Annotated in this window: 41 protein-coding genes (1 of these 41 running past the window's edge); 19 read left to right on the forward strand and 22 right to left on the reverse strand. The window is 35.8% G+C overall.

The window, feature by feature from the left end; all coding sequences use genetic code 11:
• Nucleotides 1-766: 766 nt before the first annotated feature.
• Together DLK05_RS13730 and DLK05_RS13735 are read right to left on the reverse strand one after the other, a co-directional pair.
• Nucleotides 767-1,474: an SIMPL domain-containing protein gene (locus DLK05_RS13730; protein ID WP_127344582.1), complete on the reverse strand. Its 708-nt coding sequence runs from the start codon at nucleotides 1,472-1,474 to the stop codon at nucleotides 767-769.
• Between the two features lie 116 nt (nucleotides 1,475-1,590).
• Nucleotides 1,591-4,707 (reverse strand): SIR2 family protein, encoded by a 3,117-nt coding sequence (locus DLK05_RS13735; RefSeq protein ID WP_127344583.1) that lies wholly within the window; start codon nucleotides 4,705-4,707, stop codon nucleotides 1,591-1,593.
• Between the two features lie 1,376 nt (nucleotides 4,708-6,083).
• Here DLK05_RS13735 and DLK05_RS13740 point away from each other — a divergent pair.
• A complete protein-coding gene (locus DLK05_RS13740; protein ID WP_127344584.1) occupies nucleotides 6,084-7,004 on the forward strand; it encodes a carboxypeptidase-like regulatory domain-containing protein in 921 nt (306 codons plus the stop codon).
• A 330-nt stretch (nucleotides 7,005-7,334) separates the two neighbouring features.
• Here the strand turns inward: DLK05_RS13740 and DLK05_RS13745 are convergent, their stop codons facing one another.
• Entirely contained in the window at nucleotides 7,335-8,354 is a 1,020-nt protein-coding gene (locus DLK05_RS13745; RefSeq protein WP_127344585.1) for a LacI family DNA-binding transcriptional regulator, read from the reverse strand.
• Between the two features lie 466 nt (nucleotides 8,355-8,820).
• Between DLK05_RS13745 and DLK05_RS13750 the strand changes: the two genes are divergently transcribed.
• The 6 genes from DLK05_RS13750 to DLK05_RS13775 all read left to right on the forward strand — a co-directional run bounded on the left by DLK05_RS13750 (nucleotide 8,821) and on the right by DLK05_RS13775 (nucleotide 18,372).
• Nucleotides 8,821-10,068 carry an MFS transporter gene (locus DLK05_RS13750; RefSeq protein ID WP_127344586.1) on the forward strand — a complete coding sequence of 416 codons (1,248 nt, stop codon included), beginning with the start codon at nucleotides 8,821-8,823 and terminating at the stop codon, nucleotides 10,066-10,068.
• Between the two features lie 39 nt (nucleotides 10,069-10,107).
• Nucleotides 10,108-12,366, forward strand: a complete 2,259-nt coding sequence (locus DLK05_RS13755) for a glycoside hydrolase family 65 protein (RefSeq protein WP_127344587.1) — start codon at nucleotides 10,108-10,110, stop codon at nucleotides 12,364-12,366.
• Between the two features lie 248 nt (nucleotides 12,367-12,614).
• Nucleotides 12,615-14,189: an L-aspartate oxidase gene (gene nadB, locus DLK05_RS13760; protein ID WP_127344588.1), complete on the forward strand. Its 1,575-nt coding sequence runs from the start codon at nucleotides 12,615-12,617 to the stop codon at nucleotides 14,187-14,189.
• A gap of 23 nt (nucleotides 14,190-14,212) precedes the next feature.
• Nucleotides 14,213-15,061 carry a carboxylating nicotinate-nucleotide diphosphorylase gene (nadC, locus tag DLK05_RS13765; RefSeq protein WP_127344589.1) on the forward strand — a complete coding sequence of 283 codons (849 nt, stop codon included), beginning with the start codon at nucleotides 14,213-14,215 and terminating at the stop codon, nucleotides 15,059-15,061.
• A gap of 485 nt (nucleotides 15,062-15,546) precedes the next feature.
• Nucleotides 15,547-17,694 (forward strand): tetratricopeptide repeat-containing sensor histidine kinase, encoded by a 2,148-nt coding sequence (locus tag DLK05_RS13770; protein ID WP_127344590.1) that lies wholly within the window; start codon nucleotides 15,547-15,549, stop codon nucleotides 17,692-17,694.
• A gap of 111 nt (nucleotides 17,695-17,805) precedes the next feature.
• Nucleotides 17,806-18,372 (forward strand): manganese efflux pump MntP, encoded by a 567-nt coding sequence (locus DLK05_RS13775; protein ID WP_127344591.1) that lies wholly within the window; start codon nucleotides 17,806-17,808, stop codon nucleotides 18,370-18,372.
• Here the strand turns inward: DLK05_RS13775 and DLK05_RS13780 are convergent.
• A complete protein-coding gene (locus DLK05_RS13780; protein WP_209319884.1) occupies nucleotides 18,369-18,911 on the reverse strand; it encodes an FMN-binding protein in 543 nt (180 codons plus the stop codon). The two genes, DLK05_RS13775 and DLK05_RS13780, sit on opposite strands and share 4 nt — an antisense overlap.
• A 74-nt stretch (nucleotides 18,912-18,985) precedes the next feature.
• Nucleotides 18,986-20,158, reverse strand: a complete 1,173-nt coding sequence (locus DLK05_RS13785; RefSeq protein ID WP_127344593.1) for a putative porin — start codon at nucleotides 20,156-20,158, stop codon at nucleotides 18,986-18,988.
• A 231-nt stretch (nucleotides 20,159-20,389) separates the two neighbouring features.
• Here DLK05_RS13785 and DLK05_RS13790 point away from each other — a divergent pair, with 231 nt between their 5' ends.
• From DLK05_RS13790 to DLK05_RS13805, 4 genes are all read left to right on the forward strand, one after another.
• Nucleotides 20,390-21,706: an SO_0444 family Cu/Zn efflux transporter gene (locus DLK05_RS13790; protein WP_127344594.1), complete on the forward strand. Its 1,317-nt coding sequence runs from the start codon at nucleotides 20,390-20,392 to the stop codon at nucleotides 21,704-21,706.
• A 457-nt stretch (nucleotides 21,707-22,163) separates the two neighbouring features.
• Entirely contained in the window at nucleotides 22,164-23,687 is a 1,524-nt protein-coding gene (accC, locus tag DLK05_RS13795) for an acetyl-CoA carboxylase biotin carboxylase subunit (RefSeq protein ID WP_127344595.1), read from the forward strand.
• A 23-nt stretch (nucleotides 23,688-23,710) separates the two neighbouring features.
• Nucleotides 23,711-24,220, forward strand: a complete 510-nt coding sequence (locus tag DLK05_RS13800; RefSeq protein ID WP_127344596.1) for a biotin/lipoyl-containing protein — start codon at nucleotides 23,711-23,713, stop codon at nucleotides 24,218-24,220.
• Nucleotides 24,221-24,284: 64 nt separating this feature from the next.
• A complete protein-coding gene (locus tag DLK05_RS13805) occupies nucleotides 24,285-25,820 on the forward strand; it encodes an acyl-CoA carboxylase subunit beta (RefSeq protein WP_209319885.1) in 1,536 nt (511 codons plus the stop codon).
• Nucleotides 25,821-25,892: 72 nt separating this feature from the next.
• Here DLK05_RS13805 and DLK05_RS13810 read toward each other — a convergent pair whose 3' ends face one another.
• The 3 genes from DLK05_RS13810 to pabB form a co-directional block, all read right to left on the reverse strand.
• The gene (locus DLK05_RS13810; protein WP_127344597.1) at nucleotides 25,893-26,978 is read right to left on the reverse strand and encodes an alpha/beta hydrolase family protein; all 1,086 of its coding nucleotides are present in this window, start codon (nucleotides 26,976-26,978) and stop codon (nucleotides 25,893-25,895) included.
• Nucleotides 26,979-27,467: 489 nt separating this feature from the next.
• Entirely contained in the window at nucleotides 27,468-28,790 is a 1,323-nt protein-coding gene (gene tilS / locus DLK05_RS13815) for a tRNA lysidine(34) synthetase TilS (protein WP_127344598.1), read from the reverse strand.
• 58 nt (nucleotides 28,791-28,848) lie between these two features.
• Entirely contained in the window at nucleotides 28,849-30,162 is a 1,314-nt protein-coding gene (gene pabB / locus DLK05_RS13820; RefSeq protein WP_127344599.1) for an aminodeoxychorismate synthase component I, read from the reverse strand.
• A 168-nt stretch (nucleotides 30,163-30,330) separates the two neighbouring features.
• Between pabB and DLK05_RS13825 the strand changes: the two genes are divergently transcribed.
• Nucleotides 30,331-31,074 (forward strand): slipin family protein, encoded by a 744-nt coding sequence (locus DLK05_RS13825; protein ID WP_127344600.1) that lies wholly within the window; start codon nucleotides 30,331-30,333, stop codon nucleotides 31,072-31,074.
• A gap of 141 nt (nucleotides 31,075-31,215) precedes the next feature.
• Nucleotides 31,216-31,557 (forward strand): phage integrase N-terminal SAM-like domain-containing protein, encoded by a 342-nt coding sequence (locus DLK05_RS13830; RefSeq protein ID WP_209319886.1) that lies wholly within the window; start codon nucleotides 31,216-31,218, stop codon nucleotides 31,555-31,557.
• 598 nt (nucleotides 31,558-32,155) lie between these two features.
• On the opposite strand, the gene DLK05_RS13835 is transcribed toward DLK05_RS13830, so the two are convergent.
• The 5 genes from DLK05_RS13835 to DLK05_RS13855 all read right to left on the reverse strand — a co-directional run bounded on the left by DLK05_RS13835 (nucleotide 32,156) and on the right by DLK05_RS13855 (nucleotide 40,518).
• Nucleotides 32,156-32,704, reverse strand: a complete 549-nt coding sequence (locus tag DLK05_RS13835; protein WP_127344602.1) for a hypothetical protein — start codon at nucleotides 32,702-32,704, stop codon at nucleotides 32,156-32,158.
• On the reverse strand, nucleotides 32,688-36,938 hold the full coding sequence (locus DLK05_RS13840; protein WP_127344603.1) for a DEAD/DEAH box helicase: 4,251 nt from the start codon (nucleotides 36,936-36,938) through the stop codon (nucleotides 32,688-32,690). The genes DLK05_RS13835 and DLK05_RS13840 overlap by 17 nt, the downstream gene beginning before the upstream one ends.
• 303 nt (nucleotides 36,939-37,241) lie before the next feature.
• Complete coding sequence (locus DLK05_RS13845; RefSeq protein ID WP_127344604.1) at nucleotides 37,242-38,741, reverse strand: DNA recombination protein RmuC; 1,500 nt, start codon at nucleotides 38,739-38,741, stop codon at nucleotides 37,242-37,244.
• A gap of 465 nt (nucleotides 38,742-39,206) precedes the next feature.
• Entirely contained in the window at nucleotides 39,207-40,133 is a 927-nt protein-coding gene (locus DLK05_RS13850; RefSeq protein ID WP_127344605.1) for a carboxypeptidase-like regulatory domain-containing protein, read from the reverse strand.
• A 193-nt stretch (nucleotides 40,134-40,326) separates the two neighbouring features.
• Nucleotides 40,327-40,518, reverse strand: coding sequence for a hypothetical protein (locus tag DLK05_RS13855; RefSeq protein ID WP_127344606.1), 192 nt, complete (start codon nucleotides 40,516-40,518; stop codon nucleotides 40,327-40,329).
• A gap of 1,608 nt (nucleotides 40,519-42,126) precedes the next feature.
• On the opposite strand from DLK05_RS13855, the gene DLK05_RS13860 reads away from it, so the two are divergent.
• Entirely contained in the window at nucleotides 42,127-43,275 is a 1,149-nt protein-coding gene (locus tag DLK05_RS13860; protein WP_127344607.1) for a hypothetical protein, read from the forward strand.
• A 108-nt stretch (nucleotides 43,276-43,383) separates the two neighbouring features.
• Here DLK05_RS13860 and sigZ read toward each other — a convergent pair whose 3' ends face one another.
• Nucleotides 43,384-43,941, reverse strand: a complete 558-nt coding sequence (gene sigZ, locus DLK05_RS13865) for an RNA polymerase sigma factor SigZ (protein WP_127344608.1) — start codon at nucleotides 43,939-43,941, stop codon at nucleotides 43,384-43,386.
• Nucleotides 43,942-44,246: 305 nt separating this feature from the next.
• The gene (locus DLK05_RS13870) at nucleotides 44,247-44,501 is read right to left on the reverse strand and encodes a hypothetical protein (protein WP_127344609.1); all 255 of its coding nucleotides are present in this window, start codon (nucleotides 44,499-44,501) and stop codon (nucleotides 44,247-44,249) included.
• 191 nt (nucleotides 44,502-44,692) lie between these two features.
• Between DLK05_RS13870 and DLK05_RS13875 the strand changes: the two genes are divergently transcribed.
• Nucleotides 44,693-45,268: a peptidylprolyl isomerase gene (locus DLK05_RS13875; RefSeq protein ID WP_127344610.1), complete on the forward strand. Its 576-nt coding sequence runs from the start codon at nucleotides 44,693-44,695 to the stop codon at nucleotides 45,266-45,268.
• Nucleotides 45,269-45,311: 43 nt separating this feature from the next.
• On the opposite strand, the gene DLK05_RS13880 is transcribed toward DLK05_RS13875, so the two are convergent.
• Complete coding sequence (locus tag DLK05_RS13880) at nucleotides 45,312-46,007, reverse strand: HAD family hydrolase (RefSeq protein WP_127344611.1); 696 nt, start codon at nucleotides 46,005-46,007, stop codon at nucleotides 45,312-45,314.
• Nucleotides 46,008-46,324: 317 nt separating this feature from the next.
• Between DLK05_RS13880 and DLK05_RS13885 the strand changes: the two genes are divergently transcribed.
• Entirely contained in the window at nucleotides 46,325-46,714 is a 390-nt protein-coding gene (locus tag DLK05_RS13885) for a DUF7670 domain-containing protein (RefSeq protein ID WP_127344612.1), read from the forward strand.
• Here the strand turns inward: DLK05_RS13885 and DLK05_RS13890 are convergent.
• The gene (locus tag DLK05_RS13890) at nucleotides 46,711-47,649 is read right to left on the reverse strand and encodes a metallophosphoesterase (RefSeq protein ID WP_127344613.1); all 939 of its coding nucleotides are present in this window, start codon (nucleotides 47,647-47,649) and stop codon (nucleotides 46,711-46,713) included. The genes DLK05_RS13885 and DLK05_RS13890 overlap by 4 nt on opposite strands.
• Nucleotides 47,650-47,855: 206 nt before the next feature.
• Nucleotides 47,856-49,328 carry an aminotransferase class V-fold PLP-dependent enzyme gene (locus DLK05_RS13895; RefSeq protein WP_127344614.1) on the reverse strand — a complete coding sequence of 491 codons (1,473 nt, stop codon included), beginning with the start codon at nucleotides 49,326-49,328 and terminating at the stop codon, nucleotides 47,856-47,858.
• 354 nt (nucleotides 49,329-49,682) lie between these two features.
• Between DLK05_RS13895 and DLK05_RS13900 the strand changes: the two genes are divergently transcribed.
• From DLK05_RS13900 to DLK05_RS13910, 3 genes are all read left to right on the forward strand, one after another.
• Nucleotides 49,683-51,590, forward strand: coding sequence for an AMP-dependent synthetase/ligase (locus DLK05_RS13900; RefSeq protein WP_127344615.1), 1,908 nt, complete (start codon nucleotides 49,683-49,685; stop codon nucleotides 51,588-51,590).
• Nucleotides 51,591-51,698: 108 nt separating this feature from the next.
• Nucleotides 51,699-53,228, forward strand: coding sequence for an alkaline phosphatase (locus DLK05_RS13905; protein ID WP_127344616.1), 1,530 nt, complete (start codon nucleotides 51,699-51,701; stop codon nucleotides 53,226-53,228).
• Nucleotides 53,229-53,290: 62 nt separating this feature from the next.
• Nucleotides 53,291-54,445: a YibE/F family protein gene (locus DLK05_RS13910; RefSeq protein ID WP_127344617.1), complete on the forward strand. Its 1,155-nt coding sequence runs from the start codon at nucleotides 53,291-53,293 to the stop codon at nucleotides 54,443-54,445.
• A gap of 166 nt (nucleotides 54,446-54,611) precedes the next feature.
• Here the strand turns inward: DLK05_RS13910 and DLK05_RS13915 are convergent, their stop codons facing one another.
• From DLK05_RS13915 to DLK05_RS13930, 4 genes are all read right to left on the reverse strand, one after another.
• Nucleotides 54,612-55,991, reverse strand: coding sequence for a hypothetical protein (locus DLK05_RS13915; RefSeq protein ID WP_127344618.1), 1,380 nt, complete (start codon nucleotides 55,989-55,991; stop codon nucleotides 54,612-54,614).
• A 4-nt stretch (nucleotides 55,992-55,995) separates the two neighbouring features.
• Nucleotides 55,996-56,265 carry a hypothetical protein gene (locus DLK05_RS13920; RefSeq protein ID WP_127344619.1) on the reverse strand — a complete coding sequence of 90 codons (270 nt, stop codon included), beginning with the start codon at nucleotides 56,263-56,265 and terminating at the stop codon, nucleotides 55,996-55,998.
• Between the two features lie 601 nt (nucleotides 56,266-56,866).
• Entirely contained in the window at nucleotides 56,867-57,235 is a 369-nt protein-coding gene (locus DLK05_RS13925; protein WP_127344620.1) for a heavy-metal-associated domain-containing protein, read from the reverse strand.
• A gap of 11 nt (nucleotides 57,236-57,246) precedes the next feature.
• On the reverse strand, nucleotides 57,247-57,671 hold the 3' portion of the coding sequence (locus DLK05_RS13930; protein ID WP_127344621.1) for a hypothetical protein. Its footprint extends 349 nt past the window's final position; the window shows 425 of its 774 coding nt (coding positions 350-774); the start codon falls outside the window, past its right edge; it ends in the stop codon at nucleotides 57,247-57,249.

Genomic DNA, 57,671 nt, shown 5'->3' on the forward strand with positions numbered 1-57,671 from the left:
TCTGTATATGGGCTTAAGCCTAATGTTTGTTGTTGAACGAGCATGATATTATTTTTCTAACAGGCTCTAAGATATTAAAAAAGCATCAAGCCAAAGAGTAATTCTTCGGTTTGATGCTTGATAGTATGTTACTTTTTCAGTGGCCTCCCGATTGGACAGGCTCTTTCTTTTATCCAAGTATGGGGTTTTAGGTGTTTGCTTTCAATATCATCCTAAACCTTTCAGTTTATTTGTATCTTTTATTGCAAACAAGATGTTTATGGCTAATAATACCATAAAAGGCTTATTTTTGAGCAGCTTGAACAGTAGCATCTTTTTTAAATATCTTTCGTTTTACGAAAGTTTTAGTAAGTCTGGGAAATGGAGAACTTTGTTTGAAAATCCCTCGACCACACTCAAGCTTGAGGCAAATAAAAAAGGTGTTTTAAATGTAGCCTTGATCTTTTTGTACCATAATTTTGTTGCAATTCCACAGCTATTCTATCTGTGCTTCACTCAAGGCTTTTCGACTTGTCATACATTTTTGTTGTATAACAATTCTCCATGCTACTCTTAAAACGCATATCTTATTCGTTTAATACTATCAATCTTACATCGGGTTAATTGTTTCCCAGATTGTAACTCATTCCCGCCATTCATCTTCCTCAAGATTGCAAATCTACATGATTTTGCAAGACAAATATTATAAGAATATTGCTTCTAATTGTAATTTGATGGGAAAAATTGCTTGCGAAGTACATTTACGAAAATAGCCTTCATCTTCTCTTTAATCTTCCAACAAATATTCGATGGTGGAGACCACTCTTACCACTTTTATTTCGGGCGTATTCATATCCCTGTCGGTAATGGTAAATAAGCCCTGTCTGGCATTCTTAATTTTGCCTACCTTCGAATTGGAATCTTTTGCAAACTTTTCGGCAACCTCTCTGGCATTTTTAGTTGCTTCCTCAATCATCAGCGGTTTTATCTGGTTCAAACCCGTAAAGATATATTCAATTGGTTTCCACTGATTTTTCGATCCTATCAGTATTCCCTTCGAAATCAAACGAAGCGATTCCGATAATGCCTTTTGCAGTTTCTCTAAATCCTTTGTCCGAATGGTAATATCCGATTTTGCGATGTACCTGTAGGTTCTGTTATTGGGGGAATTGTAGACATTGGCTTGTGCATCATTAATATTTACACTTCCAAGTGTTAATTCACCTGCCGTAAAACCCTGATCAACAAAGAAATCGTAAACCGCTTTATTTTGTTGCTCAATACGGCGTTTCAATTCCATTAAATCGTTCCCCGTAAGGGTAATATTAACAGGCCATACTGCCAAATCGGCTTTTACCTCCTTCTCCGACAGTCCTTTTACCTGAACCGATCGGTCGTACTGCTTTGCCAACTTATGGGTATGCCCAATAAAATATCCCGCAACTACAATAGCAATGGATAACAAGGTGGCTTTCAAAATTTCTTGATGCTTCATATTCTTTTGTACTGATTGTGATTTGCTTTACTACAATTACCACCGCTACGAATCCTTTCGTGTGGTTCTATGATAGAAAACCGAACGCTATTAAATCGTGCACCAGCGGAGGTTGGCTATATAAAATATCTAAAATCATAAGCTTTGTTCCCAAGTTCTTCTAATTGTTTGCCCATTACTGACAATCGCTTTGAGAAATCTATTGTTACAGGCATAGATTTATATAATTCAGCACCATTCCAATTCATTTTTGTAAGTTTTAATATATCATTTGCAACTGTTTCAATTGGGTCTGTACCTCTAAAACGCTTTATTAGTAATGGAGTTGGTACTCCTCTTTTCCCTTGATAGTATGGTTTCAATAATTCTCTATTCATAACTAAACCATGTGTCCATAATAGAAAACTGAATTCGTCTAATTGAATAATTGTTCCTCTCTCAATAGGATAACCATTAAAATCATGTTTCCCTGTAGAATAGTTCTTTTTTAGCTTAATAGCTCTCCAGTTACTGAATTGTTGTATTTGAAGTAATTCAATATTGTCAATACCTTCAAGGGCATAACATATTCCATCAATTTCGTCACGAGTAAAATGCGTCGTTTTATGAAGTACAAGCTTCTTAAGTCCAATAACAGGGTCTATTTTGTGATATATATTTCGGATATTTGTTACTAGACGAAAAGCATCATCTTTACTCATATAAGGGTTTCTTCCAATAATAACAGGTTTTTCAATCGGCTGAAGTAAAAAACGTAAACCATTTCCATTACCATCAAAAATTTGACTACTTCCTAAAACTACTTTATTTCTAGAGTTTTGTCGAATAGCATATCCTAACCCCACAAAAGCAGTTTCAGTATTATCTGTTTTCACTTTCCAGGGAGTTCCATTTGATTTTACATATATACCTAAAGAAAGCCACCACCTTACTTTCGCTTGGTCGCTATAATTAATTGACTTATCTTCAATAAACTGTAATCTCAAACCTTTCTTAACTGCATAAAGTTTAAGGGAATCGTGTAGGTCGAAATATGTATGTTCATTCTTAAGTTCCCTAAAATTAGCCCAGTAGTCTGGAATATAAACCACAACACAATCAATCTCTGTATTTTTTAAAGAAAGTATATCAACTTTACTTTTTATATATTCATAAAATTGTATGGCTGAATGTTGTCTTATTTCTTGATTGTTTATGGATATTACAAACTCACTTTGAATGGAGTTCGGAATGACTAAATGTTTTTTATACACTTCATCAAAACCAGGATAATCTTTTAAGTATTCCTTTTCAGTTGATGGACTGACAGGATTGAGCAAAGATTCTAGATGAGTTTTAACCTTTTCAAAACCAGTATCTGGCGATATTATAGCTAATGTAATTTTGGAATCAATAACATTAGCACCAAAGCTTTCTTCTATGGGACCTAAAACTTTCAATCCATTAATTGGGTGAATTGAATGTTTTGTTTCATCTTGATGATGGAAATAAATAAGTGGTTCTTTTGCTTTAGCATAACTATCAAAACAAAAGAAGTCATTCATTTTCTTAGCTGCTGTGGCGTAATATGATGATAATTTTATTTCAAAATCTCCAAGTCTAAATGTAAGGTCTTCTTTTCTTCTTTTTAACTCTCCGTACCAGAAACTCAATTTTTTACCGTATTTGCCATTCCATCGATTCGACATAATGGTATTTGTAATGTCCTGTACAGTTTTCTTATCTGGTTCACCACCTGTTTTGCTCTGAACGTGTATAGTTGGACAAATTAGTAAGAACAGTTCTTTGTTAACAAATTCTACTTTAAACTCAAAAGCTTCAAAAACTAAAATACCATTAGGAATGCGGAAATTAAACCATCGAGGAATACTATTAATCTCTTCTTGACTCAGTGGATGATTAACTGAATAAACTTTTCTGATATTCCTGCCTTTGGAGTATAAGGAAAGATTGAAATCATTTTGTAGAGATTTCTCTATCAATTCGTACAACAAACCAATATAGAACGAATCTGGTTGGTAGAAAAGATGTTCTGGAATATCAATTAGTTTTAAATCATCAGTAAAATAATCTTTAAAAAGCTCTTTGATTTCACTTTCATTTCCAAATAGGGAAAGAGTTTGACCTTTACTGAAAGCTGCTACGACATTTGAACCTTTCAAAACACCCCTAAGTTTCTTCCATTTACCTTCTCCATTTATTTTTGTCTTGGTTGAGAAAATGGTTTTTGGAAAATACTTTGCTCTAATTGAATTTAATAAAACAGGTGTAGTATCTGAATGGTTTTGTGTTAATCTAAAAAGCTGCCTTTGCTCAAATCGCTCTTTGGCAATGAAGTCAATCTGCTCATTCTTTAAATCACAAACTTTGTAAAGCTCGTGAAGGAAGTAATCGAAGCTATCTACAATCATAAAGCCAGAACGCTTATTCTGATTGTTTGCTTTTTCGATAAGTCTAATTAATCTTATGCTTGGTTCAATGTCTTTAGGAATACACCATATCAAACCTTTTGGAAATGCGTTTGGTTTCTCCAATGATTTTTCAAGAGTTTGCAACACTGATTCATCGCTACCTGAATAACCTACAACCAAAAAGCCTTTCTTTTCGGTTGCCTCTAAAAAATAGTGATGTAAACTTTCTTCAAGTCGTTGCAGTTCATCATCTGTATTTTGTAAAGGGTCATATCTAAAATCTCCGTGCAGTTTCACAACAGTTGGAATGTCTTTTCTGAAATCTTGAACTGACTTAGCATTTTCAGGTGAAACTACCTGACAACTGATGTCCAGTTTACTGATTGCTCTTTCAATAAGGTCATCAAAGTTTGTAGTCCAAACGGTGTTCAATTTCTGCTGCTCAACCAATGCCGAAAGACACATAAACCCAATTGAAGGTTTTTTGTCTCTTACTAAATTCGCTAAGAACTCCTGTCTCACTAATGGGTCAGGATAACACTTCTCAAAGTAGTAGGAATATGGATTTGTCGCTTTTGTATCTTCTTCAATAAAATAGCTTTGAATGATTTTTTTATTTGCTTCTATTTTCAAATCCTGAAACTTCTTGCCATTTATTTTTCCACTAATACTTAAAAGTTCTCGTTTGAAATGCCAAACCAAATCGCTCCCCGAATGAATCCCAGAAGAAATGGATGCACCTGCGCCTAGAAACAAATCAAAAGACTGATTTGAAAGCACCTTAAAGCTTCTTAAAAAAGTATTCTTGTCAATTTTTATCATTTGTCAATAAGCTATTATTATCTAAAAATTAGTTTCTTGCTACAGTGCGTCGGCAAAGAATTAGGCTCTTTTGCTTTTTTTGCTTGGTTTTATCGCGTTGGTAAAAGCAAATGTGCCTAATTGCGCGATGGCTTTTTAGCATGAAGCCCAACTCAGACACAACAACAATATTGTCGTCATATCTCCTTAACTCTTTCCCAAAAGCATCAAATTCAATACAAAGCTTAGTGGAAATTCTTGAGCCCATCAAACTTAACAAACCTAAATCAATATTCAAATTTTATATTTACTTTATTTCAATAGTCTTACCTGTCTTTAAACATTTATAGCGTTAAGCACAAGTGCACCTACAATTTAAGCACATAAAATTATATCCTCACAACACAATAAACATAGATAGCAGCATAAATATTAGAACCTTTTGATCTTACCAATAAAAATAGATGATTTTAAACATTTCACCACACTGTTTATCTGTCATTTACAATGATACGTATCAAATTAAACACAGGGTCGTTTTCTAAATACCCATAGGAATTAATCATATCTAAAATCATTATAAATAACAATAATATAAAATCAATCAAAAACCAGGCTATCCTTTATTTTATCAATAACAGCACAATAACATGTCGTAAAACAGTCTATTATTTTTTCAATTAATTTTGTATTATTCATTACAATTTCATAAGTTCGAATTGGTTTACAGGTAAACAATACCATATATATAATCAAGTAGGTGTAAAAACATAGGAGATTGTAGGGGATATGATGAGTATTGAAGGAAATTTGGTTTGAAAGCTTCAAATCAAAACAGGAAGAAAAAATAGGGAATATCGGATGGGTGCTCGTAGGATACAGCGAAAGTGCTGCAAGCAGATGAAGAATACCACCATTCGATAAGTGCAACTCATTACTGGGAAATACAGAGCAATTCGATCCACATTAAGGCTCTGTTCCATTTATTACATCACAATTTGATTCCAAAACAGTTTGTTGGCATTGCGAAAGCATGCACTGTTTTGTTATTTGAATGCTTTGTCTCGGCTTCAGGGTATACTGTCAGGCAATTTTAGTGCACTGTCAAGCATTCCAAGTGCATTAACATGTATTTTAAGTACACTATCTCGATTTTTCGGTACACTGTCTGGCATTCCAAGAGAACTGTCAAGAATTTCAAATACACTGTCTGACGTTCCAAGAGCACTGTTTTAATCGTTTTTATAATTCACGAGCAAGTCGTAAATATCACAACACATTGATTTATCAATCTATACAACCAACACCGACCGGTGTTTAAATAAAATAATCCAAATTTTTCACCCGATGAGTAGATAAACCAATAGGATCTTCTCATCCATTAAAAACATATTTTTATGATTTCAAAAGATGCATTAAAATTCCAGTCTATTCAACAAACGAGCGAAGTATTGCAAGACAATCAAGCTGTTTTCGAAGCTGATGATTCGACCAAGGCACAAATTAACATCTTCACGGGCTATGTCAATAATCTGAAAACAAAGGAGTCGAAACTAAACAAACCTACCCAATGGCTTACCAAAGAAAAGAACCAGTTATTAAAAATCCTGCAAAGCGATTCGCACAAAATTGTTGTTGCGCTCATGCGACTTGCCAACGATACCAGTAATGGAGAGTTAATCGTTGAACTCAACAATACAAACAACAAGCATTCGAAGCTAACCAACAAAGACACCCTATTTGTTGCTAATAAATTATTCGATTTGATGCAGGAATACAGCAGCGAACTAGCCTCATATTCTATTTCTGGTGAATTCATTACAGCCTATCAGCAGAACACTGAAACCGTAGAGAATAAATTGGCCGAACGCAAACTAATTAAGGAACAAAACAAGCAAAACAGCCAGGAATTCAATCAGTTGATGAAACAATGTCTGGAGTACCTGAAAGACAAACTCGATTGGTCGATTGAAAGCTATCGCGAAAGCCAACCCGATATGGTAACTGCCTATTTTAGTGCTCGCAAAACCACCAAAACAACTACCCAACACATCGATGTTCGAGGATTTATCGTGGACAAAGCAAGCGGACTGCCCATTTCTTACGGCAATGTAACGGTAATAGAAAATGGCATGCAGACGGGAATCACCGAGAAAGGAAACTTCAATTTTAAAAATTTCCCGGAAGGAGAATTCACCCTAAAAGTAGAAAACATCAACTACGAAACAGTAATGCTCACCATTCGACGTTACAGCAACCAATACCTCAATATCAAGGTAGAAATGAAAGCCATTCCTGTGCTCCATCCTGTTGATTGATTACCCCTACCCGATCCATTGGGAGTCTCAGCTCTGTTTGAGGCTCTCAATTTCACCGTTTGACGTGAACTGAAACAGATTGCTTCGTCGTTGAAAAACTCCTCGCAATGCCACTCAATAATAGCTGTCATTGCGAAGGAACGCTAGTGACTGCGGCAATCTGTTGCTAATTGCACTTAAAGCCTGAAGGGCTTATATACCAGAACCAGGGGCATCGCCCCTAGTATAAGCTGTAAATCATCAGGCTGAAAGTCTGAAATATATCAGGCCTTCAGCCTGAATTAATGGTGACACATAAATACCAGGGACTCTGGTAATAGAAATGGATATTTAAATCGATTCTCTGATCTTTAAGGAAGTTGGTAATATAATTTCTCTCGGCTCTATTTTCACTTTATTTTTTAGAGCTTTAATTTCCTCAAACAATATTTTAGCAGCAGTTTTTCCCATCTCGAAGGTAGGTTGATCTACGGTTGACAAGCTTGGAGTTACTACGCTTGCCATAAACCAATTGCTAAATCCAAATAAGGCAATATCATCCGGAATAGAGATCTTCACATCTTTGAAATATTTCATCACCCCTACCGCTACTACATCGGTAATGGTGAAAATGGCATCCACATCTTTATGCTCCTGAACCAAAAGTCTGGCATTTTCATATCCATCCTTAAAGTCGTCGTTATTATCACAGACATAAACTAAGGAAGGATCAAAAGGAATTCCATAATCAATAAGTGCCTGCTTATACCCCAAAAACCGATCGATAGATAACTGCGGAATATGCGGACCTCTAAAATGAGCTATTCTCTTATATCCTTTTTTCAGCAGACATTCTACAGCACTGTATGCTGCCTGTCTGTCATCAATTGCTACTTTAGAACAAGGCAATAACTTGGTGGTTTTATCAAAAAGAACAAGGGCTATATCCTCCTTCATCAATTTTTCGATGTGCTCAAAACGATGCGTTTCATTGGAAAGTGAGATAAGAATACCATCTACCCTATTCTGTTTTAAAAGTTGTAGTTGCTGTTTTTCTGTATTATAATTCTCGTTGGATTGAAGGATGATCACCAGGTATCCATACTTTTCTGCCTCATCGATAATACCACTAAGCACCTTAGAAAAAAACTGGTGCTCGGTAGAAGGAACAATAACACCAATAGTTTTGGTTTGTTTGGTTCTCAGGTTTACAGCACTTGCATTTGGAATATAATTCATCTCTTCGGCCGTCGCCAAAATCAATTCCCGGGTTTCCTTACTAATATCAGCATATCCTTTTAAAGCTTTCGAAATTGTACTCACCGACATACTTAGATGATCCGCAATATCTCTTAAGGTTACCTGAGCCATTTAAATCAGAAATTATTAAATTAGGATATTTGTGTCAGCTGTCAACTAATTCCTAACACATGCTAAATATAACAGAAAAGATTCACTTACAAATTGTGGTTTACCTTTCAATTGAACTCGTTAATCCACTCGCATCTTTATTAAATAATAACTATCATTAGTGTCCTATTAAAATTCAGACAGAGTTTCTACCATACTATCGCTCCTAAAGGAGCTAAAAACAATCCCAAAGGGATGGAAGTGTGGATATCAATTTCTTGCAAAAGCAATAAGTAGCTTAGGTTCGACAGGAAATTTAGCGGACACAATTTAGCCGGACACCAATGTAAAACTAGATATTTTGAGAAGTTACTAAAACGTTTTCGTGACTTCCTAAAACGTTTTCGTAAGTAAAAAATTAATAGCCTAATTCGTTTCGTAATACCTTAGAAAAAATAACACAAACCTATATCTCAAACTCGATCCTATGAAAAACTCAAAATGGGGAGTAAAACTCTCTTTAATTGTAAACTACTTTGTCTTTGCAATTCTTTTAAATAGTGTTGGAGCTGTGATTTTGCAAGTGCAACGCAATTTCGATATTACAAAAGCCGGAGCTAGCGTTCTGGAGGGATTTAAAGACTTACCCATCGCTATTGCATCCTTTTTGCTGGCATCCTTTCTCCCCAAATTAGGATACAAAAAATCGATGTTGATTGGATTGGCTTTGGTATCGATAGCTTGCTTGTTTATGCAATTTGCCGATGAATTTTGGTATTTCAAGATTCTGTTTTTTATCGTTGGGGTATCCTTTGCATTAATCAAAGTAACCGTATTTGCTACTATTGGACTAGTTACCGATTCTCCGAAAGAACACTCCAGCTTTATGAGTTTACTGGAAGGCTTTTTTATGGTAGGTGTTCTGTTGGGAAACGTATTATTTAGTCTTTTCATTATCGACGGAGAACCAAAATCCAGTTACTGGCTTAATGTGTATTGGATACTCGCTGGTCTTTCCATTATTGCTTTCTTACTTCTCTTTTTCACAAAACTTGATGAAACCGGTGCTGTAAAAAAAGAAAAGACTTTGGCTAGCGATTTCTCGGATATGCTAAAAATGATCATCAGACCATTGGTGGTATTCTTTATATTAGGAGTTTTCTTCTATGTACTAATCGAACAGAGTTTCCAAACCTGGACACCAACCTTTTACCAAAATATACTTAAACTACCAGCCTCAATGGGAATTCAAGCTGGTGCAATCTTAGCAGGCGCTCTTGCTCTTGGACGGTTTTCAGCTGGTTTGGCACTTAAAAAATTCCACTGGTTGTATGTGGTCTCCTTTTGTTTGCTCATCTGCGCAAGCATTGTATTAGTGGTTTTACCGCTCACCAAAGGGATTGTTGTGGTCGAAAATGTTAGTTGGCTACGAGCTCCATTTGTTGCTTACCTTTTCCCCTTAATGGGAATGTTTCTCTCTCCTATTTACCCAATAATAAATTCAGTTGTATTAAGCGCTTTACCAAAACATTTACAAAGCTCAATGTCGGGACTTATTGTTGTATTCTCTGCATTGGGAGGAACAACTGGTTCCATCATCACAGGAAATGTTTTTGGCCATTTCGATGGACAAACCGCTTTTTATCTAACCTTAATTCCTATGACCTTGCTTCTTTTAATATTAATCCGCTTTAATAAGCAAGTGAAGTTGAATAGAAGTACAGTACAGAAATAATACAATTAAATCAATTGCTAATTTTTTTAAGACTACGTTATGATATCGGATACATGGAAAATTGTTGATAAGGATTTTAAGAAGGATTTAAAGCTGAAAGAAACCTTATTTGCACTTGCTAATGGCTACTTAGGAGTTCGTGGTAATTTTGAGGAAGGTGTTCCTTCTAATATTACATCTACAAAAGGCACTTATATAAATGCTTTCTTCGAAAGTGAAGAAATTCAATACGGCGAGAAGCTTTTTGGTTTCCCCGACAGAAGTCAGAGCATTGTAAATTTGATAGATGCCCAAGCGATATTGATTCAAATAGACGATGAAAATTATTCCTTATTTGAAGGTGAAGTACTAGACTATAACCGGGAATTAGATTTAAGAAAAGGGGTAATCAGCCGAACAATTCATTGGAAATCACCAAAAGGAAGCGAAATTAAAATATCCTGGAAAAGGATGGTTGCTTTAACCATTAAAGAATTGTTTATAATTGATCTAAGCATCGAATCGATTAATTTTTCGGGTAAAGTTGTACTGCGGTCATTTGTAGATGGTGATGTTTCCAATATGGTTTCAGAAGATGATCCTCGGGTAGGTACATCCTCCGCGAAGTCATTAAAAGTCACTGATATTTTTCAAAAAGGGATTTCTTCCTTTGTATGCGCTCAAACTGTGAACACAAAATTTACAGTAGTTTGTGGTATTAGTCATCTTTTCCCGGAATCATTTACTGAAAAAGTGGATTGTTACAAGGAATCCATTACACATACTTATACCGGTGACATAAAACCAGGAGGCAAAATTTCATTCACCAAATTTGCTGTTTATACTGATTCCCGAAGACATGAGTCCCCAGCCAAATCCAATGAGGAAATCCTCACCACTTCTGCTAATAAAATATTTGAATTTTATGCAAAAGCACAAGAAGAATATTTAAAAGATTTTTGGGAGAAATCAGACGTACTTATTCAGGGAGATAGTGCTCTTCAACAAGGTATTCGTTTTAATATGTATCATTTATTGCAATCTATCGGTAAGGATAAGGTCAGTAATATTTCAGCTAAAGGTCTTACCGGAGAAGGTTATGAAGGACATTATTTTTGGGATACAGAAATATATATTTTCCCTTTCTTCCTATTTACGAATCCTGATCTGGCAAAAAATTTATTAGAATACCGTTATAGTATTTTGGAAAGTGCCCGTAAACGAGCAAAAGAAATGGGACATACAAAGGGTGTTCTGTATCCATGGAGAACAATTGCAGGTGATGAATGTTCCCCTTTCTTTCCTGCAGGAACCGCACAGTATCATATTAATGCAGATATAGCCTATTCTATCACTCAATATTTTGAGGCAACCGAAGACGAAGATTTTCTCCTCGAAAAAGGAATGGAGATGCTAATTGAAATTGCAAGATTGATGTTTGAAATTGGTCATTTTAGAAGAGATGGTAAGTTTTGCATCGATGCTGTTACTGGCCCCGACGAATACACTTGTATTGTGAACAACAATTATTATACAAATGCATTAACCAAAAACCTCTTTCTTAAAGCTGCCAGATTCCATGAACTATTGGGAAAAAGCAATCCTGAACAACAGAAGATTTATACAGAAAAGTTATCCTTGCAAAATTCCGAGTTGCAAGATTTTATCAAAGCAGGTGACAATATACTACTTCCTTTCGATAAGGAGATGCAAATTCATCCTCAGGACGATAGCTTCCTGAATAAAAAAGTTTGGGACTTTGAAAATACTCCTAAGGAAAATTATCCTCTATTATTGAATTATCATCCCTTAACGCTTTACCGTCACCAGGTATGTAAACAGGCAGATACGCTTCTCGCTCATTTTTTATTGGATCAGGAAGAAGAATTGGATTTGGTAATCAATGATTTTAATTACTATGAGAAGATTACAACCCATGATTCTTCTTTATCAACTTGTATTTATAGTATCATGAGCAATCGGGTGGGTCAATATGCCAAAGCATACGATTATTTTATGAACACGGCTCGTCTGGATATAGATAATTTACATCACAATTCGGGGGATGGAATTCATACTGCTTGCATGGGTGGTTCGTGGATGTCTATTGTTTTTGGGTTTGCTGGCATGAGATTGACAAATGGGGTTCTTTCCTTTAAGCCGCATCTTCCTGAAAAATGGGAATCTCTGGTATTCTCGATCCAATTTAAAGGACGGAAAATACAATGCCATTTAAGTAAGGATGAAACCAATTTTAAATTAATAGAAGGAGATCCTATTGAAATTGCATTATTCTCGGACAAGTTACTTTTGAAGTAATGAATTTCGATTTAAAAATCAAATATTAAAGAAGATCTAAGGTTAACATCGATTTTCCTGAAAAAAGATTTAAAGTACAAGGAGGCTGTTTCATAATGGCCTCCTTTTTAGTAATTCATCCCCACAAAAAATATCACAATCCTCTTGTTTTGATTAATTACAAGATGTTCTTTTCTCATATTTTCGCCAATTTATGCGTTGGATAGATTGAAAATTCCTATTTTCGCACGAATCAATATTTATCTACAATGTTACACCATCAATTCGATTATTTAGTAATCGGAAGTGGATTGGCAGGTCTATATTCGGCGCATTATGCATCGCAATTTGGGAAAGTTGCCATATTAACCAAATCGAAACTGGATGTTAGCAATTCATATTTTGCACAAGGTGGTATTGCTGCCGTTACAGATTCAGAAGATTTTCCTCAATATCATTTAGAAGATACCCTAACTGCCGGAAGAGGTCTTTGCGACTATACTTCCGTAGATATTCTTGTGAACGAAGGCCCGGAGAGGATCAAAGAATTAATCGCTCTTGGTATGCAATTCGATACCGAAAATGGGGAATTGGCACTTGGATTGGAAGGTGGTCATCATCGCAGAAGAGTATTACATGCCGGTGGTGATTCTACAGGCCGTGAGGTAGTTCATTTTGTCATTGAAAAAGTATTAGAAAATAAGAACATCACCATTTTCGAAAATCAAATGGTGTATGAACTATTAGTGAATGATGGAAATTGTTCCGGAGCTAAAAGCTTTAATGTAACCGACAATTCAAACCTTACGATTGAAGCTAAAACAATAATATTAGCACTTGGTGGCGCATCTGCCATCTATCAAAGAACAACAAATCCAGAAACTACTGTTGGAGATGGTATTGCGTTGGGATATCTGGCCGGAGTGCAGATTGCCGACATGGAGTTCATACAATTTCATCCAAGTTCATTTTATATAAAAGAAGGCTATACCTTTTTAATAAGTGAAGCTGTGCGCGGAGAGGGTGCATATCTGCTCAACTCAAAAGGAGAACGCTTTATGAAAGACATTCATCCTCTCGCAGAACTCGCTCCCAGAGATATTGTTGCCAGATCTATCTTCGATCAGATGAAAAAAAGCAATACCGATCATGTGATCTTAAGCCTAAAGCATTTGAATGAAGAGAAAATCAAGAACCGCTTTCCCTTTATCTACGCAAAATGTAAAGAGGCAGGAATTGACATGTGTGATGAAATTCCTATCGCTCCTGCTGCCCACTATATGGTTGGTGGAATAAAAACCGGATTACATGGAGAAACCAACATCAAAAATCTGTACGCTTGTGGTGAATTAGCTTCTACCGGAGTTATGGGTGCCAATAGACTCGCTTCAAATTCCCTATTGGAATGTATGGTTTATGGCAAAAGAGCAATAGATCATGCCGTACAAAATCCACAGACTGAAAAAAATTATTCTATTTCAAGCACAAAGATCCATTGCAATAAAAAATTAGCAGATCTCTTTTTAGGATATACCAATCAGATTGCCAAACTCATGAATACAAAAGTGGGTATCGTAAGAAATGAGAAAAGCCTGACCGAAAGTCTGCAATTTATAGAAACTATTTCCAATGACTTCCCTTTTGAGAAGGAGGAGTACTATAGCCTACGTTTAAGATATTTACTCTTGGTTTGTGAGCTTTTGATAAAAGGAGCATTGGCAAGAAAAGAAAGCAGAGGAGGTCATTATCGTGATGATTTCCCAGAAGAACTTGACAGTTTTTCAATGCACTCACTACAACAAAATAATAAAGAACTTTCCTTTACACCTGTTGAGGAAAAATAACAAGACTTAAAGAACACACTACAATGAAAAATACGGGATTAAACATTCAGGAAATTGAATATATCCTAAATCATGCTTTTCAGGAAGATATTGGAAGCGGAGATATTACTACCAATAACTTAATTCCTGAAAATACCATAGCCTCAGCAAGAATGACTGCAAAAGCAGATGGTATTATTGCAGGTTTGCCCATCGCAGAATTGGTTTTCCGTAAACTAGATCCTGATTTAGTTTGGAATGCAATTATTGAGGATGGAGATCGCGTAAAAAAAGGAGATGTAATCCTGGAAATAAAAGGAACATTTAGAGCTTTATTAACTGGTGAAAGACTGGCCTTAAATCTGATGCAAAGAATGTCAGGCATTGCAAGCGAAACTGCAAAATATTTAGATGCCATTAAAGACAGTAAAGTTAAAATTCTGGATACCCGAAAAACAGTTCCAGGATTAAGAAGTCTGGATAAATATGCCGTGAAAATGGGTGGTGGAACCAATCACCGTATGGGTTTATTCGATCTGGCAATGATTAAGGATAACCACATAAAAATTGCACAGGGGATTACCAATGCGGTGAGTCAAATTCGAAAATCAATTCCTGAATCCATCAAAATAGAAGTGGAGACAACCAATTTAGAGGAAGTAAAGGAAGCTGTTGAAGCGGGAGCTGATATTATCATGCTGGATAATATGAGTAATGATATGACGAAGCAAGCGGTTGAGTTGATTCAAGGCAACACTTTGGTAGAGGCATCCGGTAACATGAACTTGGAAAGAATTGCTGGAGTTGCGGCAACAGGAGTAGATTTTATTTCAATTGGAGCCCTCACCCATTCGGTAACTGCCTTAGATATCAGTCAAAACATCTTTTTTTAATCTTAAGAAAATGAGTATTCTGACATTTGATTAGGTAAGCAAATCACTACCTAATAAAGGATTTTTAGAGGTCCTTCGAAGTAGGTATAAATGTGTATTACTAATTTCCTTAATGTAAATCAGTTTTTATCCGACCAAGCTATGAATCTGATCTCTAAATCAATTTATCTGACAAAAACAATGATTTTCAATAGATAAATAGATGTTTTCATTTATTAAACAAGTTGGCATATTTTATATTCATCTTATTGGACGCTAAGAAAATACTCTTGTCAACAAAACAGAAAATACTACTATTTCCTGCTAAATCTATAATGGAAATATTGGTATATTTCGATGCAATTAAGCCAACTGTAATGTTTTCTAAAGCAAAACCTTATCGTTTTTTTTACGTTAGAAAAGATATTGTCGCGGTACCATTTGCTTTTAAACCAATCAAAAAAACCAAATCGAACACTATTAAAAACTAAAGACTTAAAATTAACATGCGATTTTCCCTGAAATCAATCCTATTATTGCTTTTACTATTTCCTGAATCACTTTTCGCTACCTCCTTTTTAAACGACTTAAGAGATCAAGTTGAAGTTACTCCGGATAGTGCTAAGACGGAACTCTTTTTAAAACTTTCCAAGCAGTACAGAAACATCAATCTGGATAGTGCCGTTTACTTTGCTCAAAAAGCATTGGAAAGCTCTAAAATACACGGTAACAAGCAAGATATTGTACGTTCGAATTTGGAACTTGCAAGAAATTATTCAAAATCAGGAGATTTTTTTCGATCCAAACAAAGCATTGACAATGCCTTACATATTGCCACTCAGAACCATGATTCTACAGGAATAGGTAAAACTCTATACCAATTAGGAAGTTATTATTCTTCAACCAACCAATACGACAGTTCTGTTTACTACTTTAATAAGTCTATTAAATGGAGCGAAAAAATTGGAGATAAATTTACAAAGGCAATTAATTATAATGGTTTAGGTATTATATCATGGGAAAAAGGAGACTTGGAAAGAGCTTTAAATAACTATTTGAATGCCTATGATATTGCAGATGAGTTGAACGATTCCAACTTAAAAATGACTCTACTCTCTAATATTGGGAACATTTATGCCGATGAAAAACAATCAGAAAAAGCATTATCCTCCTATTTGCAAGTATTGGAAATGGCTAAAAAGGAGAATCGAATAGATTTTACAGCAACCATATATAACAATATTGCCATCCTCTATCAGAACGACAAGAAATATGAAAAAGCATTATCCTACTTTCAAAAAACTCTGGATATCAAAAGAAAATTAGGGGATAATCAAGGAATTGCTCTAGCTTATAATAATATTGGAGAGAATTATTTTTCTCAAGGAAATATCGATAAATCGGTAAATTTTTTGAATCAAGCATTAGCGATTAATCGAAACTTAAATCTGAAAACAGAAATTATTTATAATCTGGAAACTCTATCTCAAATTTATCTTAAGACAGGGAACTATTCCAAAGCCCACAACTACCTTATTGAAAGCATTGATTTAAGTAAAAAACTAAACTTAAAAGGAAAGTACAGGGATTTGCTTAAGCAACTATCTGAGTATTACTATAAATCCGACAATTACAAAAAGGCCTATACCACCTTTAACCAATTCAACTCCCTTAAAGATAGTCTCCAAAACATTAGTCGTTCCGATCGTATTGCACAATTACAAACAGAGTTCGAAACAACAAAAAAGGAAAAAGAGAATGAAATCCTTAGAGTAAAGAACCAACTTACTCAAGAAAAACTGAACAAGGAGAAAACCTTAAAAAACTATGTCTTTATCTTCTTTTTAATTGCACTGACATTTTTAGTGCTAATCTTTATTCTTTTTCGATCAAAGGTTAAAACCAACCAGCAAATTAATAAAGTGAATGGTATGCTGGAAGAATCAAATCAGCAACTTGAAATTACAAATGCCACTAAGGATAAATTTTTCTCCATTATTGCTCATGATTTAAAAACCCCGTTTAATGCCATACTTGGTTTTTCCGAGCTGATTAAGGATGAAATAATAAGCACGAAGGATTTAGGCATGATTGAGGAATACAATAATTCGGTAAATGAAGCTGCACACAGTCTATTTACTTTATTAGAAAATTTACTAGAATGGGCTAAAAGCCAAAGAGGTAGCATTGAATTTTCTCCTACTCAATTTGACCTTTATGAAGTGGTTCAATCCAATATTACGCTATTCAAATTAAAAGCTACCGACAAATCAATTCAATTGGATTCTGATTTAGAACCAAAAACCATGGCATATGGAGATGTAAATATGGTAAATACTATTGTTCGCAATTTAATTAATAACGCTTTAAAATTTACGAATACCAATGGTGAAATTCATATTTCTACTGCAATAGAAGATGACTTTATTATACTGAGCGTTCAAGATAATGGCATTGGCATTAGTAAAGAAAATCAGGAAAAACTATTCAGATTAGATTGTAATTATACTACCACTGGTACTAATGATGAAACTGGAAGTGGATTGGGTCTTATTTTATGCAAGGAATTTGCAGAAAAAAATGGAGGTGATATTTGGGTAGAAAGTAAATTAAGTAAGGGGAGTAAATTTATAATCACCCTTAAAACGGCTTAAATATAGAGTATTTAGAATACATTTAAATTGCTGGTTTCCCATTTGGTAGCTAGCATTTTTTTTATTTCTATTGATATTCCCTTTTATCTTTGCGAACCAAAATAGATCTATATGGAATTAATCAGCCTTCTTTTTTTAGCACTCGGACTCTCTGTTGATTCTTTTGCTGCTTCGGTATGTAGTGGATTGGCAATTAAAAAAATTCGATTCTTGCAGGCAGTTAAAATTGCATTCTTTCTAGCCATTTTCCAAGGTGGAATGCCCATATTAGGCTGGTTTAGTGGATGGCAAATGAAGGATTTAATTAAAGACTTTGATCATTGGATTGCCTTTATACTATTGGCTGGTCTGGGTAGTAAAATGATCTATGAAAGTTTGACAGGTAAGACTCAAGACTGTGCCTTTAATCCTCTTAAATTAAGCGTACTATTGGGAATTTCGATTGCCACCAGTATTGATGCATTAATAATTGGGTTTAGTATGGCAATGGTTAACATCTTAATTTGGAAACCTGCAATTATTATTACCATCATCACTTTTATTGTATCTATGTTGGGTATGCTAATGGGTAAAAAAATAGGCGCTAAAACCAGTAAAAAATTCGAAGTTATTGGTGGTGTCGTTCTAATCCTTATTGGATTTAGAATTCTAATTGAACATCTCTTTTTTCAGGCTTAGATTTCTCCTTTTTTTCTTAATTCTGACATTAACTCACTTAGCTTTTGTATTCCTTTGGTTATAGAAGGTCCTGATATGGTTGCTCCAGAAATGGAATCAATATCTTTTTCAAATACCATTCCCTCTCCATTCTTCTTCCCTTCAAATTGTTTCAACCAATATTTTGCCATGATCTCCCCACCATAAGTCGATCGATATATTAAAACAGCAATCTTCCTGATTTGTAAATCCTGATCAAAAAGAACCAAATAATCGAAATAATCAAATTTACCTTTGGAACTTGCGAAGGCTGCTACTCCAATAATATCTTTTCCTGATTTCAATTTGCTCAGTTTGATATTTCTAACCACATTCTCCTTATTTAAGGAATCAAAGTTAGAAATGTCTAACTCTTCCATTATTACCTGATCGGTATCAAATGCAGATTTCAGTGCTTTATCAATTTTTTTCTGAATGCTTTTGGGATAATCACTTGCTATAGTTACAGTAATAGAAAAACACAGCACAAAACTTAAAAGGAAACGTCTACAATAAATCATCTTCATCACTTTTCATATTAAAAAACTGCAAAATAGCTATCCGAGGATTTCTATCTTGCAGTTCTATTTTTTAATTAAAACCAAACTCCCACTCCAAAATTCACAAAGTGTCTCTTTTGATTGTTACCATCCTTAGTAGATTGGTAGTCCGCTTTTACTACAGCGCCTTTTGCCAAATGGTAGTTCAATCCAAAAAACCATTCCTGTCTATCGAAAGCTTTGTTTGCAACTTCACCGCTTGCTACTTTTTGATGTGTATTATAATTCTCGTAGCGAATAAATGGGATCAAGGATTGTTCCTTTCCGTGCAACAAATCATATCCTGCCTCCAGATAATATCCCATCATTTCTTTACCCAAATCAGCTCCTGTCTTAGCATTATATTCTTTCACATCAGAGATAAACGAATGAATATACTGTCCTCTAAGTTGCAGTGCATCCATTTTATAACGAAAATCTGCTCCAATCATACTAATTCCCACACGAGTAGAATCAGCAATGGTTTCGGCAATATCATCGTTTTTATCTAAGCCATCGAATGCAGAAGATTGAGTTTTCCCCATATAGCCAGATAAGCCAAAATTTAAACCTTTAATGCCATAGTAATCTACTTTCCCAGATATCGATGGAGAGGTAAATGTAGATTCAGCCCCTTTTTGTCTTCCTTTTCTAAATCCATCTGATCCTCTTAATTTTCCGCTTCCATCATAACCATTAAAGCCATTCATCACATAGATTTGATATCTTAATGGCATAGAATTCAAACGACCGTTCACACCTACACCTATTTCTCTCCACGTTGTAGGAACAATATATTTATCTACAGAAGGTCTTTCCACTCCATTGAATGTAGTTGGTTCATGGTACTCATTCACAATACCCATTGGCACAAGCATTAATCCCCCTCTTAAACTTGTATTGGGTCTTATATTATAATTCAAAAAGGCTTGTTCTACAGCTAGTTCCTTTACATGTTCGTACTCTATTTCAGTTACAAAAGAGGTTTTATCATTGAACTGATATCCCAAAAACAACACCATTCTATGCACATCCATCTCTCCATTGTAACGAGTATTACCACTAATTTGCTGGTTATAATGAATCTCCCCGTAACCTCCAATACTCAGTTTTTCTTCCTTTACTTTCTCTAAAATCGTTGAACCAATACTCTTGGGTGCTTCTACATCCTGCGCTTTTGCTCCAAGCATTAGCAAGCACATACTCACAAATAGTAATCCTTTCTTCATCTTTATTACATTTAGGTTTTAACAATAAAACATCGCATATTGCGCATTAAGATTGGGTGCTAAATTAGAATAAGACTAAATAAGTCTAAATACCTAAATGTTGGTATTTTTAGATGAACAGTGGAATCTGTCCTATTTAAACATCAAATCATGCAGATATTTTAATAATTTTGAATGCAATAAAATAATCGGGGTGATCAATCAATTACGCCTCTAAATGAAGATTACAACATGGAATATATCAATAATTTTATCATAGATTTTGTGGATATTTTGAACCAAATGTCTCCTTACCTAATGCTGGGTTTTTTATTTGCTGGGATTTTAAAAGTGGCCTTTCCCCAATCTTTTATTGACAAATACTTAGGTCAAAAAAATGGGAAATCCGTATTTTATGCATCTCTCATTGGTGTACCACTACCCTTATGTTCCTGCGGTGTCATCCCAACAGGCATTTCCTTTTATAAGAGTGGTGCTACTAAAGGCTCCTCTGTTTCCTTTCTAATTTCTACACCACAAACTGGAGTTGACTCCATTTTAGTAACCTACTCCCTATTGGGTTTACCTTTTGCTATTATTCGTCCATTTATTGCTTTAGCTACAGGATTTTTGGGAGGTTTACTCACAAATAAACTAGATGACACTAAAAAGATAAGCACACCAATAGCCACTTATTCAGCAGAAAAATCTGATAGTTCAGAATGCTCAGACGGATGTTGCGACAATAAATCCAAGAAACAGTCCAAACTTCACACTCTATTTAAATATGCATTTGTAGATTTTCTGCAAGATATTTCTAAATGGTTAATTATTGGATTATTGCTTGCTGCCGTGATTTCAATATCCATTCCTGATGATTTTTTCTCCTCTTTTATCGGAAATGATTTTATTGGAATGTTGGTTATTCTTATTGCATCCATCCCTTTATATATTTGCGCAACCTCATCTGTACCTGTTGCTGCGATATTATTAATGAAGGGACTTTCTCCAGGTGCAGCCTTAGTTTTTTTGATGGCTGGACCAGCAACAAATGCAGCAACAATAACTGTTTTAAATAAAGTACTTGGAAAGAAATCTACGCTAGCCTATTTACTTTCAATAGTCTCAGGAGCCTTATTTTTTGGTTTATTAATAGACAATTTCTTACCCAGAGAATGGTTTACTTTGAGTGGCTTACACACCACAATGAGCGTTCATGAAGGACATTGGCAATTACCATTATGGATACAGTGGACTAGTAGCATATCCCTTTCTCTTCTAATAATAAATGGATACATTCAAAAATATCTCTCCCGTAAAAAAGATCTAATGCACCAATCAAAACAAAAAGTAATGAATGAAATATGGGTAACTGTAAATGGAATGACTTGTAATCATTGTAAAAATAGCGTAGAAAAGCATATTGGCAATTTAGAAAATATCAATCTGGCTGAGGTTAATTTAGAGCAAAAGAATCTGCATATTCAAGGTACAGACCTGGATCTGGCTCAAATAAAAAAAGAATTGGAAAGTCTGGGATTTGAATACGGTGGTGAAATTTCAGAATAATTACCTCGTATAATTCCAAAAAATCTTCTATTATAACAGCAGTAGATTCCCTAAGAAATAAAAGGGAGTCTATTGCTGTTTCTATTTAAAATTTGCCCTATACTTTATCCGTAAATTTTATCATTTCGGAAAAATTCTTCCTATTTATAATATTTTAAACTCTTCAAAAATTTCTTCTCTTTTTATCTGCTTTTAATTTTCATACTCAGATACAGACATATTCTTGCTGAATATTCGTTAAATATGGTCTCTAAATCACACTCTGAATTGGTGTTCAGTATTCCTACTCGTTTCAAGCTTATTACTTGGAAACTTCAAAATTTTGATTAATTTTAACATGTTCTACAACATACATATGTTATACAACATTCGATTTAAAAGAAGAACATTTCATCTCTAAAAAGAATAATCTTTTAAATACCAGGCTTTTGGAAGCCTATAAACGATTAACCAAAATATGATCAAAAAGATTTCAAAAGTCCTCGTTGCAAACCGAGGAGAAATAGCCCTGCGTGTGATGCGATCCTGCCGGGAATTAGGAATTCTTTCCGTAGCAGTATATTCCGATGTCGATAGAAGTTCAATGCATGTTCGATATGCTGATCAAGCTTATCACATTGGATCAGCAAACTCATCCGAAAGCTATTTAAATATTGATAAAATAATAGACGTTGCAATAAAAAGCAAAGCCGATGCTATTCATCCCGGATATGGTTTTCTGAGCGAAAATGCTGAATTCTCTAAACGTTGCCAGGAAGAAGGAATTATATTTATCGGTCCCACTCCGGAAGTAATTTCTACCATGGGTGATAAAATCACAGCAAGACAAACGATGACGAATAGTGGTGTTCCTGTGGTTCCTGGCACAAAGGAAAATTTAGATTCCGACGAAACAGCTTTAAGAGTTATTCATGAGATAGGCCTGCCTGTCATGATTAAAGCCTCAGCCGGTGGTGGCGGGAAAGGCATGAGAATGGTTGATAAAGAAAAGGATATATTAAGTAGTCTCAGAGCTGCAAAATCAGAAGCAATGTCATCCTTTGGGAATGACGATGTTTATGTGGAGAAATATATATCCTCTCCTCATCATATCGAATTTCAAATTCTTGGGGATCAACACGGCAACGTGATTCATTTGTGCGAAAGGGAATGTTCTGTACAAAGGAGGCATCAAAAAGTTGTGGAAGAAACTCCTTCCCCTTTAATGACTCCCGAGCTTCGCGAAAATATGGGAACACATGCAGTTGCTGCGGCAAAAGCTGTTAACTATCAGGGAGCAGGAACTATTGAATTTCTGGTAGATGATGACTACAATTATTATTTTTTAGAGATGAATACCAGATTACAGGTAGAACATCCCATCACGGAAAGAGTAACCGGATATGATCTTGTAAAACAACAAATATTGATTGCAGAAGGTCATGCGTTACAAATGAAGCAGGAGGATATTTTCCAGTTTGGGCATGCAATCGAATGTAGAATTTATGCCGAAGACACCAACAATAATTTTATGCCAAGTCCTGGTAAGATAACACACATTACCGAACCGATGGGACTGGGAGTTAGAACAGATGGATATGTTTATGAGGGATATGAGATTCCTATTCATTACGATCCCATGATCTCTAAACTGATTGTTTGGGCAAAATCCCGTGGCGAAGCGATTGAAAGAATGCGCAGAGCATTGTATGAATACAAAATCACCGGTGTAAAAACCTCTATCCCATTCCTCGAGAAGATCATGGACTGCCCTGATTTTAGGAATGGAACCTATAACACACATTTCATTCAGAATAATGAAGAATTTCTGCATGCAAATGACACATCAAAACATCATTTCGAGGATCTTGCTATCGTCACTGCCTTCATCGATTACCATCGTAAATTAAAGGAAGTACAAGTCGAAAAATGTTCCAAAATGCAAAGCAAATGGAAAGAATTTGGACGCCGCAGAGGAATGTTTAGAGCAAGCGAAAATTAAAATCCACAAAAAATTGAATACTGATGGCACTTGAATTAAAATTAGACGATCGAATCGCAAAAGTCGAACTTCTGTCTGAAGATGGCGACAAAATTAAGATCATGGTCGACGACAATGAATATGATTTGGACATGCAACAGGTTGAAAATGGAGTCTATTCTGTTGTATACAAAGGTCGTTCCTATAATGTTGAACTCATTGAAAACGGAAGTCCAAAGAAATATACAGTCAATACTTTTTATCACGCTTATGAAGCTGAAATTATAGATGCTGAAACAAAGTACCTACAAGCTAGAAATAATGGAGATTCGCAAGCTTCAGAAAGCACTGTTTCTTCACCAATGCCCGGCAAAGTGGTGAAAATACCAGTTCACTTAGGCGAAGAAGTAAAAAAAGGAGATACTGTAATTATTGTTTCAGCAATGAAAATGGAAAGTGAATATAAAGCCTCGAAAGATGGTGTTGTAAAAGAAATTTTTGTGAAGGAAGAAGACACAATTGATGGCAATCAACCACTTGTATTTATCGATTAATTTAACTCAAATCCTACACATAACAGATTCAGATTTGATTGGATCATAGAAATATTAGAATAAAATGTTGACTATAGAAGATAAGATCAAAAATTTTGAGACATTAAATAAAGCTGCAGAAGAAGGTGGCGGACAAGCAAGAATTGAGAAACACCATGCTGCAGGTAAAAAAACCGCTCGCGAGAGAATTCAGGATTTATTAGATCCCGAAACTTTTGTAGAGGTAGATAAGATGGTTACCCATCGTTCTACTGATTTTGGCATGGAAAAAAATAAAATTCCAGGTGACGGAGTAGTTTGTGGATACGGGAAAATAGACAATCGTCTGGTTTATGTTTTTGCACAGGATTTTACGGTTTTCGGAGGTTCTTTAAGTCGTGCTAATGCAGATAAAATTGTTAAAATCACCAAACTTGCCATGAAAATGGGAGCCCCTATTATTGGATTAAATGATTCCGGAGGAGCAAGAATTCAGGAGGGAGTACAAAGTTTAGCTGGTTATGCCGATATCTTTTACCAAAACGTTAGAGGTTCTGGAGTGATTCCACAGATATCAGCTATTATGGGTCCTTGTGCCGGAGGTGCTGTTTATTCTCCTGCGCTCACCGATTTTATCATGATGGTTAAAGACACCAGCTATATGTTCGTAACCGGACCTGACGTAATAAAAACTGTTACACATGAAGAGGTTACCAAAGAAGAGTTAGGTGGTGCGCTTACTCACAATTCTAAAAGTGGTGTTGCTCACTTTACAGCTGACAATGACGAGCAGGCCATGATGATGCTTCGGGAACTCGTTAGTTTTCTTCCTTCCAATAATATGGAAGATCCTCCAATAAAACCATGTACCGATAACATCAACAGGGAAGATGAAAAGCTACAAACCATCGTTCCTGTCGATCCCAATAAGCCATACGACATTAAGGATATTATTGAAATAGTTGTTGATGATCACAATTTTTTCGAAGTGATGCCGCTGTACGCTCCAAATATCACCATTGGATTCGCTCGTCTAGGTGGAAAACCAGTTGGTATTGTCGGAAATAATCCTGCAAATATGGCTGGTGTTTTAGACATTAACAGTTCAACAAAAGCGGCTCGTTTTGTACGCTTTTGCGATGCCTTTAATATTCCGTTAATCACTTTTGTGGATGTTCCGGGATTTTTGCCAGGAACAGCCCAGGAGTTTGGTGGAATCATCAAACACGGAGCAAAACTCCTTTATGCTTTTGCTGAAGCTACAGTGCCAAAAATTACACTTATTACCAGAAAGGCTTATGGTGGTGCTTATGATGTGATGGCTTCCAAACATATTGGTGCAGACGTAAATTACTCCTATCCTACTGGTGAAATTGCCGTTATGGGTGCCGAAGGAGCTGTGAATATTATGAGTAAAGGACTAACAGAATCGGAAAGAGCCGAAGCGATTGAAGATTACCGGGAAAAATTTGCTCATCCTTATAAGGCAGCAGAAATGGGATATATCGATGAGGTAATACATCCAAAAATGACTAGAAAAAAATTAGTTCAGGCTTTGGAAATGTGCGCCAACAAGAGCGAACAAAACCCACCTAAAAAGCATGGCAACATTCCATTATAGAAACATTTTCAGTTAATAAAAAAGCCGTCTAAAAATAATTTTGAGACGGCTTTTGTTTATTTTATTCTATCGTTAAAAACGATAAGCTGCTTTCTGTAATTCTTTCACGCTTGTAATAGGATGATTTGGTTTTAATTGTTTTGCCAAAAACTTATAAATCTTCACTCTTATTTTTTTGGCTATTTTTGTATCCATTCTATCAAAGGAATGACCTCCCGGTATGTTTTGATAAATCTCGTATTCGAATTTCTTACCATCTGCTTTCAGCGATTTTATCAAATGTTCTACTTCTAACACGTTTACATCCGCATCAATTGTATTGGTGTGAATTAGTAATGGTGTATTTTGAAATCTTTTCGTGTTCCATGCTGGAGATCTTCTGCGGTATTCCGCCAAATTCTCATGCGCTGTTTTTCCAATGTGATAATCGGCTGAATATAAATCACGATAGCTTTGGGGTTCATATCCCATTCTCGAAATAATATCGCTTACAGGAACCCCTGCAAATCCAACCTGATAATCCTTAGGATGATCAAATAAATTGAATAAAGTGATCATTCCACCATGACTCCAGCCCATGATTCCCACACGAGTTTCGTCAACAAAATCATAATTTTCGATCATATAGTTCCGGCTGGCATATACATCTTCTGTTTCCAATCCACCATAATCAATTTTTTCGTAATGCCCTTTACCGTAACCAGTACTACCACGATATTCCGCTGCAACCACGATATATTCCTGTGCCATTAATTCCCGAATAATGTGGGTGTAATAAGTTGTAAAATCGCCATGCACTCCTCCATGAGGCAATACAATTAGCGGATACTTTTTATTTACATCGATCGTTTTGGGAACAAAGACATAAGTCCAGAATTTAACAGGATTACCAGCTCCTATGGCTGTTGGATTTTTTTCCTTCCATTTTGGTGGTCCGTAAATATACAATTTGTCGATATGGGCTACATCGCCCACGCGTTGAAACCATGTGATGTCATCTACCATCTTTTGCAGACGATCCAATCGGTGATCCAAATTTTCATCGTACTTTTTTAAGTCTTTGATTTCATCCTTCAGTTCGGTACTCAACTGGGCAAAACCATGTGCGGCGAGAAAGAGGAACAACAGGAATATTGCACCTCGCTTTACTAGATTCATAATTAAGTTGTTTAGTGTGTTGTTTAAAATATTAGTCTAATTTAAACATTTGATGGGAATTACTGCCAGAGTAGTCAGCTTTATTCGGGCTTCAGTCTTCTGCCTTTAGGGTATTGTTCAATAATACAAGGAGTGTTATCCAATCAAAATTAGTTTTTACTACCAATGAAATAACAATACCCATATAGCTCTCCAATATATTACGGTGCATCCGCACCTTAAAATCAAAAAATAATAATGACAGCTATAAAGATTATCGGTGCGCTGCACCTCTGCTTACTAAATGTCTTTAATTACACAGAAAATCATACATGTTAAGGAAAATCTTCTGCTACGAGGTTGTTTTAAATGGTACAGCGTACCAAAATATTTATAGCACTAATGATTCGCGATTGTTTCTAAGGTGCAGCGCACCGCAATATTCCTTCTGTGGTAAGAAAAACAGATGAAATAAACTACATTGACAATAGGTGCACCGGGACTTCTCCATTATCTCAATTCGAGACGATAAATTTTTGTGGTGGCATCGGTAATCTTAAAACGATCATCCATACGATGTCCGGGAATCCATATAATCCGATTCCCCGATAGAAGCAACCAGGTATTCTCCTTTTCCTGAAGACTAAATTTTTGATCGATAAAATAATCGGAGATCTTTTTCTTACCTTTCATTCCAATGGGTTGGAATGTATCTCCTTCTTTCCACTTTCTAATTTTTAAAGGAAATTGCAATAGGTTGGCATCGAAAGTAGCAATCATAGGATCAGTAGAGAATTTAAATCCGGGATTCCTTTGCAGAAAGGAACATTTAAAATGTACAGGAATATCTACCTCTACATCACTTTCCTCCATCCAATATTCCTTCTCATCCTGCTCCTTGATAGCCGAAAGAATGAGATATTCGCGATCTCTCAAAATCTCATGCGTAGCACTATAAAATCGCTTCCCCGATATGGAATAAATAGATTCGACAATATTTCTCACATCCCTCTGGTGAAATCCGAAGGGAGATATTATCTCGTACAAATGCGATACCGGAGCCTTCACATCTTTTAATCCGGCTATGGAAATCAGTAATGAATCCTCCTTTTGAATCACCAGATTCTTTCGGTTCTTTTCAATTTCAGCATTATAAATTTGCTCCACTTCCCGAAAGCGCTGTACATTTTCCGTCATGGTATGGCGTATTCCTGGATTTATTTCCTGTAATACCGGCATTACCTGATGGCGAATTTTGTTGCGCACATAATCGGTTTCCTGATTGGTAGAATCCTCTCGGTACTGCAAATGGTTTTCCTTTGCATATCCCAAAATCTGCTCCCGCGTGAAAGATAACAAGGGACGCACAATCCTATCATTTTTAGGTTTGATACCCGTTAAACCATGAATCCCGGTGCCACGGGCAAGATTAATGAATACCGTTTCCAACACATCATCCGCATGATGTCCTACGGCAATATACCGGTAATGAAAAACATCGCAAAGTTCGGCAAACCAGTTGTAACGCAAATCGCGGGCAGCCATTTCTATCGAGATCTTATTCGCCTCTGCATAGGCTTTGGTATCAAAATCTTTGGCATAGAAATCCATTTCATATTGCTCCGCCAAATCTTTTACAAATTCAAAATCCCCATCCGACTCTGCTCCTCTCAAATGAAAATTGCAGTGCGCGATGCTACATTCCACTTCCATTTCTTTAAGAAGATGCAGTAAAACAACAGAATCTACACCACCACTTACCGCAACCAACAATTTCTCGTCGCGATAAAAAAGCTTTTCTTCTTCGATAAAACGTACTATTTTTCGCAGCATGGGAGAATAAATTAACAGTGAAACAAGGATCAGTTACGAATCCTTAAAAATAAGAACATTAATGATCTTTAAGAACTTTCATGATGGCTTTTGCCTTTAGCAAGCATTCCTCATACTCCTTTTCGGGATCGGATTGCATGGTAATTGCACCACCAACCATAAAAGATAAATACTGATTTTTCTGATTATAGAGAATGCTTCGGATCACCACATTAAAATCAAAATTGCCATCGGGAGTAAAATAACCTACCGCTCCGGAATACAATCCCCGCTTTGTGCTTTCGTATTTCTCAATCAATTTCATGGCACGAACTTTTGGCGCTCCAGTCATCGAGCCCATCGGGAAACACGCTCGAATTGCCTCTATTCCCTGCACGCCCTCTTTTAATTCTGATACTACGGTAGAAATCATTTGATGCACCTGCGGAAAAGTATAAATTCCGCAAAGTTCCTCCACCATCACCGATCCTTTGGCTGCTGTTTTCGATAGGTCATTGCGTACCAAATCCACAATCATGATATTTTCCGCTCTTTCCTTCGGATCGGCAAACAAATTCTCTTTGATGAGCGTGTCCTCCTGCTCATCCACTCCGCGTTTTGCTGTTCCTTTAATAGGCTGCGAAATAATTTTTCTTCCAACTTTCTTGATAAATCGTTCGGGACTGGCCGAAAGCAAAAAGTGCTCCCCCATCTGATAATAACAAGAATAGGGAGTTGGCGACACCTGCATCAGCTTCCGATAGGTTTGCCGTGGCTGAATACTAGTTTTTTCGGCATAATATTCCTGACAGAAATTCACCTCATAAATATCGCCTCTGCGGATATGTGCTTTCAGATCTCGCACTGATTGTAAATATTGCGATTTACTAATGCGACTCTTGATACCGGAAACATTTATCGCTTGCTCCTTACTTACTTCAAGCTGCTGAATACTATTTACCAGATTTGTAATTTCTGATTCCGAAAATTCTTCGGAAGAAAAATGAACAGTCAGACTGTCTGCTTCCAGGAGAAATACCCAACGTGGACGAAAGAAATGCATGGCAGGAAAACCCAAAGCATCGAAGTTATCGGATTGCAATACCTCAATTTCATTCTTTAAATCGTAGCCCAGATATCCAAACCACCAATCTTTTGTCTGATAAATAGCTGCTTGCAAAGCCTCAAAACAATTCTGCTTTGGCTGTGCAATTTGCAAGGCATCAATACCGGCAATCCACTCATAAGTATTGTATTCTGCCTTGGAATTGGCCTTTGCATTCACCTCGTGACTATCCAATATACTCACGTACTCAAAACGCTTGCTCCAAAAAAGCAATTGCTCCTTAAATTGAATAGGATAGGATAGATGAAATGTAAGGCTTTTTCGCATGCCGCAAATTTAGAAAAAGATGCTTAGAATTGACCCATAGATTTAGATTTCGTAAATTTAATAAGCCCCTCCCATTCAAAGAATAGAATAAGCATTCCTATTTTTTTAGTACTCCTGATAAATCATTTTTAAATAAATATTAGCACTCATCATCTAAAAACAAGAGTTATGAATCTTCTGTCGACTATTAGCATCCTATTCGTCTTTTTCCTGTTAAGCGGGATCCGTATTATTTTTGAATACAAAAGAGCTTTAAAGTTTAGATTTGGTAAGTATATCAAGATATTGGAACCTGGTTTTAGATGGGTAATCCCCGTAGTGGAAACCATTAAAATTGTGGATATTCGTGTGATTACCATCAATATCGACTCTCAGGAAGTGATGACAGCAGATAATGTGCCTTGTAGAATAGACGGGGTAGTGTTTTTTAAAATCGACAATCCCGAGAAGGCTGTTTTAGAGGTGGAAGAATATAAATTTGCCATCATGCAATTGGCCCAGGCTGCCTTGAGAGATGTGTGTGGAAAGGTGGAACTGGATACGATACTATCAAAACGGGAAGAAATGGGCAAAAACATCAAAACGATTGTAGAAAGGGAAACAAAGGTATGGGGCATCATGATTATTGATGTGAAAATTAAAGATATTCAATTGCCTGAAAACATGAGAAGAATGATGGCGAATCAGGCCGAAGCAGAAAGATCGAGAAGAGCAAGAATCATCCTTGCCCTTGCCGAGGAACAAGCTGCTGAAAACTTATTGGCAGCCGGTAAACTCATCGACAAATCGCCTTCAGCCATTAAATTAAGGCTTTATCAAACCCTGGCAAATATAGCTTCGGAAAAGAATTCGACTATTCTTTTCCCATTCCCCGAAGAGGTATTGCCGAGAAAAACCAAGGAAGAGGAATAAGCCGGGAATGGTATTCATGGCTTATTGATTTATTCCGGCTTTTTATTTGTGTGGTGGGCTACCGACTAACATATGAAACGTTTGGCATCTTAAAGAACTAAAGTATCAAACCACTAAACCAATGATTAAATGCTATTTTGTTTGAGTATAGTATTATCTGCCAATGCTATGGTTCCCGAATTTGCTTTGGTTGTTGCCAAACTTAGCAATCAGGTTGACTTACGAGGTCAAAGTACTTTAAACAACTACATCAGGCGGATTGCCTTGTTTGTTCTGCACTTTAATCGCCTACCCGAACAGATCAGCGAGGATGAAATCAACGAATATCTTGTGACTCTTACCAGAGATCCCAAATCGCCATCGCGCAGTAGTTTTAAACACATGGTGTATGGACTTCGGTATTATTATCGCTTATTGGGAATGAATAAAAAAGCCATCGCTTTGCCATCCCTAAAACGAGAAATAAAAACGATTATTGACTAAGTATAAAAACGAAACATCGCTTGAGCGCATCAAACGGCTCACAGGTTTTGATATTGCGAAATGCCCCAAATGCAAACACGGACGAATGCATATTATAGGGGAGCTCCCTCGAATACGTTCACCAGGTCGCCCTATTCGCCAATTGATGAACGCCTTTTTTTACAATAATATGAATGATTTCGTTTCAAATCTTCATTTTCTTATGAAGACTGGATTTGTACGGACTAATCTCTCGATTTTCATCGCTTTACAAACGGTACAGCCTGTTGAAAATCCATAAATTAGGAAGATTAATGCACCAGATTCACGTAAGCTCCCCCTCTGAAGACTTCAAAATACAAGAAAAATCGTCGGTAAAAGCATAGAAAATCCAAAGCAACACGGGATGTAGTTCAACATGTACTCATCGCTGGGTCTTGCAGACCGCTCATAGTTCTATTTATTACCTACTGGCATTCCTTGTTTTCAGTCATTTTATCTTTCAAATTTGCTGCAATTTTCATTTCTTCCTGTGCGTTGGCAAGACATACTCTTTTGCAATTTTTGGTCGTAGCGTTGGCTCGTGTGAATTGCAAATATGTATGGCTTTCAGGGCTGACTATATTATTTTCATCCATATTAAAAGTGCTCCTAACCCACCAATTCCAATTAATCCTAAAATCACAAACAGAAGTATTTTTATTACCTTATTTTGTTTGTCTTGTAAACTAAATCTTTGTTTTATTTCTTCAAGATTTTTACTGATTTTCTTGTCAATAGTATCCAATCTTGTTGGAAAATCAACAGCTTCAAGTGTTTTTACAAGTCCGTTTGTTGCCTCAACAGTTTTTCTGTAGTTCTCCAACAACCTTTTTGTTTCAACCAACTTTTCTCTGTTAGTTTGGTCAATCTGCGAACCTGTTGTTTCAAAATTTATTACACCTTCTTTTATTTGTAATTCAGTCTCCTTTTTTAATTGCTCTACCGATGTTTTATATAAATCAAATATCTTTTCAGTATATGTTGAATAATTATCCTGTACTTCTTTAAGTTCAGAAATAACAACCTGAGCTGTTTTCTTCGTATCATCAATGTAATCCGTAACTTTTTTAAGTCTGGATAACTCTTTTTCAAGTAATGCTAATTGCTCATTAATTTGTTCTTTCATACTCACCTATAAATTTAGTATTAAAATCTTCAATCCAATTTGTATGTAATTTATGATACAATATATCTTCAATTTCTGTAATGCTTACATTTAATTCTGTATCAAAATCAGATAGTTTTTCTTTGAAATAGTTAACTTTTTCAGTAACAGACAAAATATCTTCATTTTCAGTTTTGCTCAATTTGATAAAGCCATTAAAAAAATCTGTTTGAGCTTCTTTAATAAAATCTTCATTCTCCTTTTCGATAATAAATATTGTAAATGCTTTTAGAAGAATGAAAACGTAGTTATCAGGTCGTTGGACTAAAAGAACTGTTGATGCACCACGTAAATGTTTTAAATTATTAATCTCACCGCCACGGTCTTGTCTAACTAATTCCATATATTTTTTTACAATTTCAAAATCTTCTTTCAATCCTTTTTCAGTATCAGAAGGTAAATATTCAGGACGAGCATACTTTGAATTCATATACAAATCAATGAATTCTTTAAACCTTTGGCTCCCATCTTCTTGAAGTCCAATTTTACAAGCTTCTTCCATTGCCTTAATTGCTTCTTTACGTTGTTCTGCAATTTCTTCATAGATAAACTTGATTAAAAAGCCAAGACCCTTTTGTATTTCCGAATTTCCTTTGTAGAATTCCAAACGCTGTAATCGTTCTTCTACTTTTTCGATGCTATTGTATTGTAATAAATATTTTTTTAGTTGCTTGGTGTAATGCCCTTTCCTTTTCCTGCTAATATGAGCAGAAATTGTATCAGATTTATAATCAATTGTATAATCATCTATTACACCTATTATTGAAAGTCTGTAAATGGCTTTGAAAGTATCTTGTTCTTCTCTAATTTGAAGAAAAAGACTTTTCAGCTTTGGTCTTATTTCAATAGGAATATTGAGTGATTGCCAATTATTAAACTTTGCATATTGTTTTTCAAGGTTAGTTATAAATGTGTCAATATCCTGACAGAATTTTTGTGCTTCATCAACCATTCTTTCAGAAATATCAATGCCCTTACTTTGTAAAAACATCGCAATTTGTTCCTTGGCATTATTTGCAAATGGAATTACAACTATAAATTCATCTGGTTTATCTGGGTTTCCAAGAAGTTTTTCTATACCATCTTGTTTTGATGTTTGTGTAAATTGGTTTAACCAATCAAATGCAGTTTGATTATCAGGTCTATTTGATTGAATGTAACCTTTAATGAAGTTAGCAATTTCGGCTGTTTGATGCGTTGCATCATTTCCCGAATAAAAAGGCAGATGCTCTTTATCAAGATAAATGCTTCCGTAATTTGGATTTAAGTATAAAATTAAGCGTCCATTTTTATTCGTGTATGTTCTTAATTGTAAAATAGTTCCAAATTCTTCAATGATACTATCTTCTAACTGGTTTATTATTCGTTTTGTAGGAAACTTAATCTCTGTTAATAATTCCGCTAACAGTATTTTCTCTTTTGCAATTCCCTTAAAATTATTACGATGAAAACTTTGTAATAAATCTCTATCAATCGAAGTTTGGTAACTTTCTAATTCTTCTGTTATTTCGCCATTCTCTGTTACTTTTTGAACAATATCTTCCGTTTCAACTTCTTGCTGATTAAATAAAATAACACCTATTGCAATTTTTCTGTCACGTCCTGCACGTCCAGCTTCCTGATAATAACTTTCTATTGAACTCGGGTAATTAAAATGCATTACATATCTAATGTTAGGCTTGTCAATTCCCATTCCAAAAGCCTTAGTAGCAACTAACAAATCCATTTTATTCTGAATAAATTCAGACTGGCTTATTTCATTAGTTTCATCTCTTTCTTCTTCTCCATTACTTCCCATAAAAGTACCGACAGAAACACCACCAATATTTTGTGAAATATTTGATGCGTTATCCATAACGCCAAAGTACCATTTTCTATGAGGGCAAAATACCAACCCTGCATTGTTTTCGTCACCTGTTTTATTGAAAAAGTTGTTTGTTATAAAATTATCAGGTACAATGTTTAACCCAAAACTTAATGCTTCATTCACCACTTTTTCATTAGCCATAAAACTTTGGTAAGCTTTTGGAATTTCTGAGATCTCCGAAACTAATTTTGCTTGTTTAGCTTCTCCAAGTGCTTGTTTATTTTGAAATCCTAATCCTTGGTTAGAGTTAATATCTGCAACTACTTCTTTTATCTCAAATTGCAATTCTGGTCTATCCAGTTTTTCTAATCTAACAATTGCATTGTCATCTAATATTTTTAATTCTCTTTGAATGTCAGCCAAAACATCATACGATGCAGTTGCTGTTAGTGCAAAAAATGGAATGTCCTTTCCTGTATTTGTTTTGCAATAATTTCTTGCATTATCTCCTAAACGCAAATATGAAGTTCTAAAATCGTGTCCCCATTCAGACACACAATGTGCTTCGTCTATAATACAGTAACTGAAATAGTTTTTATTAAAATCACTTGTCTCAATAAGTTGTTTTCTAAAAGTATCGTCTTGAAGTCTTTCGGGTGAAATAAATGCAAATAAAGTTGTTGCATTATTTATTTTATCAATTGCAAGCTGGCGACCTTTTTGGGTTAATGATGAATTAATATAGACAGAACAATCAATTTTATTTCTTAGTAAACCTTCATATTGGTCTTTCATTAAAGATTTAATTGGGTCAACAACAATTGCTAATCCCGGTTGCAGCAATACTGTTAATTGATAAGTCAAAGATTTACCAGAGCCTGTTGGTAAAAGACCAATAACGCTTTTTGTTTGAATTGCTCTATTAATAATTTCAACTTGTCCAGGTCTAAAACTGGTTTTTCTAAAAATATCTTGTACAAATATTTCTAAATATTTTACCTGATTTTCATTTTCAATAAATCTGTTCTCTTTTCTGCTCTTTTTTCCTAATGCTTTGTATTTAATTAGTTCTGTCGTAAGAAATTTTCTGCTTGTTTGGGGTGAATGAGAAGAACGAATATTTACTTTTATATTAGCATTTATCGACTTATCAATTGGCTGTAAAAAACTTCGTTGCAATATTGACAAATCAATGAATAAATCAAATTGTTTGCTTCTGTCAATAGGTTTTGTCCAACTTAAATCAACATTCTTAAATTCATCAGTGTTCTCAACAAATAGGTTGATTTTTGGTAGATTGAAATTTTCTCCTTTTAGTTTTATAAGGTTTACTAATGTTGTTAAAAAATCATCAATTGCCAATTTTGAACCTGTAATATCTCTTTCAATTACAGCAATATTCCATTCTTCTTTTGAAAGGTCTAATTGATTGCTTAAAAGTAAATTGATTATTACTTTCTGAATACGTGCAATCGCAAATGGCACTAACAACAATTGCAATGCTGTCAGACCTTCCTCACTTTTGTATAGTGGTTTGGCATAGTTTAATTTTAGTAACTTAAAATAATCTTCATTTTCAAGTTCTTTAAAGAATTTAAGTTTATCTGAAATTTGATACCATTCTCTTGTTTTTATTCGGATTGCTCTTTTCCATTTTGCTTTCTCAGTGGCATTATCTCTGTTTTCATCAACTGTTTTTTGTACTTTTTCTTCGTGTTGGCTTCCGTCAACTTCAACTATTAAACCACGTTGATTGTGTATTTGATAAGGAAATTCAATTGAAAAATCAATCATTTGCTCATTAAAGAGATTGATTGAACCTGAAAGAAATTTATCAATTTCATCTTCTGTCGATGTTGAATATCTAAGAATGTTTTCTAATTCTCTTTGACTTTCAATTATTTGTGTCCAAAATGGATTTACTATATTAGGTAATTTATCATATAAAAAATCTTCTTCAAATTCGCTTCCTAAATGATTTTCCCAAGTGTCAATTTTTAATTTATTGATTTGACTTAATGATATTCTTGGTTCAATAATGTGAATTGCTCTGAATAATTTTTCTCCAAAATCTTCTGGTATATCTAAATCATATTTTATTGAACCTATTTCAGACTGTTTTTTGTTTAATGTACCAATATTGAACGTATTGAGGATTGTTTGTTCAAGGTGCAAACTTATCCTTGTTGGCAATCCCCTTGAAAGAATATTGTTTGCAACAAAAAGGATTTGTTCAGGATTTTGAATTTCATTGGATATTGATGTTTGGATGTCAGTATCAAAAAACGAAAGTTGTTTTAATAGCCCATCAACTTTTTCTTTACCAAATGATTTTGATAAATATTCTTCAATGCTATCTATTATATATCCTGCTTGTAATTGTTTCATAAAGTCCAACTGTCGATATTGAGCGTTGGCAAGAAATTGCTCTTTTGGTTTTTTTGCGTTTGCCAGTGTGGCGGCAAAAAACCAAATGTGCAATTTGTGCGGTGGCTTTCCATTTCTTTATTTTCTTGTAGCAAATTTATCATTCTCGGTCTCTGTTTTGCTTGTGCCTAACGGTGGCAATATGAAATTTTGGGCATTTTTAAACCACAATCTTTCAATTTAAGATACCGTTTTTTTATTGCTAATTCGTTTATATTTACTACTTTCTGCCCAATTTTTTATATTGCGTGTTGTAGCCAGTACTTACACTTCATTAGATTCTTCAATTAGATTATTATCAGGTAATTCCAAAATTTCTTTCGATTCAAGTGCTGTAAAAGTTTCAACGTCTTTAAGTTTTCTTTCCATTACATTTGTTCTTGTTGTACGTAATGTATCAAGTGTACCAGAAGCAGTATTTATTTGTTTGTGTACTTTTGTTAAAACACCTGAAAATTCTTTAAATTCAAATTTCACTGCTTTTAATATGTCCCAGACCTCACTACTTCTTTTTTGAACGGCAAGTGTTCTAAATCCCATTTGTAAACTGTTTAATAATGCAGATAATGTCGTTGGTCCAGTAACTGTTATTTTATACTTTCTTTGAAGTATTTCAAATAATCCGGGATGTCTCAATACTTCTGCATATAAACTTTCAACTGGTAAAAACATTATACCAAAGTCTGTTGTATGAGGTGGGTCAATATATTTATCACTTATATCTTTAGCGAAACTTTCAATCTTTTTTATTAAAATTTTTTGAGCGGATTCTATATCTTCTTTTTCTCCTTTATCGAATGCGTTAAGAAGTCTATCGTAATCCTCAATCGGGAATTTAGAATCAATTGGCAACCATACTTCCTTCCCTGATTCTTTTCCAGGTAATTTTAATGCAAACTCAACATTGGCTTGGCTACCTTTTTTAGTTGCAACATTTTTTGCGTATTGGTCAGGAGTTAATATTTGTTCTAATATATTTTCGAGTTGATATTCTCCAAGTACACCTCTTGTTTTAACATTAGATAAAACTTTCTTCAAATCTCCAACTCCCGTTGCGATATTTTGCATTTCACCTAATCCTTTATGAACTTGTTCTAATCTATCACTTACTTGTTTGAATGATTCGCCCAATCGTTTTTCTAAAGTAGTTTGAAGTTTTTCATCTACTGTTTTTCTCATTTCATTGAGTTGAGTGGTATTATCTTCTCTGATTGATTTAAGATTTTTTTCAATTGTTTTTTCTACATCTTTTATGTTTTCTGTTGCCCGTTTATTTAAATCAATTTGTTGTTTATTGAAATCTCCAAAATTTTGTCTTAATAGGTCATTCAAATTTTTAATATTCTCTGAAAAATTTTCTTCAAATGATTTTAGTGATTTCGATAATTCATCTCTGTTTTCTTTTGTACTATCACTTGTTTGCTTATTAAATTCGATTTGCTGTTTATTCTGAACTGCAAATTTTTCATTCAGTAAGTCATTCAATTCCTTAACATTTTTAGAAAATTGTTCTCCAAATAAACTAAGTGATTTTGTTAATTCATCTCTGTTTGTTTTTGAAATATCATTGGTTTCTGACCTATTTCTTTGAAACTCATCTTTGATTGATTTTTCAGTTCGCTCTAAAGTTGTATCAAACTTTAAAATGGATTCTTCAACATCTTTTAACTGAGGTTTAATATCAAGAGTAACTTTCTTTTTTAATCCAATTACAATATTTGCTACCGCAAGGACTATCAATGTTATTAATAATGTTTCTATCATAGTATTTTCTTTTTCTTGTATTGGCTACAACGATTGTGTATAAGTAACTCGTTACGTTTATATTTCTTTTATAGGCTGAATTTATATGTTTTTCTAAGATGCGTTTATTAAATCTTCAATAGGATTTTTAATCTTACAGAAATCGGTTTTTGATACAGGAGTATATTTCTGTTGTTTTCGAACTTCCCTACCCCAAACCTTCCTGTATAAATCTCAAACCTATTCCTTACTCCCGCTAAGTTGTTAGTATGTGCGAAATCGCCTAGTCTAATCTCCCCTTTCGCATTTAGTATGTTTTCTAAAAGCCCCCTAAAATTAAATATATAATTTAATATAGTACCCTCTTTTATCAAATTATGATCATAGAATCATTTTAAATAAGATTTACACTAATAAAAATAGGCTGCCGAACTAGTCGGCAGCCTAAAACATATAAGCTGCGAAAACATTTTCATTTACGATTGGCTAGGACATGCTAGCTTCTTCAATTTGCACTGGTGTAAATGCAACATCCAGTACAATAGGTTGATCGGGCAGTATCACCAGCTTTTTCACTACGGTGACGTAAGCACTTCGGCTAAAGGCTATTTCGTGCATCCCCGGACTTAGGTTTGTAATGAAATAACCGCCTTTTTCGCCACCCTTTACCTGAGGTTTTTGTCCGTCGATACTTACCCGAACACGACGTATTGGCTTTCCGTTCACAGCATCGGTGAATATACCCTGAATGGCTCTTGTGCGAACCATGCTTCCGGAGATTTCGATGCTGCTCAGAAAATCCTGATACAAGGCAGCATCGCTTTCGGCGTATTTACTGCGCACATACAGTTTCAACACATTGTTAAGCAAGTCGTTGTATTGCTCCAACTTTTGATCAATACCTTTCCGCAGCTCCCTATGTTGTATGCGGAATTCCTGCGGATCATTAATCTTTTGATCGAAGTCAGCGATTGCCGCAGACAAGGCAGTTCCAGCTTCTTCGTCAATTCCTGCCAATGTGGCTTCCCCGGCATTATCGGCACATATACCTTGTAATTTCTGTGCATTCAAGAGTACTTGCTCCGAAGGTACTCTTTGGAGATTAGTCATTGTATATCCGGTGATATTACGAAAGATTTCCACCGATTTTAAATTGCCATAGCTAACGAGCAATCCCGACAGATTAAAGCATATCTTCTCTAAATTTTTTCGAGACATCTGCTTTTCTTCGGTTTCGGATTTACTCTTGATTCCGAGCATGGGAATCAAATTATCAAACTCTGTTTTGATACCCTTAATGGTAGTCATTACCTGGGTGAAGGTGGTATCCTCGCCCAATTTAGTCTGGTTTTGTTCTCCAAACTCCACCAAATCTTTCATTTGGCGGTATTGCTTTATTTCAAAAGTGTTCATATATATTTTTTTAAACACAAGAAAAAATTTGATTAGTACTACTTGCTATTCTGGCTAAACCCCTATAACAGCAAGTATAATAAGAGTTAAAGGTTCGAAGTACCTACATGATATTCGAAATCCTTGTTGGCATATTTCGCATATTATAATGTTTCTGGTTTTCTGCATTCCCACATTCTGGCTTTACATTTCATTATACATAGCTACACTCGCCCAACATCTTACTATACTTTCGCTTCCCCTTTGCTTCACTTTCTTTACAATCCTCTGTCCTTTCCACTCCCCTACTATGTATTCGCAATTTCTTTTGCTTTACGCTTTTTCTGATTCTCTTTAGTTTTTTTCTTTCCGCTTCACTTTCCACTACACTTATCATTACACTCACGTCTGTTCTCTTTACTTTCCACTGCTCTTATCATTACGCTCACCTCTTTTATCATTACACTACACTACCCTTATCATTACACTCACGTCTTTTATCATTACACTACACTACTCTCATCATTACACTCACCTCTTTTATCATTACACTACAGCACTCCCATCATTACACTACAGGCCTCTTATCATTACACTACAGCACTCCCATCATTACACTACACTACCCCTATCATTACACTACAGCCCCCTCATCATTACTCTCACCACTTTTATCATTACATGTAACAGTACGACTAGCTTCCCGCGTTCCTTTTATCTGTCCTTTCCACCAGGCTTTTCTTTATCCGCTTCTCTCTCCTATTTACGCTTCTGATAGATATTCTATACATTCTTTGTGCTATTTCCTACTCCGTCGCGAAGAATCCAATTACCTCTAATCAAGATAAATACGCGCGACGAGATGATTGGAATTCCCTACCCGGGATGGCAGTCGCTTAATGCTCCTTTATCCCGGGCTATGGTATTGGAGCCTTTCAGGCTCTACTAATACGAAGCTAATTGCAATTACTTTGAATTTGGCAATGTTTGGGCAGATTGCCACGCTGCGCTCACAATGACAACTATGAATTAGCGCATGTGCAGTTTGTTGGAGATGCTCTAAAGAAATGGAGCAGTCTGCTGATGTGCTGATGCGCGCTGGCCTGAAAAAAATGCGGGCCGGCGGTGGAGTGAATGGATATTTAGACTTTTCCGCTAACCGGATAAAGTCGTTAAGAATATCCAGAGTGTGAGGATAGCATATTTTTTTCTTGATTTTTTGGTTCTTTTTGCATCAAGGCAAAATGAACGAAAGCATTACACTCCTATCTCTGAACAGATTTCCTATTCCGTCGCAAAGAATCATTTCACACTAAAGCATCACTTCAGTCAGCTAATCCCATAGCCTGAAGGGCTAATGTACTATAACTAGGGGCGATGCCCCTGGTTAGGAGATTAGAGCCTTTCAGGCTCTACTAAATGCGAAGCTAATTGCAATTGTTTTGGATTTGGCAGTGTTCGTACGGATTGCCACGCTACATTCGTTAGGTCAGGTTTGAATTAGCGCAGGTGCAGTTTGTTGGAGATTGCCACGGCTCCGTGCCTTCGCCTCGCAATGACAGCTTTGGAGAAACAGATTACCATATCTCCAATAATCAAAATCAGCTGTCATCGTGAAGGAGCATTACGCGACTGTGGCGATCCGTTGCTAATTGCAATTTCTTATTTGTTTGGTAGTGTTCGGATAGATTGCCACGCTCGCTAGGTCAGCAATATTTTAAGTATGTTCTCAAATTGAGCCTGTAAACCAGTACAACACACAAATCTATATTTCTATTTTTCTTGAAACTATTTTCTCCTTTCCTTTTCAGGAGAGGAATAAGGTGTAGTCTTTCTGTTGCAACTCCGGTGTATAAAGTCACGATCATACCCCGAGCATTAGTTTGGTTTGATATTTGCAATTGTGTACGAGAAGTTTTCTAATACAGAAAAAAGAAATTTGGAAACCTGATAGCTTCCCTGTCGTAGTATCGAATTATAAATTATTTTTGCACACAAATCAAAACCCACACTTATGAATAAAACCATCCAATACGCACTATTCGCTTTCATCCTTATAGCTACAGCTTGTAGTTCGGGAGAAAAAGCACTTCAAAAAGGTGACTATTACCATGCAGTAATTAAATCAATTGATCGATTGCGATCGAACCCGGATAAATCGAAAGCTCAGCAAACACTTCTCGAGAGTTATCCTTTGGCTGTAAACTGGTACAAAAATCAAATTGCTGCCTCCTTGCAATCATCCGATCCGTTTAAACACACCAAGACAGTAGGATACTATCAAAGTCTGAACAGCATGTATAACGAAATAAACCGATGTCCGGCTGCTTTGCATTTACTTCCAAATGTGCAATTGTTCCGACAGGAAGAGGATCTAGCCAGACAAGAGGCTGCTCCCGAATGTTATCAGGCAGGAATTCAGCAATTAGCGAAACAAACTCGTGAGGATGCCAAACATGCTTACCGGCTTTTCGTGAGAGCAAATCAATTTGTTCCGAACTATAAGGATGTGAAGGAGAAGATTCGCGAGGCTGAATATCAGGCAACCCTTAAGGTGATTATTGAACACATTCCCATTCAATCGACAAAGTATCAGTTAAGCGCAGCTTTCTTTCAGGATCAGGTAACGCAATATATCTTTCACAATATCAAACAAAAATTTGTACGATTCTACACTCCCAAACAAGCTAAGTTAGAAGGCTTGGAATATCCCGATCAGGTTATCGCTATGCGTTTCGAGGATTTTGTAGTTGGGGAAACGCACGATACGGACATAGAACGGGAAGTGATTAGTACCGATAGTGTTGAAGTAGGCAGCACCACGCTAAAGAACGGTGAAAAAGTGAAGGTATTCAATAAAGTGAAAGCCAAGCTGCACATCCATCGTCGCGAAGTAATTTCAAAAGGTCTGCTTTCTCTTCAGATTGAAGAATACAGCAATCAGAAACTATTGGAGAATAAGCAAATGGGAGGCAAATATGTTTGGTTTGAGGAATGGGGTCATTTTAATGGGGATGAAAGAGCCCTCACCAACGAAGAACTGGAAATCTGCAAGCAAGAGCCGATACTTCCTCCTGCTCGTCAGGATTTATTTGTAGAATTCACCAAACCGATTTACACCCAACTAACTGCTGAGATCAGCCGATTCTATAAGCGTTATTAATGGAGAGACTACATCGAAAGAAATTGTTTTAAAAGAAATATTAACGGATTCTGAGCTCGCTTCAGAATCCGTTGTTTTTTCCTTATGCCTCCTCTCATCCTTGCGCCCTTATAAATTAGTCTCCCTGCAATTATCGCAACTGCTTACTTTTTTTTCGTAATCGATAATTTTACCGGTGGAATCCTGTTCGAAACTACAGCATTTACGAAGCGCTTCCTTTAAAAGATTACGGCCCCGTTGCACCCTTGATTTAGCCGCAGAATAGGAAATATGCAATTTGTCTGCCAGTTGTTTTTGGCTCAAGCCATTCAATTCCGAAAGGAGTAAGGCATCGCGGTAAGTCTCGGGTAAGGATTTTATCATCGGTAAGATGCAGGTCTGAATATCAGTTAAGGCATCCGGGTTGTTTTCATCCTCCAAATCTTGGAGCGGACTATTCAGGTCCGTAACATCATTCGATCTGCGGTAGTAATCGATAATCGTATTTCGGGTAATCTGAAACAACCAGGCTTTTACCTTTCGGCCTTCCTGCAAGCTATCTATGCAAGTATGAATCTTGATAAACACCTCCTGCAATATATCCTCAGCAGTAGCCGAATCAGCTACTCTTTTCTGAATAAAGGATAATAACTGTTTGTGGTATGTTCTCCAGAGATGTTCTACCATATTGTAATTCGCTTTTTTATTCTTGCCTTTCGCTTAGCAAAAATACAAAAAAGAAGATATAATCTATATTCATTCTAAATAATTCACCAGAATCATCTCTATCTGGTATTAACATGGTGATAAGCTTTCAAACACCTATTTCTAAATCCCCTAATGGGATAGATCAATATTCGGAAAAACTATTTGCCAACTTCGAAGATCCTTTGAATCGATCTTGTATGAACAAACTACACCCCTTTTCATACCAGATGAAAAGGGGTGTGTTCTACTATCCCCGAAAGGGAATATTTTACAGCCAAATAATATTAACATCCGCAATTGCCACCGCAACCGCATTCGCTTTGTATGTATTTTAGATCTCTGAATTGCTCCGGAATCACCTCTTCTTTTTTCTCTTCGGGCGGACACTGACAAGGTCCCAATCCCTGACAAGCACAGTCTTTCAATGCTTTTTCTTCCGGCGCATTCATCACCTGATTCACCAATTCTGCTTTTACTTCCTCATCGTTACAACATACTCCTGTATGATACAGTTGAGATCCACAACAATCCTTATTCATATCCTTAAAAGTTTATCAATTTTATTAAATGATTTTCTAATTCTATTTGGGTAGACGCAGGTTTTGCCAAATGGATGCAGAAAAAAGATGAAAATTAATCTCTGCCTGATTTATTTTCCGAAGTGCTTGTATATTCCCTTGATGCTTGCGAAATTACACCTGCATACAACAAGCCTAAAACCAAACAAATTATGAAACATTTACTTTCCCTTCTGATCCTACTATATTTTCTCACTCCCTACTCCAAGGCTCAAAATCCTAAGGTGGTAATTGCTACCTCTAAGGGGAATATCGAATTGGAGATTTATGAAAGTAAAGCCCCCATAACAGCAAAGCATTTTTTATCTAATGTAGATCAGAATGTATTTAAGGATGCCTGTTTTTACCGTGTGGTGCGAATGGACAATCAACCTTTTAATCAGGTTAAAATTGAAGTAATTCAAGGGGGATTGTTTCAGGATTCTATTGTGGATAAAATGCCTGTGATTCCTCACGAGACAACCCAGCAAACGGGCATACTTCATCGCAATGGAGTGATTTCCATGGCCCGATCGGAACCGGGAACTGCCTCTACTGAATTCTTTATCTGCGTGGGAGATCAACCCGAACTCGATTATATGGGACATCGGAATCCGGATGGACAGGGTTTTGCTACTTTCGGAAAAGTAACAAAAGGAATGGAGGTTGTGAGAGCCATTCAGCAACTTAAAGATCAGGAGCAAATGCTAATAGTACCGGTGAAAATCTATTCGATTACCAGGAAATAGTTTGCTTATCCCAAACCATTCCTCTGCGAATTATCTACCTAAGTTAAACCGGTAGCAAGGCTATCAATTCCCGAATATTTCTGATTTCGGTATAGCTGGCATCTTGGATTTCTGTATTACCGACCTTCTCGTGTTCCCATGTAGTATGATAAGGAACGTGCACCGCATTTCCCCCCAATTGCAATACCGGAAGAATATCTGATTTTAAAGAATTCCCCACCATCAGTAATTCTTCGGGCTTCACATCTAAATGCTTTATTAATTTTTGATAATCTTCTATTTGCTTATCGCTCATCACTTCGATATGATGAAAATATTTTAGCAAACCAGACTTTTTCAATTTCCTTTCCTGATCGAGTAAATCCCCTTTGGTGGCAACAATCAAACGATACTTATCCTTCAGATTCTCCAAAACCTCCACTACTCCGTCGAGTAACTCTATAGGCTTATTCATTTGTGCTTTTCCCAATTCGAGAATCGCCTGGATTTTCTCTGCAAGAATATTCCCTTTGGTAATCTTTAATCCTGTTTCTATCATCGATAATACAAAGCCTTTGGTTCCATATCCGTAAAGAGGAATATTTCCGATTTCTATCTCAAAAAGCTTCTCTGTTACTTCCTCCAGCCCCATCCCATTCTTTAAGAGATTACAGAATTTCGATTCCGTTTCCCTAAAATAAGGTTCGTTTACCCAAAGGGTATCATCCGCATCAAAACCAATTACTTTTATTTTATCCATTCTATTTCTTCTAATATCTCTTAGTATAGTCGTACAACGACACCACAAATATAAGCTTAACTATCTTTTAACCAAGCATTCATTTCATACTGGAAAAACAAACTATACAAATGTATTTTAATGAATACCTGAAACATTTACCGGCTGTTTCCGTTAATTTATATCCACGAAGCCAATAGACAAATAGACCTTCAATTTTACGATGATATTGGCTCAGAACATAAAAAGAAATTGGACATCAGTAGAAAAAATCATTAAATTGAATGTAAAGCTGATGTATAATATTTTTATTCAGCACCATACAAACGTTTATCGATATGGAAAAAAGAAAGCAATACCAGGATAGTCCTTCCCGTTTTTTACTACTAGTAGCCCGATTAATTGGATTTTTGATTACAGGTATTTTCCTTCTTTTTATGGTACCCGAATTCATTGCCATGATTTCAGCACACGAATCGTATAACGAAATTTGGCTGTTTGCTTTTTATGCCTTCTCTCTCACCTATGGTTTGGGATTCCTTCTCTCCTTCTGGAAAGTCGGTTTGGGAGGATTAATCCTACTTATTAGCAGTATCGGAATTACCCTTTTCGGATTTATCGACACCCACCGATGGGATGTCCTTTTCTTACTAATTCCACTCTCCTTAACAGGAATCCTATTTTTGATTTACTGGAAAATGTGTAAAAAGAAAATAATAGGCGATTAAAGTACCCTGCTCTTCTTCACTCTTTCTACACGAATCAATCCCTCTTGTTGTAGTTTTACGGAACCATTCCAACGGTAAGCTACCAAACTGCCACCATTAGCCACACATCCATCAACGCAGCACAAATTATCACGCACAATGCCTGCTTTCTCATTCATGCAATAATGCCCAAAGAACACAGGTTTTTCATCTGTTGGATATAAGGGAATATCATAGCACAATTGATCAGGGATGGTATAATTGGGAAGATGAAACCGATTCCCGTAGGATATATCTTCAAAGCTTTTACCATTCATTGGTTCCCACCATTTAATCCGATAAGCAGTACGCTTAAAACCGTAGCCATCTTTTAAAACCAAATCGCCGGGCAGTGAAAATTCTCTTCCCTTTAATAGCAACATGGTAGCTTTAAACAGCTTGCCGCGTTCAAAATAAATCTGTCTCAGAAATGGCTTACTCAAACGATTCTCCGGATTCTCTTTTTTCAGAAGTTTAATAGCATCATGATCCCAACAGGCATGAATCACCCTAAAATCATCTAATTCTAAATAAATAGGCAGAGAACGCAACCATTTCAAATATTTCTTTCGCTTGACATTATCTGTCTTAAATTCTTCGTAGGATTTCTTGATTTGAGTTCTATTCTTCAGATTGTGTTCCCGAAGATAAATGCCATCTTCATCTTTGGTATAATAAGCCAATACATTCAATTCATGATTTCCCACAATAGCATACGCATTGCCATGATCTACCATCTTTTTCACAATGGAGAGTCCCCTCATAATTTCTGGTCCTCTATCCATAAAATCTCCCACAAAAATTGCTTTCCTTTCCTGATGAAAAAAACCTTCCTCTCCTTCCGCATAGCCCAAACTCAAAAGCATATGTTCCAGCGTAAGCGCTTCCCCGTGAATGTCTCCTATTATATCGTACACGTTTTTAAATCCTTTTATTAGATTTCAAAAGTATGAATTAGCATCTTAATTTCTATCATCAACAGCATTGCAATTTAAGCTTTTTGTTAGGGATAGCAAGAATATGAAAATATATCCTCCCCTGCTAAGTGTTTCAAAAAGAGCATAAAAAATGCTTACTGGTTCTCTCCTCTTTGCAGAGTAGCGTTCCAATAAGCACATTAGTTTTACAGGTTGAATAATTCTTCCACCTCTATTTTATCTTGAATTTTCATAGCGCCGCTATAATAATATTCATTGGTCTTCCGATTGTAAGAATAATCCTCTTTCCATTCCAGATAATTCTTCACCACTTTCTGCAAAGAATCAATAAAATGAAGCACTTCCTCATCTGTGGTAGTAGGATGCAAAGACCATCGAACCCAGCCTGGTTTGTGGGATAAATTACCACAGCTAATTTCATCGGTAATGGTTTGAGATTGCTCCTGACTTACCTCTAACAAATAATGTCCGTAGGTTCCGGCACATGCACAACCACCCCGAACCTGAATTCCAAATCTGTCGTTAAGGATTTTCACCAATAAATTATAGTGAATATATTCCACATAAAAGGATAAGATTCCCAATCGTTTGTGCATATTATCGGCAAGAACATTAACATCCTTTACAGATTTTAAATTTTCGAATGCCAATTCTAAAAGCTCCTCTTCCCTTTTTGCAATATTTTGGGTTCCCATCTGATTCTTCACCTGTATTGCCAATGCCGTACGAATGGCCTGAAGAAATCCGGGAGTTCCACCATCCTCGCGAGCTTCAATATTATCCACATATTTATACTTGCCCCATGGATTTGTCCAATCCACTGTTCCTCCACCAGGATTATCAGGCACCTCGCGAGTATATAATTTGGAATCGAAGATCATCACTCCTGACGAACCGGGACCACCCAAAAATTTATGAGGCGAAAAGAAGATACCATCCAATTTTTCCATTGGATCTTCGGGATGCATATTTACATCCACATAGGGAGCAGAAGCTGCGAAATCAATAAAACAGATTCCTCCATACTCATGCATCATTTTAGCCATTTGAAAATAGGGAGTAGAAATTCCGGTTACATTGGAACAGGCAGTAAAGGAACCAATCTTCATTTGACGATCCTTATATTTCTCCAACTGTTTTTTCAATTCGTCTAAATCCACCAATAAATCCTTTCCCGGAGGTACTACAACCACATCTACATTGGTTTCGTACCAGGAAGTCTGATTCGAATGGTGTTCCATATGGGTAAGAAATACAACAGGCTTTTCTCTTTCCTTCTGACAGGTAAATCTGCCAATCATTCCACAACCTTTCAATCCCAAAATCCTTTGCAGCTTATTCACCACTGCGGTCATTCCAAAACCTGCATGTATGATAACATCATCCGGACCGGCATTCACATGCTTTTTGATGATATGCTGAGCCTCATGGTAACTCTGTGTCATCATGGTGCCAGTTTCATTTGTCTCGGTGTGTGTATTTGCAACGAAAGGACCAAAATCCTCACTCATCTTTTTTTCGATGGGAGCATACAATCTTCCACTTGCAATCCAATCGGCATACATTATCTTCTGTCTTCCGAAAGGAGAGGTAAAACAAGCATCATGACCAATTGTATTTTCACGGAAGCTTTTAAAATAATCTTCTAAATGACTCATTTTAAGATTTCTTTAATTTAGTGTTGTTGTTCTTGTTGTATTTTGCTATTGTGATGATTCTTTTTAGTGACTTATTTTTTTTTGCAAGCAGGAATAGCAAAAGAATTAAGTCTTACCATTCTGCCATTTAAGCCTTATTAGTCAGCAATTAAGAATCGTGGTGAAAATAGATAAAGTCCTTAGAATTATCAAGGACATTTCTCATATTTAATAACAAAGAAATTTCTGCCTGCTTATATCACCAAATCGCACTTAAGATAAAGTATTTATAGGCAAGTAGATTTGCTTGGTTCAAGGGAATGAATTAATTTTGAAACGCCTTAAACACGCACAATTTATTTCTCAACCTAACGAATGAATACAATTATCCAACTCTTTGAAGAGAGTGTAAAAAAATATGCATCCAATCCTTTTCTATGGGAAAAAACAAAGGAGCAATACGAATCGGTAAGCTACAAATCCTTATATGAGGAAGTACAAAATTTAGCTGCGGGATTTTATTCCCTTGGCATTCAGAAAGGGGATCGAATCGGACTTTTATCAGAAGGAAGAAATGCTTGGGTATTATCCGAACTGGGAGTTTTATTTGCAGGTGCGGTTAATGTTCCCTTATCCGTAAAACTAGATGCTCAGAATGAATTGAAATTTCGTTTGAACCATTCAGATTCACGATTTGTAGTGGTTTCGCAAAATCATCTTTCAAAAATAAGAAGCATAAAAGACCAGCTGGATACCATTGAAAAGATAATTGTTATTGACGATGCAGTTGAACTTCAGGATAAGGAAATCCACCTTTCCCAACTTATACAACTAGGAATGGATCTCTCTGATGAAAACCTGAAAGAACTGAAGCAATTACAGGCCAATATTCAAGCTGATGATAATGCAAATATCTCCTACACTTCGGGAACTACTGCCGATCCTAAAGGAATCATGCTAACACATAACAATTACACCAGCAATGTAATTCAGGCATCGAGCCTAATGCACATTCCAGAGCATTTTAAGACTTTATTAATTCTTCCCTGGGATCATTCCTTTGCCCACACCGCTGGTATTTATAGTTTTATGCTGAAGGGCGCATCCATTGCTGCAATACAGCAAGGCAAAAGCCCCATGGAAGCTTTAAAAAATATTCCTAAAAACATTAAGGAAATACAACCCGATATCCTCTTAAGTGTTCCGGCATTAGCTAAGAATTTCAAGAAGAATATTGAGAAAGGCATTAAGGCTAAAGGTCCTAAAGTAGAAAGCTTATTTCGCAAAGCCCTGAAATTAGCCTATAAGTATAATGGCAATGGATGGGATAAAGGGAAAGGATATAGGATGTTTTTAAAGCCGATGTATTTTTTCTACGATAAGATATTGTTCTCGAAGATCAGAGAGAATTTTGGTGGCAAGCTAAAGTTCTTTGTGGGCGGTGGTGCACTGCTGGATCTGGAATTACAACGATTCTTTTATGCTATTGGTATTCCCATGTACCAAGGATATGGCTTATCTGAGGCATCTCCAATTATTTCGTCGAATGCCCATCATAAGCATAAGCTCGGTTCTTCAGGATTCTTGGTGGAAGGCATGGAGTTAAAGATTTGTGATGACGATGGCAATTCTCTTCCTGTTGTCGAAAAAGGCGAAATCGTGATTAAAGGTGGCAACGTAATGAAAGGCTACTGGAAAAATAAAAAAGCCAGTGCTGAAACCTTACGCGATGGATGGCTGCATACCGGAGATATGGGACATTTGGATAAAGATGGTTTTTTATATGTCTTAGGACGATTCAAGTCCTTACTGATTGCCAACGACGGAGAGAAATTTAGTCCGGAAGGCATTGAAGAGGCATTAGTGGATCAATCCATTTATATGGATCAATGTATCCTGCATAACAATCAGGATCCTTACACCATTGCCTTGGTTGTACCCAACAAAACTGCACTATTATCCCAACTTCACAAGAATGGTTTGGATGCTGCTACCGAGAAAGGCCAGCAAAAAGCATTGGAATTATTACAGCAGGAATTGAATGAATATCGCCCCGGAGGAAAATACGAAGATATGTTCCCTCATCGTTGGTTGCCAACAGCTGTTGGTATCCTACCCGAAGGATTTACCGAAGAAAATAAATTACTGAATTCTACCATGAAAGTAGTTCGAAACAAAGTAATAGATCATTTTCAAGACCATGTGAAAGATCTATACACTCCCGAAGGGAAGAATCTTTACAATACAAAAAACAGGGAAAGCATCCATAAATTGAAAGGCTAAAATGCTATTGCACCTATTGGCGTTATGAGTAGTAAAATAAACACCACAATTTATAACTATTAGCAACAGTCTAGTTATTTAGAATTGATTGCATCTTAAACAAACAACATGACACTATTAACCAAAAATTTAAAGTTACTGTTCATCACAGCAATTGTACTTGTAGCCTTTGGTTTTCAAGCACAAGCAAGTGAAAAAAACGATTATCAGGGACCTGCGCCCAAATACATCTTCTACTTTATAGGCGATGGCATGGGACTTTCGCAAGCCAATGCTACCGAAGCCTATTTGGGAGCTATAGCAAAGAGTAATGGCATCCAAAAATTAGAATTTAGTAAATTCCCAAATACGGGATTTTACACCACCTATGCCACCAATCGATTTATTACAGGATCGGCAGCAGCCGGAACAGCACTTTCTACCGGGCATAAAACAAGTATCAATACGATTGGAATGGATGCCAGCAAACAAATTGCCTATAAAAACATTGCCGAAATGGCGAAAGACAAGGGATATAAAGTAGGGATCGTAAGCTCTGTTTCTATTGATCATGCAACACCCGCTACTTTTTATGCACATGAGCCTTCGCGCAATCAGTACTATAAAATCAGTCTGGATCTTAGCAAAAGTGGATTCAATTATTTTGCTGGCGGTGGATTCAAGCATCCCGAAGGAGATGGAAAAATTGATGATAATAATACCATGGCAAACTTTGGAATGGGGGATGCAACTCAAATTAAAAAGAAGCAAACCAATTCTATGGATATAGCCATTTCAAAGGGATATAGAATCGTCAACAGTCTGAAAGGCTTTCACGCCCTGAAGAAGGGAGACGATAAAATCATAGCTTCAGCTCCCCATTTAGCTGGTGGAAAGGCACTGCCCTATGCGATAGATCAGGATTCATTAACGGATATCTCTTTAGGAGATTTCACACAAAAAGGAATTGAACTTCTCGACAATCCTAACGGATTTTTTATGATGGTAGAAGGAGGTAAAATTGACTGGGCCTGCCATGCTAACGATGCTGCTACTGTTGTGAAGGAAGTGCTTCAGTTTGATAAGGCCGTATCCAAGGCAATTGCCTTTTACAATCAGCACCCGAACGAAACACTAATATTAGTTGCCGGAGATCATGAAACAGGCGGAATGGCTTTGGGTTTTTCAGGAACACACTACGACTCAGAATTTGCCTTACTACAGTATCAAAATATTTCCTACGAAGATTTCACCAAGATCATGAACACTTATCGTATCGATAAACGAGGACATTATAATTTTGAGGATGCGCTTGCCTTAGCAAAAAAATATTTTGGATTAGGAGATGCATCGAAAGGATTGGAATTAAGCAAATTCGATTTGCAACAGATGAAAGATGCTTTTAATCAAAGCATGAAAAAGAAACAGAACAAGAAAAATAAGGATCAATATTATCTTCTTTATGGTAGTTACGACCCGTTCACCACAACCCTTTGTCATCTTCTGTCTCAAAAAGCTGGTATTGGATGGACTTCCTTTTCTCATACTGCCACCCCGATTCCTGTTCGTGCAATGGGTGTAGGTGCAAATCTCTATACCGGATTTTTTGACAATACCGACATTCCCAAAAAATTAATGAAACTGATAGAAAATAAATAGTAGGTCAATCGCCCTGTAGCATTGCAGGGCTTTTGTTTTTTATCTCCAATTAATTCTTCAACATGCTTTCCTTCAAATACCCGGCAAAATCAGATCTTCTATTGGTTGGTTTTTTACTGATCCTAAGTGTAGGCATCCTTTTTCTTCCTACTGGTTTTACGGATAATAGTGACGCCAATACCCTGCGTGTTCAATCCCGAATTTTGAGCACAGACAATAGCATGATTGTACAAACGGGAATTATTAAAACCGGAACCCAAAACCTGCATATTAAGATTCTTACCGGTAAATTCAAGGGGCTTGAAATAGATGCTTTTAACGAACTGATCGGCAGAATGGAATTCGATAAGTTCTTCACCCCCGGAGATAAAACACTCACCGTATTAAATTTAAGTGCCGATCACAGTAAAATTGTTAGTGCCAATGTAATCGATCATTACAGAATAAATCTGGAAGCTTTTTTATTAGCACTATTCGTAATCTTTCTGATAGCCTTTGCAGGATGGACAGGAGTAAAAGCCATGCTTTCCTTTTTGTTTGCAGGAATCACCATTTGGAAATTATTACTGCCGGGCTTACTCAAAGGCTTCTCTCCCATTCTTCTCTCTCTGGGAATTGTTGCCTTACTCACCTCTGCAATTATCTTTCTGGTGGCAGGAACCAACAAAAAAGGACTTACTGCATTTTTAGGAGCCATGAGTGGAGTTGCAATTACCTGCATCATGGCTATTCTCTTCGGATTTCTCTTTAATATCCATGGAGCCATTAAACCCTTCTCGGAGACCTTGCTGTATTCCGGATACAACTACCTAAATCTTACCGATATTTTCCTTGCCGGAGTTTTTATCTCCTCCTCAGGTGCCGTAATGGATGTTGCTATGGATATAGCCGCTTCGCAAACCGAAGTCCAACAGCAAAAACCCAATATCAGCGTTCGTGAATTACGCCATTCAGGTATGACAGTAGGAAAAGCAGTTGTAGGAACCATGACAACCACATTGTTGCTGGCTTATTCCGGTGGATTTTCGGCACTACTCATGGTATTTATCGCGCAAGGAACTCCCATGATCAATATCCTAAATCTGAATTACGTTTCCGGAGAAATTCTGCATACTCTGGTTGGAAGCTTTGGCTTGGTATTGGTTGCCCCGTTTACTGCAATTATTGGGGCTTGGGTAATTGCGGGTAAGAAGAAAGATAGAGTGAAATTGCAATAAAATATGGTGCAAAAAGAGGAACCTGCCACTTTATAATAAGTTTATAATTCAATCTCCTCTTTACATACCTGACTATTTATTGACGAATGGTTTGCAAGCTTAAATCTTGATTCTTGAAATATTAGAGGGATGTGCAACAGTTACTATTGTTGGGTGCTGGTGTTTCTTATCTGTAAATTTCGGTTAATTTGTTGTTTTTAAAAACTAACATTTTGGGTACGTCTAATCCTCCCAATTGCTCTGAAAAATTTAGCATAAGTAGTAAAGCAAGAGCACCATCTTCTTTTTCGGTTTCTTTACCTTCCTTAATAATTTCTCTCTGCATCTTTTTTTTATCAAATTTCCAAATTACAGTATTATTATAGTTTCTATTAATGTTGCTAATATTAAAATATTTTTTAGGCCAATATTCATTAACCATCTCTTGACTCATTCCTAGAGCAAGTTCTCCTGCACAAATCTTGTTCCCATAATATTCTCCATATTTTTCTATTAATTGGCGACGGCGTAATTCTTGTTGTTGAAGTTTTTGTCTCTCTTCTTGTTCTTGTGCGGCTTTTTCTTCTTGTAATTTTTTCTCCTTTTCTTCAATAATACTTTTTGCCATATTTTTCATTTCAGTAGGACTTCTATCTTTACTATAAATTCTTTCCTGTTCAGAACTAGTCAAGTTTTGATCAAATAGCCAATCCCCTTTACATTTGGTTCCATCTAAAAAAACAGTTACTCCCTCTTCTAAATAAAATCGATTAAAATAATTATTGCATTCAAATACTCCTGTGCTAATTTCACCTGAGGCATATTTATATTCTCCACTATCAGGTGCATAAGGTATATTATAATGACAATATGCTGGGAGTTTAGAACGCCTTTTTACTTCTCCAATAAAAATATCGCCATTATTAAAAGTAAGTTTTACTTGTTGGGAATTTAATATTACTTTATTATAATCGAGGTTAACCTCAATGACATTATTATCTTTTGAGTAAGGGAGGACTGTTTCTAATACACAACCTTCATATTTGATAATAAGAGAATATTTATCATTTGGAAGTTTTTGCAAAACGAGAGTGCCAAAATTGGAATAATTACCATAGTAATATTTATTATTTTGATAATATGTTAAATCTTCTAATAAAAATATAAGTTTATATGCTTCTTTCTTATTTGTAGTGATCCTTAATTCATTTTTAGTATTACTAACTCTAAATATACCTTGTGTTCTACTATTATCAGAGTAGTTGCGTTTTGTATTAATGCCTTCTATATATGAATTCCCATGTTCATCATGGTAATATCTTCCACTTAAAATAGTATCATAATTGTCCCTTGAAATAATTGTCAATACTTGATCTTCAACAAATTCTTTTTTATACACATAACCTGAGATGGTATACGATGAATATGTAATTGTTTTTAATTTCGCCCTTTTGGGTAAAATGGTTTGAGAATATATTTGAGAAATGAATAAAATCAATAATGAACTTAACAATACTCTTTTACAATATCTTTTTAAACTGAAAACATTATTTATTTTGCGCTTCATATCTTTACAACTTTAACCAACATGCATTTTGAGAGAATTTAAAATGAATATTACGAGACCAACATTCTCCTTGTCTTTTAATAATACTTCCTTCAAATGAAGCAATTAATTTGCTAATCTCGCTATGATAGAATTCTGTCGTCCATCCGTTTTGGTGAGAAGACAAATAAATATCGCTATGATATTGTATCAGATAGTCAATAATTGAATGGGTATCAAAAACAAACTCTTTTGGAATTTTGGATTGGATAATAATTTGAATTGTATTTCTCATTTTAGTATCCCTTATTTGTGTCGGGCGCAACTTTTAATTGTTTCACTGCTCTTTTAATTTTGCAGGTATTGACTTTTATGGTGAATAATTCTCTTTTGTTTTTAAGGAACTTTATCATGTAATCGGGTTCTTACACTTGCACCCAACGGCAGTCTGTCTAAAAACTCAACATACTACCCAATTAGGATTTAAATATAGCAGTTTTAAGGATGCATAAAAATTGAAAATGCTTTTATTTAAAAATAGAATTGAGGCTCTTATTTGCACCGTTTTTAACCCTAACAGCTTCATTAATTCAGCAAAAGAAGATAATTGCTGTTACCCATTCCATAAGGATTTTTAAGCCAATAATATTGATTAAACGACGTAGGTTGTAAAGGAGATCCTTCGAATACGTTCGCCCAGTCGCCCTATTCACCAATTGATGAACGCCTTTTTACAATAATATGAATGACTTCGTTTCAAATCTTCATTCTTATGAAGACTGGATTTGTACGCCCTAATCTCTCTGTTTTCATCGCTTTACACACGGGATGTAGTTCAACATGTACTCATCGCTGGGTCTTGCAGACCGCTCATAGTTCTATTTATTAGCCACTGGCTATTCTTTCTTCTTTGTTTTTGTTCTTTTAAAAGCACTGCTACTAAATTCAATTGTACCAACCGTAAACCCTCCGTCAATAATTATTTTTTCAAGACTTTCTTTTGTCGGTTTTTGACTAATTGGAGTTGAAATATACGCTAATCCTTCTTTTAATTCTATTTCAACATTGTCAACTCCTGCTACTTTTTTGAGTTCTTTTTCCATCCCAAAAGCACAGTAAGGACAAGCCATTCCTTTAATCTCAATTTTGATGTAAACTCTTTCCTTTTTCGTATCAGTTTGTGCATTTACTGAGGAAGAAAACAGTAAACATAATAGTAAAATTGAAAAACTAAATATTGCAGTATTGTTAAATATTTTTTTCATAATTTTTTGTTTTAATTGATTAGAAATCGTGTTCCTAATAAAAGCATATACTTTGTTTTATTAGTCGAAATGTTGTTTTGAACTATCGGCATTTGAAAACTGGTTTCAAATAGTATTCTTCTCCCTGGAATAAATTGAAGTCCTGGCGATATGAAAAGTGTATGAATTTTGGGATTAAATACATAATTTCCGTTAAATTCAAGAAACGTGTTAATTTGTTTTTGTGGATACTTTTGTGGTAAGAGAGGGACGCCAACAGAAAAGTTATATAAAAAATTATCACTAGCACCATTGCTTGTAATATTATATCCAAAATCTCCATAAATACCAATAGCGGAGGATATTTTTCCAACAATGAAGCCTACATAAGTTTGATAAATTCCTGAACCAATTTGTGGTATAGATGAAGTTTTTCCTGTTGGGAACGATTGTTTAA

Source organism: Ancylomarina longa (genome assembly GCF_003996985.1).
GTDB classification, from domain to species: Bacteria; Bacteroidota; Bacteroidia; order Bacteroidales; family Marinifilaceae; genus Ancylomarina_A; species Ancylomarina_A longa.

What these genes read in the sequence shown, in the direction of transcription:
- DLK05_RS13730 (WP_127344582.1), bottom strand. Translation starts at nt 1,474, where the DNA reads ATGAAGCATCAAGAAATTTTGAAAGCCACCTTGTTATCCATTGCTATT.
- DLK05_RS13735 (WP_127344583.1), bottom strand. Translation starts at nt 4,707, where the DNA reads ATGATAAAAATTGACAAGAATACTTTTTTAAGAAGCTTTAAGGTGCTT.
- DLK05_RS13740 (WP_127344584.1), top strand. Translation starts at nt 6,084, where the DNA reads ATGATTTCAAAAGATGCATTAAAATTCCAGTCTATTCAACAAACGAGC.
- DLK05_RS13745 (WP_127344585.1), bottom strand. Translation starts at nt 8,354, where the DNA reads ATGGCTCAGGTAACCTTAAGAGATATTGCGGATCATCTAAGTATGTCG.
- DLK05_RS13750 (WP_127344586.1), top strand. Translation starts at nt 8,821, where the DNA reads ATGAAAAACTCAAAATGGGGAGTAAAACTCTCTTTAATTGTAAACTAC.
- DLK05_RS13755 (WP_127344587.1), top strand. Translation starts at nt 10,108, where the DNA reads ATGATATCGGATACATGGAAAATTGTTGATAAGGATTTTAAGAAGGAT.
- nadB (WP_127344588.1), top strand. Translation starts at nt 12,615, where the DNA reads ATGTTACACCATCAATTCGATTATTTAGTAATCGGAAGTGGATTGGCA.
- nadC (WP_127344589.1), top strand. Translation starts at nt 14,213, where the DNA reads ATGAAAAATACGGGATTAAACATTCAGGAAATTGAATATATCCTAAAT.
- DLK05_RS13770 (WP_127344590.1), top strand. Translation starts at nt 15,547, where the DNA reads ATGCGATTTTCCCTGAAATCAATCCTATTATTGCTTTTACTATTTCCT.
- DLK05_RS13775 (WP_127344591.1), top strand. Translation starts at nt 17,806, where the DNA reads ATGGAATTAATCAGCCTTCTTTTTTTAGCACTCGGACTCTCTGTTGAT.
- DLK05_RS13780 (WP_209319884.1), bottom strand. Translation starts at nt 18,911, where the DNA reads ATGATTTATTGTAGACGTTTCCTTTTAAGTTTTGTGCTGTGTTTTTCT.
- DLK05_RS13785 (WP_127344593.1), bottom strand. Translation starts at nt 20,158, where the DNA reads ATGAAGAAAGGATTACTATTTGTGAGTATGTGCTTGCTAATGCTTGGA.
- DLK05_RS13790 (WP_127344594.1), top strand. Translation starts at nt 20,390, where the DNA reads ATGGAATATATCAATAATTTTATCATAGATTTTGTGGATATTTTGAAC.
- accC (WP_127344595.1), top strand. Translation starts at nt 22,164, where the DNA reads ATGATCAAAAAGATTTCAAAAGTCCTCGTTGCAAACCGAGGAGAAATA.
- DLK05_RS13800 (WP_127344596.1), top strand. Translation starts at nt 23,711, where the DNA reads ATGGCACTTGAATTAAAATTAGACGATCGAATCGCAAAAGTCGAACTT.
- DLK05_RS13805 (WP_209319885.1), top strand. Translation starts at nt 24,285, where the DNA reads ATGTTGACTATAGAAGATAAGATCAAAAATTTTGAGACATTAAATAAA.
- DLK05_RS13810 (WP_127344597.1), bottom strand. Translation starts at nt 26,978, where the DNA reads ATGAATCTAGTAAAGCGAGGTGCAATATTCCTGTTGTTCCTCTTTCTC.
- tilS (WP_127344598.1), bottom strand. Translation starts at nt 28,790, where the DNA reads ATGCTGCGAAAAATAGTACGTTTTATCGAAGAAGAAAAGCTTTTTTAT.
- pabB (WP_127344599.1), bottom strand. Translation starts at nt 30,162, where the DNA reads ATGCGAAAAAGCCTTACATTTCATCTATCCTATCCTATTCAATTTAAG.
- DLK05_RS13825 (WP_127344600.1), top strand. Translation starts at nt 30,331, where the DNA reads ATGAATCTTCTGTCGACTATTAGCATCCTATTCGTCTTTTTCCTGTTA.
- DLK05_RS13835 (WP_127344602.1), bottom strand. Translation starts at nt 32,704, where the DNA reads ATGAAAGAACAAATTAATGAGCAATTAGCATTACTTGAAAAAGAGTTA.
- DLK05_RS13840 (WP_127344603.1), bottom strand. Translation starts at nt 36,938, where the DNA reads ATGAAACAATTACAAGCAGGATATATAATAGATAGCATTGAAGAATAT.
- DLK05_RS13845 (WP_127344604.1), bottom strand. Translation starts at nt 38,741, where the DNA reads ATGATAGAAACATTATTAATAACATTGATAGTCCTTGCGGTAGCAAAT.
- DLK05_RS13850 (WP_127344605.1), bottom strand. Translation starts at nt 40,133, where the DNA reads ATGAACACTTTTGAAATAAAGCAATACCGCCAAATGAAAGATTTGGTG.
- DLK05_RS13860 (WP_127344607.1), top strand. Translation starts at nt 42,127, where the DNA reads ATGAATAAAACCATCCAATACGCACTATTCGCTTTCATCCTTATAGCT.
- sigZ (WP_127344608.1), bottom strand. Translation starts at nt 43,941, where the DNA reads ATGGTAGAACATCTCTGGAGAACATACCACAAACAGTTATTATCCTTT.
- DLK05_RS13870 (WP_127344609.1), bottom strand. Translation starts at nt 44,501, where the DNA reads ATGAATAAGGATTGTTGTGGATCTCAACTGTATCATACAGGAGTATGT.
- DLK05_RS13875 (WP_127344610.1), top strand. Translation starts at nt 44,693, where the DNA reads ATGAAACATTTACTTTCCCTTCTGATCCTACTATATTTTCTCACTCCC.
- DLK05_RS13880 (WP_127344611.1), bottom strand. Translation starts at nt 46,007, where the DNA reads ATGGATAAAATAAAAGTAATTGGTTTTGATGCGGATGATACCCTTTGG.
- DLK05_RS13885 (WP_127344612.1), top strand. Translation starts at nt 46,325, where the DNA reads ATGGAAAAAAGAAAGCAATACCAGGATAGTCCTTCCCGTTTTTTACTA.
- DLK05_RS13895 (WP_127344614.1), bottom strand. Translation starts at nt 49,328, where the DNA reads ATGAGTCATTTAGAAGATTATTTTAAAAGCTTCCGTGAAAATACAATT.
- DLK05_RS13900 (WP_127344615.1), top strand. Translation starts at nt 49,683, where the DNA reads ATGAATACAATTATCCAACTCTTTGAAGAGAGTGTAAAAAAATATGCA.
- DLK05_RS13905 (WP_127344616.1), top strand. Translation starts at nt 51,699, where the DNA reads ATGACACTATTAACCAAAAATTTAAAGTTACTGTTCATCACAGCAATT.
- DLK05_RS13910 (WP_127344617.1), top strand. Translation starts at nt 53,291, where the DNA reads ATGCTTTCCTTCAAATACCCGGCAAAATCAGATCTTCTATTGGTTGGT.
- DLK05_RS13915 (WP_127344618.1), bottom strand. Translation starts at nt 55,991, where the DNA reads ATGAAGCGCAAAATAAATAATGTTTTCAGTTTAAAAAGATATTGTAAA.
- DLK05_RS13920 (WP_127344619.1), bottom strand. Translation starts at nt 56,265, where the DNA reads ATGAGAAATACAATTCAAATTATTATCCAATCCAAAATTCCAAAAGAG.
- DLK05_RS13925 (WP_127344620.1), bottom strand. Translation starts at nt 57,235, where the DNA reads ATGAAAAAAATATTTAACAATACTGCAATATTTAGTTTTTCAATTTTA.